Annotated in this window: 53 protein-coding genes and 1 pseudogene (2 of these 54 running past the window's edge); 34 read left to right on the forward strand and 20 right to left on the reverse strand. The window is 43.3% G+C overall.

The features are described from left to right. The 17 genes from KP803_RS13855 to KP803_RS13935 form a co-directional block, all read left to right on the forward strand. Nucleotides 1–239 carry the end of a beta-ketoacyl synthase chain length factor gene (locus KP803_RS13855; RefSeq protein WP_248009439.1) on the forward strand. Its footprint begins 508 nt before the window's first position, so only the last 239 of its 747 coding nucleotides appear in the window; the start codon falls outside the window, past its left edge; the stop codon is at nt 237–239. Next, nucleotides 221–997 (forward strand): lysophospholipid acyltransferase family protein, encoded by a 777-nt coding sequence (locus KP803_RS13860; RefSeq protein WP_427916956.1) that lies wholly within the window; start codon nt 221–223, stop codon nt 995–997. The genes KP803_RS13855 and KP803_RS13860 overlap by 19 nt, the downstream gene beginning before the upstream one ends. A gap of 16 nt (nt 998–1,013) precedes the next feature. Continuing rightward, nucleotides 1,014–1,274 carry a phosphopantetheine-binding protein gene (locus KP803_RS13865; RefSeq protein ID WP_248009441.1) on the forward strand — a complete coding sequence of 87 codons (261 nt, stop codon included), beginning with the start codon at nt 1,014–1,016 and terminating at the stop codon, nt 1,272–1,274. A 15-nt stretch (nt 1,275–1,289) separates the two neighbouring features. After that, the gene (locus tag KP803_RS13870) at nt 1,290–1,547 is read left to right on the forward strand and encodes an acyl carrier protein (RefSeq protein ID WP_248009442.1); all 258 of its coding nucleotides are present in this window, start codon (nt 1,290–1,292) and stop codon (nt 1,545–1,547) included. After that, on the forward strand, nt 1,547–2,122 hold the full coding sequence (locus tag KP803_RS13875; RefSeq protein WP_248009443.1) for a COG4648 family protein: 576 nt from the start codon (nt 1,547–1,549) through the stop codon (nt 2,120–2,122). The genes KP803_RS13870 and KP803_RS13875 overlap by 1 nt, the downstream gene beginning before the upstream one ends. A gap of 34 nt (nt 2,123–2,156) precedes the next feature. After that, nucleotides 2,157–3,557 carry an AMP-binding protein gene (locus KP803_RS13880; RefSeq protein WP_248009444.1) on the forward strand — a complete coding sequence of 467 codons (1,401 nt, stop codon included), beginning with the start codon at nt 2,157–2,159 and terminating at the stop codon, nt 3,555–3,557. 72 nt (nt 3,558–3,629) lie between these two features. Further along, on the forward strand, nt 3,630–3,998 hold the full coding sequence (locus KP803_RS13885) for an ApeI family dehydratase (RefSeq protein ID WP_248009445.1): 369 nt from the start codon (nt 3,630–3,632) through the stop codon (nt 3,996–3,998). Continuing rightward, on the forward strand, nt 3,991–5,787 hold the full coding sequence (locus KP803_RS13890) for a glycosyltransferase family 2 protein (protein ID WP_427916957.1): 1,797 nt from the start codon (nt 3,991–3,993) through the stop codon (nt 5,785–5,787). Before KP803_RS13885 ends, KP803_RS13890 begins: the two co-directional genes overlap by 8 nt. After that, entirely contained in the window at nt 5,765–7,309 is a 1,545-nt protein-coding gene (locus KP803_RS13895; protein ID WP_248009447.1) for an HAL/PAL/TAL family ammonia-lyase, read from the forward strand. Before KP803_RS13890 ends, KP803_RS13895 begins: the two co-directional genes overlap by 23 nt. A gap of 8 nt (nt 7,310–7,317) precedes the next feature. After that, nucleotides 7,318–7,758: an acyl-CoA thioesterase gene (locus KP803_RS13900; protein ID WP_248009448.1), complete on the forward strand. Its 441-nt coding sequence runs from the start codon at nt 7,318–7,320 to the stop codon at nt 7,756–7,758. A 43-nt stretch (nt 7,759–7,801) separates the two neighbouring features. Continuing rightward, nucleotides 7,802–8,434 carry an outer membrane lipoprotein carrier protein LolA gene (locus KP803_RS13905; RefSeq protein ID WP_248009590.1) on the forward strand — a complete coding sequence of 211 codons (633 nt, stop codon included), beginning with the start codon at nt 7,802–7,804 and terminating at the stop codon, nt 8,432–8,434. 76 nt (nt 8,435–8,510) lie between these two features. After that, nucleotides 8,511–10,823, forward strand: a complete 2,313-nt coding sequence (locus tag KP803_RS13910) for an MMPL family transporter (RefSeq protein WP_248009591.1) — start codon at nt 8,511–8,513, stop codon at nt 10,821–10,823. Between the two features lie 111 nt (nt 10,824–10,934). Next, on the forward strand, nt 10,935–11,486 hold the full coding sequence (locus KP803_RS13915; protein WP_248009592.1) for a DUF3261 domain-containing protein: 552 nt from the start codon (nt 10,935–10,937) through the stop codon (nt 11,484–11,486). A gap of 26 nt (nt 11,487–11,512) precedes the next feature. Then, nucleotides 11,513–12,736 (forward strand): beta-ketoacyl-[acyl-carrier-protein] synthase family protein, encoded by a 1,224-nt coding sequence (locus tag KP803_RS13920; protein WP_248009449.1) that lies wholly within the window; start codon nt 11,513–11,515, stop codon nt 12,734–12,736. After that, nucleotides 12,729–13,193 (forward strand): hotdog family protein, encoded by a 465-nt coding sequence (locus KP803_RS13925; RefSeq protein ID WP_248009450.1) that lies wholly within the window; start codon nt 12,729–12,731, stop codon nt 13,191–13,193. The genes KP803_RS13920 and KP803_RS13925 overlap by 8 nt, the downstream gene beginning before the upstream one ends. Then, nucleotides 13,190–13,915, forward strand: a complete 726-nt coding sequence (locus tag KP803_RS13930) for a 3-ketoacyl-ACP reductase FabG2 (RefSeq protein ID WP_248009451.1) — start codon at nt 13,190–13,192, stop codon at nt 13,913–13,915. Before KP803_RS13925 ends, KP803_RS13930 begins: the two co-directional genes overlap by 4 nt. Beyond that, complete coding sequence (locus KP803_RS13935; protein ID WP_248009452.1) at nt 13,912–15,138, forward strand: beta-ketoacyl-ACP synthase; 1,227 nt, start codon at nt 13,912–13,914, stop codon at nt 15,136–15,138. Before KP803_RS13930 ends, KP803_RS13935 begins: the two co-directional genes overlap by 4 nt. Nucleotides 15,139–15,248: 110 nt before the next feature. Here KP803_RS13935 and KP803_RS13940 read toward each other — a convergent pair whose 3' ends face one another. After that, on the reverse strand, nt 15,249–16,772 hold the full coding sequence (locus KP803_RS13940) for a rhomboid family intramembrane serine protease (RefSeq protein ID WP_248009453.1): 1,524 nt from the start codon (nt 16,770–16,772) through the stop codon (nt 15,249–15,251). A gap of 256 nt (nt 16,773–17,028) precedes the next feature. On the opposite strand from KP803_RS13940, the gene KP803_RS13945 reads away from it, so the two are divergent. The 4 genes from KP803_RS13945 to KP803_RS13960 all read left to right on the forward strand — a co-directional run bounded on the left by KP803_RS13945 (nt 17,029) and on the right by KP803_RS13960 (nt 18,925). Further along, nucleotides 17,029–17,454 carry a lipocalin-like domain-containing protein gene (locus KP803_RS13945; protein ID WP_248009454.1) on the forward strand — a complete coding sequence of 142 codons (426 nt, stop codon included), beginning with the start codon at nt 17,029–17,031 and terminating at the stop codon, nt 17,452–17,454. Between the two features lie 67 nt (nt 17,455–17,521). Continuing rightward, entirely contained in the window at nt 17,522–17,980 is a 459-nt protein-coding gene (locus tag KP803_RS13950) for a GNAT family N-acetyltransferase (protein WP_248009455.1), read from the forward strand. 84 nt (nt 17,981–18,064) lie between these two features. Then, a complete protein-coding gene (locus tag KP803_RS13955) occupies nt 18,065–18,508 on the forward strand; it encodes a GNAT family N-acetyltransferase (RefSeq protein WP_248009456.1) in 444 nt (147 codons plus the stop codon). Nucleotides 18,509–18,538: 30 nt separating this feature from the next. Further along, nucleotides 18,539–18,925: a VOC family protein gene (locus tag KP803_RS13960; protein WP_248009457.1), complete on the forward strand. Its 387-nt coding sequence runs from the start codon at nt 18,539–18,541 to the stop codon at nt 18,923–18,925. Nucleotides 18,926–19,003: 78 nt separating this feature from the next. On the opposite strand, the gene KP803_RS13965 is transcribed toward KP803_RS13960, so the two are convergent. The 5 genes and pseudogenes from KP803_RS13965 to KP803_RS13985 form a co-directional block, all read right to left on the reverse strand. Continuing rightward, nucleotides 19,004–20,077, reverse strand: a complete 1,074-nt coding sequence (locus KP803_RS13965) for a beta/alpha barrel domain-containing protein (RefSeq protein WP_248009458.1) — start codon at nt 20,075–20,077, stop codon at nt 19,004–19,006. Between the two features lie 161 nt (nt 20,078–20,238). Then, nucleotides 20,239–20,760 (reverse strand): DNA mismatch repair protein, encoded by a 522-nt coding sequence (locus KP803_RS13970; RefSeq protein ID WP_248009459.1) that lies wholly within the window; start codon nt 20,758–20,760, stop codon nt 20,239–20,241. Between the two features lie 121 nt (nt 20,761–20,881). Next, nucleotides 20,882–21,127 (reverse strand): hypothetical protein, encoded by a 246-nt coding sequence (locus KP803_RS13975; protein ID WP_248009593.1) that lies wholly within the window; start codon nt 21,125–21,127, stop codon nt 20,882–20,884. Between the two features lie 34 nt (nt 21,128–21,161). After that, nucleotides 21,162–21,872, reverse strand: coding sequence for a phosphonate utilization transcriptional regulator PhnR (gene phnR, locus KP803_RS13980; protein WP_248009460.1), 711 nt, complete (start codon nt 21,870–21,872; stop codon nt 21,162–21,164). A 65-nt stretch (nt 21,873–21,937) separates the two neighbouring features. Next, nucleotides 21,938–22,191, reverse strand: a pseudogene (locus tag KP803_RS13985) (putative 2-aminoethylphosphonate ABC transporter permease subunit); the annotation flags it as partial. 190 nt (nt 22,192–22,381) lie between these two features. Between KP803_RS13985 and KP803_RS13990 the strand changes: the two are divergent. Beyond that, nucleotides 22,382–25,606, forward strand: coding sequence for an EAL domain-containing protein (locus tag KP803_RS13990; RefSeq protein ID WP_248009461.1), 3,225 nt, complete (start codon nt 22,382–22,384; stop codon nt 25,604–25,606). An 80-nt stretch (nt 25,607–25,686) separates the two neighbouring features. Then, complete coding sequence (locus KP803_RS13995) at nt 25,687–26,046, forward strand: glutaredoxin family protein (RefSeq protein ID WP_248009462.1); 360 nt, start codon at nt 25,687–25,689, stop codon at nt 26,044–26,046. 104 nt (nt 26,047–26,150) lie between these two features. Here the strand turns inward: KP803_RS13995 and KP803_RS14000 are convergent, their stop codons facing one another. Further along, nucleotides 26,151–27,356, reverse strand: a complete 1,206-nt coding sequence (locus KP803_RS14000) for a sugar efflux transporter (RefSeq protein ID WP_248009463.1) — start codon at nt 27,354–27,356, stop codon at nt 26,151–26,153. Between the two features lie 173 nt (nt 27,357–27,529). Here KP803_RS14000 and KP803_RS14005 point away from each other — a divergent pair, with 173 nt between their 5' ends. After that, nucleotides 27,530–28,414: an AraC family transcriptional regulator gene (locus KP803_RS14005; RefSeq protein ID WP_248009464.1), complete on the forward strand. Its 885-nt coding sequence runs from the start codon at nt 27,530–27,532 to the stop codon at nt 28,412–28,414. A gap of 15 nt (nt 28,415–28,429) precedes the next feature. On the opposite strand, the gene KP803_RS14010 is transcribed toward KP803_RS14005, so the two are convergent. Next, nucleotides 28,430–29,329, reverse strand: coding sequence for a LysR family transcriptional regulator ArgP (locus tag KP803_RS14010; protein ID WP_248009465.1), 900 nt, complete (start codon nt 29,327–29,329; stop codon nt 28,430–28,432). 105 nt (nt 29,330–29,434) lie between these two features. Here KP803_RS14010 and KP803_RS14015 point away from each other — a divergent pair, with 105 nt between their 5' ends. The 4 genes from KP803_RS14015 (at nt 29,435) to KP803_RS14030 (ending at nt 31,729) form a co-directional block, all read left to right on the forward strand. Then, a complete protein-coding gene (locus KP803_RS14015; protein ID WP_248009466.1) occupies nt 29,435–30,046 on the forward strand; it encodes a LysE/ArgO family amino acid transporter in 612 nt (203 codons plus the stop codon). Between the two features lie 89 nt (nt 30,047–30,135). Next, nucleotides 30,136–30,435 carry an antibiotic biosynthesis monooxygenase family protein gene (locus tag KP803_RS14020; protein ID WP_248009467.1) on the forward strand — a complete coding sequence of 100 codons (300 nt, stop codon included), beginning with the start codon at nt 30,136–30,138 and terminating at the stop codon, nt 30,433–30,435. Nucleotides 30,436–30,553: 118 nt separating this feature from the next. Next, nucleotides 30,554–31,042 (forward strand): P-loop nucleotide/nucleoside kinase family protein, encoded by a 489-nt coding sequence (locus tag KP803_RS14025; RefSeq protein ID WP_248009468.1) that lies wholly within the window; start codon nt 30,554–30,556, stop codon nt 31,040–31,042. 207 nt (nt 31,043–31,249) lie between these two features. Next, the gene (locus KP803_RS14030) at nt 31,250–31,729 is read left to right on the forward strand and encodes a phosphatase PAP2 family protein (RefSeq protein WP_248009469.1); all 480 of its coding nucleotides are present in this window, start codon (nt 31,250–31,252) and stop codon (nt 31,727–31,729) included. A gap of 192 nt (nt 31,730–31,921) precedes the next feature. Here the strand turns inward: KP803_RS14030 and KP803_RS14035 are convergent, their stop codons facing one another. The 6 genes from KP803_RS14035 to KP803_RS14060 all read right to left on the reverse strand — a co-directional run bounded on the left by KP803_RS14035 (nt 31,922) and on the right by KP803_RS14060 (nt 42,043). Continuing rightward, nucleotides 31,922–32,374 (reverse strand): septal ring lytic transglycosylase RlpA family protein, encoded by a 453-nt coding sequence (locus KP803_RS14035; RefSeq protein WP_248009470.1) that lies wholly within the window; start codon nt 32,372–32,374, stop codon nt 31,922–31,924. A 348-nt stretch (nt 32,375–32,722) separates the two neighbouring features. Then, nucleotides 32,723–33,364 carry a hypothetical protein gene (locus KP803_RS14040; RefSeq protein ID WP_248009471.1) on the reverse strand — a complete coding sequence of 214 codons (642 nt, stop codon included), beginning with the start codon at nt 33,362–33,364 and terminating at the stop codon, nt 32,723–32,725. Nucleotides 33,365–33,648: 284 nt separating this feature from the next. Beyond that, nucleotides 33,649–34,656, reverse strand: coding sequence for an acyltransferase (locus KP803_RS14045; protein WP_248009472.1), 1,008 nt, complete (start codon nt 34,654–34,656; stop codon nt 33,649–33,651). A gap of 188 nt (nt 34,657–34,844) precedes the next feature. Beyond that, a complete protein-coding gene (glgB, locus tag KP803_RS14050; RefSeq protein WP_248009473.1) occupies nt 34,845–37,025 on the reverse strand; it encodes a 1,4-alpha-glucan branching protein GlgB in 2,181 nt (726 codons plus the stop codon). Between the two features lie 259 nt (nt 37,026–37,284). Further along, nucleotides 37,285–39,462, reverse strand: coding sequence for a 4-alpha-glucanotransferase (gene malQ / locus KP803_RS14055; protein ID WP_248009474.1), 2,178 nt, complete (start codon nt 39,460–39,462; stop codon nt 37,285–37,287). Between the two features lie 127 nt (nt 39,463–39,589). After that, a complete protein-coding gene (locus tag KP803_RS14060) occupies nt 39,590–42,043 on the reverse strand; it encodes a glycogen/starch/alpha-glucan phosphorylase (RefSeq protein ID WP_248009475.1) in 2,454 nt (817 codons plus the stop codon). 508 nt (nt 42,044–42,551) lie between these two features. On the opposite strand from KP803_RS14060, the gene malT reads away from it, so the two are divergent. Next, complete coding sequence (malT, locus tag KP803_RS14065) at nt 42,552–45,260, forward strand: HTH-type transcriptional regulator MalT (protein ID WP_248009476.1); 2,709 nt, start codon at nt 42,552–42,554, stop codon at nt 45,258–45,260. Between the two features lie 75 nt (nt 45,261–45,335). On the opposite strand, the gene KP803_RS14070 is transcribed toward malT, so the two are convergent. Then, nucleotides 45,336–46,229, reverse strand: a complete 894-nt coding sequence (locus KP803_RS14070) for a LysR substrate-binding domain-containing protein (protein ID WP_248009477.1) — start codon at nt 46,227–46,229, stop codon at nt 45,336–45,338. Between the two features lie 106 nt (nt 46,230–46,335). Here KP803_RS14070 and KP803_RS14075 point away from each other — a divergent pair, with 106 nt between their 5' ends. Beyond that, nucleotides 46,336–47,667 carry a 6-phospho-beta-glucosidase gene (locus KP803_RS14075; RefSeq protein ID WP_248009478.1) on the forward strand — a complete coding sequence of 444 codons (1,332 nt, stop codon included), beginning with the start codon at nt 46,336–46,338 and terminating at the stop codon, nt 47,665–47,667. Between the two features lie 50 nt (nt 47,668–47,717). Further along, nucleotides 47,718–48,500, forward strand: a complete 783-nt coding sequence (locus tag KP803_RS14080; protein ID WP_248009479.1) for a carbohydrate deacetylase — start codon at nt 47,718–47,720, stop codon at nt 48,498–48,500. 143 nt (nt 48,501–48,643) lie between these two features. Here the strand turns inward: KP803_RS14080 and KP803_RS14085 are convergent, their stop codons facing one another. Then, a complete protein-coding gene (locus KP803_RS14085; protein WP_248009480.1) occupies nt 48,644–49,000 on the reverse strand; it encodes a YibL family ribosome-associated protein in 357 nt (118 codons plus the stop codon). Between the two features lie 187 nt (nt 49,001–49,187). Between KP803_RS14085 and KP803_RS14090 the strand changes: the two genes are divergently transcribed. Both KP803_RS14090 and KP803_RS14095 read left to right on the forward strand, forming a co-directional pair. Then, nucleotides 49,188–49,955, forward strand: a complete 768-nt coding sequence (locus KP803_RS14090; RefSeq protein ID WP_248009481.1) for a DUF4344 domain-containing metallopeptidase — start codon at nt 49,188–49,190, stop codon at nt 49,953–49,955. Nucleotides 49,956–50,214: 259 nt separating this feature from the next. Then, nucleotides 50,215–51,876 carry a methyl-accepting chemotaxis protein gene (locus KP803_RS14095; RefSeq protein WP_248009482.1) on the forward strand — a complete coding sequence of 554 codons (1,662 nt, stop codon included), beginning with the start codon at nt 50,215–50,217 and terminating at the stop codon, nt 51,874–51,876. Nucleotides 51,877–51,967: 91 nt separating this feature from the next. Here the strand turns inward: KP803_RS14095 and KP803_RS14100 are convergent, their stop codons facing one another. The 3 genes from KP803_RS14100 to KP803_RS14110 all read right to left on the reverse strand — a co-directional run bounded on the left by KP803_RS14100 (nt 51,968) and on the right by KP803_RS14110 (nt 56,332). After that, nucleotides 51,968–53,278, reverse strand: a complete 1,311-nt coding sequence (locus KP803_RS14100; RefSeq protein ID WP_248009483.1) for a DUF1501 domain-containing protein — start codon at nt 53,276–53,278, stop codon at nt 51,968–51,970. A 4-nt stretch (nt 53,279–53,282) separates the two neighbouring features. Then, on the reverse strand, nt 53,283–55,253 hold the full coding sequence (locus KP803_RS14105) for a DUF1800 domain-containing protein (protein ID WP_248009484.1): 1,971 nt from the start codon (nt 55,251–55,253) through the stop codon (nt 53,283–53,285). Between the two features lie 383 nt (nt 55,254–55,636). After that, complete coding sequence (locus KP803_RS14110; protein ID WP_282437293.1) at nt 55,637–56,332, reverse strand: phosphatase PAP2 family protein; 696 nt, start codon at nt 56,330–56,332, stop codon at nt 55,637–55,639. 283 nt (nt 56,333–56,615) lie between these two features. Here KP803_RS14110 and KP803_RS14115 point away from each other — a divergent pair, with 283 nt between their 5' ends. Then, a complete protein-coding gene (locus KP803_RS14115) occupies nt 56,616–57,446 on the forward strand; it encodes an HDOD domain-containing protein (RefSeq protein ID WP_248009486.1) in 831 nt (276 codons plus the stop codon). Between the two features lie 106 nt (nt 57,447–57,552). Here the strand turns inward: KP803_RS14115 and KP803_RS14120 are convergent, their stop codons facing one another. Then, nucleotides 57,553–57,671: the 3' end of a DMT family transporter gene (locus tag KP803_RS14120; protein ID WP_248009487.1), read on the reverse strand. Its footprint extends 781 nt past the window's final position; only the last 119 of its 900 coding nucleotides appear in the window; its start codon lies off the right edge, out of view; its stop codon occupies nt 57,553–57,555.

Below are 57,671 nucleotides of genomic sequence, written 5' to 3' on the forward strand. Positions count from 1 at the left end.
CAGAGATCTATGAACAGTATGAAAACCAGCAATATAATGGCTACAGCCTTGGATTGATCCTATCTAAAGGTCACGAGTTTTCCATTAAAACTTCACCCTCACACAATTTAAACCGTTCAACTGTGCTAAAAAGCCGATTGCCACAAGGGTTAGATTTTTTACAGCACTATCTTCTAAACCACAAGGAGTGGCAACTAAACGGTGATTTACAAGGATGGAAATGGACGCGTTGTATATAAAATTCAACCAATATTGGCGAGTATTCGCCACTGGGTTTTGCTTTTCAGTTTTTGGTATAGGCGGCTTAGTCCTTAGTTTTGTTTTAATTCCACTCATACATGTTTTGAATCGAGGTAAAACAACACGGCAGCAACACGTTCAACACCTTATTCAGCAAAGTTTTCATCTGTTTTGTCGACTCATGAAATTTACCGGGGCGATTGATTATCAAATCACGGGAGCTGAAAAGCTCATTGACGATCGAAACTGTCTCATCATCGCCAATCACCCCAGCCTCATTGATTACGTATTAATTGGGTCACAATTAAAACAGTGTGATTGCTTAGTTAAGTCGGCAATATGGTCGAATATGTTTATGAAACATATTGTTAAAGCCGCTGGTTATATTCCCAACGAAGCACCTGATGATTTACTTGAGCAGTGTGAGCGACGATTTGACCAAGGAAATGTGTTACTTGTCTTTCCTGAAGGGACTCGAACCCGATCAAATCAAAGAACTAAGTTACAGCGCGGAGCAGCACAAATAGCCGTGCGCACCAAGCGAGATATGCGTATCATACATATAACGGTCACGCCGAGCTTTCTAACCAAAGAGAAGAAATGGTACCAAGTACCCAAGACAAAGCCATTTTTTCATGTGGAAGTAAAAGACAAAGTTGAGGTTGCCCCTTTTATAGAGCAAACTAATAATGCAACCTTGGCTGCAAGAAAATTAAATCAATATTTAGCCAGCGCTATTTTTCCCGAGAACACATAAATTTAAGTAGGTGCAAATGGAAGTACTACAAAACGAAATCAAACAGCTCATTATCGATGCGCTAAATCTTGAAGATATTTCAATCGATGATATTGAAACTGACGCACCTCTGTTTGGTGACGGTCTGGGGCTAGATTCCATTGACGCATTGGAGCTTGGTCTAGCCATTAAGAAAAAGTATAATTTTGTTATTGATGCTGATGATTCAAATACTCGACAGTACTTTTCTTCGGTCGCTAATTTGGCTGACTTCATCTCTTCTCAAACAAACCAATAGTAAACAGATACAGTTATGACAGATGTAAACCAAGAACAAGTTTTTGAACAAGTAAAAAGTGCACTGGTTGAACTTTTTGAAATTGATGAAGCAGATATCCAACCAGAGGCTCATCTTTATCAAGACCTCGACCTTGATAGTATTGATGCCGTTGATCTTGTTGTCCACCTACAAAATTTAACTGGCAAAAAAATTAAACCTGACGAGTTTAAAGCCGTACGAACGGTTAATGATATTGTTGAATCCGTTACTGAGTTATTAAAAGATAACTAATGGGAAAATTGCTGACAGCTTTGTCTGCAATTACGCTGCTTGCCTACCCTTTCGCCGTCTATTTCGGTATTGAACAATTTGGTATTCAGATAATTGGCCTAATTCTTATTGCACTTTTTGCAATAAGAATTGTGTCTGCCAGTAAAGCAAAGCTTAAAGAACTCAAACAACTTGCCTGGATCACCGGAATTACAGGCGTTTGTTTGACAATGTTTGGGTTGCTTTTTAAACAATATGGCTGGCTAACTTTTTATCCTGTTATTGTGAATGCTTGTATGTTCACCCTATTCTTTCAAAGCCTAAGACAGCCACAGACTATTATTGAACGCCTTGCAAGACTGCAAGAACCCGATCTTCCTTTGCGTGGTATTATTTATACTCGAAAAGTGACCAAAGTATGGTGTGGTTTCTTTATTCTCAATGGCTCGATTGCACTGTACACTTGCTTTCAAAGTCTTGAGGTTTGGACCCTTTACAACGGGTTTATCAGCTACCTATGCATCGGTGTATTATTTGCTGCCGAATGGGTAATAAGAGTTTGGGTTAGAAAAAGAGCAGAACATCAAACAAAATGATGACGCCCATTGCTAAAGGGATTTACGATATACCATGATTGAAAGTAAGTTTTTTTGTTCTCTAAGCCAACTCATGAATACCAACAGAAATGATGATCAAACGGTCGCGTTTTCTGGTGAACGCCTCTGGGCTTGGTCTCAGTTCAAACAAGATGTCACTCACCTTACTAAGGCTCTTCAAACGGTTGGTGCTCAAAACATTGCACTTTGTACACTCGATACCTATCGATTTACCGTTGGCTTTATTGCTCTGTGTTATGCAAAGAAAACCATCATTTTACCGGGTAACTATCAGCCTTGCGCTTTAGCTGAACTCTCTTCTCAATATGACGTACTTCTTTGTGACTCTACGATTACAGCCTCAAACACAATCCAACAGCTTGCTCTAACTGTCCCTAGCTGTGAAATCGAAAAGAGTGCCGGGCAAGAAAGCAATCACAATCCGTCCCATTTTGACACATTACAGTTAAACCAAGTTAACGTAGTACTCTTCACATCTGGCTCAAGTGGACAGCCTAAACCTATCCACAAAACACTGTTGCAATTAGATACCGAAGTTAACGTACTTGAGAACCAGTGGGGAGCGCAATTAGCGAACGCCACAATAGAAAGTACCGTCTCTCACCAACATATTTATGGTTTGTTATTTAGAGTGTTATGGCCGCTTTGTGCAGGGCGCGCCTTCAATAACATCAACCTGGAGTATCCAGAACAAGTAATAAGCCACTGCAAAGCTGATTCAGTATTGGTCTCTAGCCCCGCATTAATAAAACGACTCGATGAACAAGGCTCAACCGTCTGTCGAGCTGTATTCTCATCTGGAGGGCCGCTGCCCTCTAACGCAGCGCATATCTCTAAACAGCGACTAGGTAGCTTTCCATGGGAAGTCTTCGGAAGCACCGAAACAGGTGGTATTGCTTTTCGCCAGCAAGCTCCTTCCTCGCAAGAACAAGCGTGGCAGCTCTTTCCTGAAATTCTTGCAGAACTTAACCCTGAAGGTTGTTTGAAGCTAAAGTCTCCTTACATCGACCCTTCTTGTTGGTATCAAACCGCTGACCAATGTGAGATGCTCGATCACACTAGATTTCACCTTAAGGGACGCGCAGACCGCATAGTGAAGATTGAAGAAAAACGAGTCTCGCTGGTGGAAGTTGAAAAACGCCTTGAACAATTGCCTTGGATCGAAGAGAGTGCTGTTATACCAATACAAGCAAGTTCGCGCTTAACGCTAGCCTCTGTCATTGTTCTTTCAGAGAGTGGTGTTGAAAAGATTACAGAGATCGGAAAAGGTAAGTTTTGGATCTTACTGCGCTCTGAATTACGCCAATGGCTAGAGCCAGTATCACTACCAAAAAAGTTTAGGGTTCTGGATGAAATCCCTTTAAATAGCCAAGGAAAAAGGCTCGTTGCTCAAATCGAAACGCTTTTTGATTAAGCACCTTAGCCACTTTTTACATTTAATTTATATTTACATTCAATCATATAGACAGTAGTTTCAAATAAGATTATGGCAAAAAGAAAACCGACGATATTAAGCACAGAAACAATCTACCCAACTGCATCTATAGTATTCCAAGCGGATGCTGATATATTGGATTTCTCAGGCCATTTCAATAATTTTCCTATACTACCCGGTGTCACTCAAATTGATTGGGCACTGCATTTTGCTGTCGAACTTCTCAAAACACCGAGCGCATTTAAGGGTATGGAAGTGATCAAATTCCAAGAGCCTATACTCCCTGATTCCACCCTCTGTTTGTCACTCTCGTGGGATGAGGAAAAACAGAAGCTAACCTTTAAATATTCTTCTACGCGAGAGCAGGATGATATCATTCACTCTTCTGGAAAAATGAAGCTTGGAGCACCAAGTGAGTAGCTATTCCGCTTGTTTTCTCATTCCATGTTACAACCATGGCTCGACCATCGCTCAAGTCGCTGACTCTTTGGCGACCTTTTCACTGCCCATAGTCTTAGTCGACGATGGCAGTAATCAAGCCACTAAAGCTGCACTTTGTTCACTAGCAACCCAAGAAAATATTCACCTTGTCACCCTTGAAGCCAATCAAGGGAAAGGTGGCGCTGTCATGGCCGGAATAAAGGCAATTGAACAGATGGGTTGTAGCCACGCCATTCAAATTGATGCGGATGGCCAGCATGACATTAGTGCATTGCCAAAGCTCATCGAGCAATCTAAAGCCTTGCCACATAAGCTCATATCTGGTCGCCCAATTTACGACGATAGCGTACCTAAATCTCGCTTATATGGCCGTTACATTACCCATATTTGGGTCTGGATTGAGACGCTCTCTTTTACCATTAAAGACAGTATGTGCGGCTTTCGTGTTTACCCAGTTAAAGCCACATCTGCGACACTCACCAAGTACCGAATTGGTAAACGGATGGACTTTGACACTGAAATCCTAGTACGAATGTTCTGGGAAGGCATCGATATAGATTTTATTGAGACAAGGGTAGTTTATCCTGAAGGTGGCATTTCTCACTTTGATGCACTGCATGACAATATCAAAATAAGTCAAATGCACACCAAGCTTTTTTTTAATATGTTGCCTCGTATTCCAAAGCTGATAGCCCGCCACTTTCGCTCTCAAGATTCAGCAAAGGCCGCTCATGATCGGCTCGTTCAATCCAACGCTAACGCGAATAACTCTAATAGAAACGATTTTAACGAAGCGAGTGATAACCAAAACCACTGGTCAAAACGCAAAGAACGTGGAACCGTACTTGGTATTAAGCTACTGCTTGGTATTTATAGCCTGTTAGGTAGAAAAGTCTTCAATGTTATTCTTAGCCTGGTTATGCGCTACTACCACCTCACCGGCAAACACGCCAAACAGGCTTCTCAACACTATTTAGAGACATTGACGCACTATGCTGAGACGCAAAATATAACACTGCCAAGTAACCTAGGTAGCTATCAACACCTGCTCTCTTTCGGCCACACTCTGCTCGATAAGTTGGCTGCTTGGAAGGGCGATTTTTCGCTTAAGAATTTGACGATTCATGGCCAAGATGTCTTTGATGGTATCATCAGGAACAAACAAGGTGTCGTCTTACTGGGCTCTCATTTGGGTAATATTGAGCTGTGCCGAGCGCTCAGCCGCCGACATAAACACATTAAAATTAACGCACTCGTGTTTACCGAACACGCCGAGCAGTTTAATCGTGTGATGAAAGCAGTAAACCCATGCTCAGAGTTAAATCTCATTCAGGTATCGAGTATTGGCCCTGATGTGGCGATTCTCTTAGAGCAAAAAATTGAGCAAGGGGAATGGATTGTCATTGTTGGGGACAGAACCTCCACCAGCAAAGAGAGCCGCTCTGTTTGGGCTGATTTTCTTGGTCAACCAGCGCCATTCCCACAAGGGCCATTTGTACTGGCTTCCATACTAAAAGCGCCCGTTTATCTCTTATTTGGCTTACGTGATGATAACCGCAAAGATCCCCATTTTAATGTCTATTTTGAACATTTTAGTGACAAGATAGAACTGCCACGTAAAGAGCGCCAAACCGCATTGCAACGAACGGTGCAGCAGTACGCTCAACGACTAGAACACTACACACTCAAAGCCCCTTTGCAGTGGTATAACTTCTTTAATTTTTGGACTTTAAGTAATCAGCAAGATGACAGAAAAAATGAAAAATAGTATCACTTTCGGCGCGGGTCGCCTGACGATTGAAGATGTTGTCGCTATCTCTCAAGGTGCCAATGCGACAATGAATCAATCCGCAGAATTTAACCAAAAAATTGATCGTGGTGTCGCGTTTTTGGAGCGCTTGCTTAAAGATGAAGGCGTCATATACGGCGTAACAACTGGCTATGGTGACTCTTGTACGGTTGCCATTCCGCCAAACCTCGTTGATGAACTGCCTCTTCACCTAACTCGTTTCCACGGTTGTGGTCTTGGTGAGGTGCTTTCCCACGAGCAATCACGCGCTGTACTTGCTACTCGTCTGTGCTCTTTATCACAAGGCGTTTCAGGTGTGACTCATGATCTACTCAACCAGATCACCACACTCATCAACAAAGACATTTCACCCCGTATTCCTCAAGAAGGCTCAGTAGGTGCGAGTGGTGATTTGACGCCTTTGTCCTATCTTGCGGCTACTTTGATAGGCGAACGTGACGTCTTCTACAAAGGTGAGTTACGCCCGACAAGTGACGTATTCAAAGAGCTAGGTATTAAACCCATCAAGCTAAAACCGAAAGAAGGTTTAGCACTCATGAACGGTACCTCTGTTATGACTGCGCTAGCTTGTCTAGCTTACAGCCGAGCAGAGTATCTGACACAGCTTTGTACCAAAATTACAGCCATGGTGTCTGTGGGTATCCACGGTAACGACTTCCACTTTGATGAAGCGTTATTTGCAGTAAAACCTCACCCAGGTCAGCAGCAAGTCGCCGCTTGGCTAAGAGACGATTTAAAAGCTGAACGTCCACCACGTAACAGCGACCGTTTACAAGATCGTTACTCTTTACGCTGTGCGCCGCATGTCATTGGTGTTGTACAAGACTCACTGCCATGGCTTCGTCAGATGATCGAGAATGAGCTAAATAGTGCCAATGACAATCCAATCATTGATGGTGATAACGAGCGCGTTCTGCATGGGGGACACTTCTATGGCGGCCATATTGCAATGGCAATGGATACCTTAAAAACCGGTATTGCTAACCTAGCGGATCTCCTTGATCGTCAAATGGCTCAGCTAATGGATTATAAATTCAATAATGGCCTGCCATTTAACTTAACAGGCGCTGAGGGCGACAGAAAACCTATTAATCACGGCTTTAAAGCGGTGCAAATTGGTATTTCAGCGTGGACAGCAGAAGCGCTAAAACACACCATGCCAGCCAGTGTTTTTTCTCGTTCAACCGAGTGTCATAACCAAGATAAAGTCAGCATGGGCACGATTGCTGCGCGTGACTGCCTACGTGTATTAGAACTCACTGAACAGGTTGCCGCGGCATCACTACTGGCAGGCACTCAAGCGATAGAGATACGAAAACGTCACAATGAGCTTGATGAACATCATATGAGTGACAACTTAAAAATGATCAGAGATGCCGTTCTTAGTGAGTTCCAGTTTGTCGATGAAGATCGACCGCTTGAAAAGGATTTACGCCATTTCATTGAACGCATTCAGCAGCGCCACTGGCCTTTATATTAGGAACTCTAATGAGCGAAATTCTTTACCCGCTGACCTCTGAGGTGACACTTGTCACCTCATTTCAAGATGCCGACCCTATGGGCGTTATCTATCACGGCAACTATTTTCGCTTCTTTGAAGAGGCACGCCGAATATTGATGGAGAAGATCCAATACGGGTATCTTGCGATGAATGACTCAGGTTACATGTGGCCAATCATCGATACTCGAGTCAAATATGTAAAGGCAATTCCTTTTAATCACGAAATCCGTGTCACCGCTCATCTAACTGAGTGGGAAAATCGCCTGCGAGTGGATTACGTGATTTACGATGGAAAAACGGATCAGAGAATGTGTAAGGCACACACCACACAAGTGGCAGTCGAGAAGGTAACGGAAGAGATGTGCTTTGTTTCACCAACGGTATTTACTGATAAAGTCCAACAGTGGCATCTACATGGGAAGCTTTAGCATGACAAGAATTAAGACTATGGCTAAGATGATGATCTTATCAATGTCTCTATTTGTTACGTCTGTATTCGTTACATCTGTATTCGCCACGTCAGCCGTTGCGGCACCATCATCGTTGGTTAGGGTGAATGACCTTGATGATTTGCAACAGCAGTTATCGCAGCATCCTATTGTGCGAGGAGACTTCACTCAATTACGCCACCTTGAAATGTTTAAACAGCCTCTTTCTTCAACAGGCGAGTTTACGCTATCGAAACGTGATGGATTATTGTGGCAACAGCACCAACCTTTTCCCGTTAATTTAGTTCTCACGGAAAATCAGTTAAGACAGACATTTTCAGATCAACCTCCACAAGTGATCACCGCAAAAGAGAATCCAATGGCTTTCTATTTCAGTCATATTTTTCTCTCAGTCTTTCATGGTGATACTGAAGCGTTAAAAGCGCAGTTTGAACTTGATTTTTCTAGCTCTGATTCACAATGGACATTGCATCTCACCCCCACTCAAGCACCACTTAATGCCGTATTTGAACAGATTGTCTTGCAAGGCACGCAAGATATCGATGCCCTTACGCTAATTGAGGTACGAGGGGATAAAACTGAGATTCTATTTACTAATCAAAATCACCAGCCTGAATATTTGACCGATGTAGAGCAAGCGCAATTTGAATTCTAATGCTAGCCATGATGAGAAAAACAAGCGGCCTCATCAACAAACCAAGCTACCTCGTCAACAGAAAAGTGTCGCTCTCATTTGGAGTGCTATCGTTGTACTTTGTCTCGGGCTTCTATTTAAGCAATGGGTGATTAACTCCGACTCTCCTATAGAAACCGACATTCTTAAACTGCTCCCAACCAATAAACAAGATCCTGTCGCTGCCCAAGCATTTGATAAGATCACCAATAACATGAGTGATCAGGTTGTATTTGTGCTCTCAACTTGCACAAGTGACACAAAAGAGAAATCTAATCTGTTCATGGCCGCAGAACAATTTTCAACGACCTTAAACCAAAGTGGCTACTTTAAAGCGGTTCGATCGAAGGTCGATCCTGCCACCCAGCAAGCGTGGGCGAGTTACTACTATGAGCAGCGTTTTAATCTGCTCACCAAACATCAGCAGGGTTTACTCTCTGACTCACCAAACACGCAAGTAAAAACCGTCGTTCAAGCTGTCTATAATCCCTTTTCAGGCGTCACTGGCCAAGAGCTCACCAATGATCCTTTTTTACTCTTTAGAGAGTATCTTCAAAAGCTGTCAGCCTCGTCTTCCAACTTCTCGCTAGATAATGACTATCTGGTTACACAACACGATAATAAGCACTATTTACTCATCACCGCGGAACTCGCCAGTTCGCCTTACAGTATTCAAGCACAGCAAAGTGTTCCTGAAATCCAACAGTGGCAGCAGAGCCTTAGCCAGACCTACAATATCGATGTAAACCAGACTGGTGTACTGTTTTATGCTGACTTTGGTACGCGCAGCGCTAAGTCTGAAATTAGTACGATTGGGCTATTTTCCCTACTAGGCATCATTGCCCTTATCTTTACTGTTTTTCGTAGCTCAGCCCCACTAATGCTTGCGCTGCTCTCTATCTCGATTGGTCTGTTAGTCGCACTAGCAGCGACAACGCTGATCTTTGGGCGAGTTCATCTCTTTAGTTTGGTCTTTGGAGCAAGCCTTATTGGTGTTTCCATTGATTACGCTTTTCACTATTTAACCGATAGGCTTGCCGCAGGAAAACGCTGGGATAGCATCAAAGGGTTAAAGCATATTTTCGCTGCGATTACTCTGGGGCTAATCACCAGCTTAATCGGTTACCTTGGGCTTTTAGTTGCCCCTTTCCCAGGGCTACAGCAGCTTGCGCTATTCTCCGCAATTGGATTGGCTTCAGCCTATGCTACCGTTGTCGCTTGGTATCCTATACTGGCGAAATCACCGAGCGCTGATCGCAAACTGCCAGGTCAACTATTTTGGCGATGGTGGCTCACACTTTGGCAAAACTTGTGGGTCAAGTTTGGGGTTCCAGCCATTATCATTGTCATCAGCTTATTGGCGATGACCAAGATTCAATACAATGATGATATTCACCAGCTTCAAGCCATGCCTGAACAGCTAAAAAGCCAAGAGAAGATCATTGCTAATGTCACTGGAATGCAATCATCCCAGCAAATGTTAGTTGTGAGTGCAGATAGTGATGAGCAACTCCTTCGCTCATTAGAAAAGCTAGATGACAAACTGATTCAGTGGCAAGAGAGCTCTGTTATTAACGGCTATCAAAGCTTGCATCAATACACTCAATCTGAATATCGCCAACGCAATAACTTCACTCTTATTCAATCGCTGTATCAGACTCAAGCGCAAGATCTAGCCGATGCATTACAGCTATCAAATGTGCCTACGCTTGATGTAACGTTCACCTCTAACACGCTAGCAAACTACCTTGAAAGTTCGGTCTCCGAGCCAACTCGATTCCTATATCTCGGTCAGTTTGAAAATAAGGTTTCTGCGGTAGTACTGTTAAAAGAAGTGAGTGACACGCTAGCGATTGAGCAATTTGTAAATAACCAATCAAACATCCGCTACCTAAATAAAGCACAAGAGATATCGACGCTTTTTGCTCAATATCGAGTCAAGATCATGGAGTTGCTCGGCATCGCTGTTTTGATCATCGCTTCAGTTTTAAGTGTTCGTTATGGCCCAAAGAAAACTGTCATGATCTTGCTGCCATCACTGATCGCTTGTCTAGCCGGTTTGGCTGTCACGGTATTGATTGGCTCAACATTAAATCTGTTTAATCTACTGGCGCTGATATTGATTATCGGTATTGGTATCGACTACACACTCTTTTTTGCTGAGCAAGCTCGCAGCCAAAGTACCCTATTAGCGATCACTCTGTCTGCAATGACCACGCTGCTCTCTTTTGGCTTACTTTCATTAAGTGATACCCATGCTATTCATAGTTTCGGTATTACCGTGTTAAGTGGTATTTTCATTGCTTGGCTTTTGGCTCCACTCGCCATCTCAAATCATTCACGCTACGCCAATGAAAAGGATTCTTTATAAGTGAATAAACTTATTAATCGTGTTACGACATCAACACTTAAATTAACGGCACAAAAAACCCAACGTTTGGCTTGCCTTATCTTTGCATTGCTTTCGCTGGGCTGTACCACAATGGTCTCAACACCGTCATCAACACAAGTGGAAATCAGCCCTTCCGTTTTTGTTTCATTGCCAACACCTAGCGAACTAGGTTACAGCGTCACTGCTAGTCAGCTAATTTCAGCGACCTGGCCATCAGACTCCAACTCGAATCAAAGTCAGCAGCTCCCTGTTCATTTAGAGGTGAGTGAGGAACATATAGCTTTGGCTGGGTTTTCATCTTGGGGAACACGTATTCTCTCTCTGGATTATCAACACGATCATATCGAAACCAACGTACTCAATGGGCTAGAAAACACCCTTCCCGCACCAGAGCAGATACTATTTAACCTAATGATCACCCTGTGGCCTATCAGCGCTTGGGAAGGACCATTAAATCAGGTAGAGTGGAAAATAGCTGATACGGAATATCAACGTACTGTTTACGATACATCTGGTAACAGCGTTATCATCATCGATTATGAGAATTCCGACCCGTTAACAGGATTGATAGAGTTCGAACATCTGCAGCTCGGTTATTCTATTTCTATCCAAACACTCAATGCCGAACTTCATAAGCAATAAAACTAACGACAAATTAAGATAGCAAGATGTTAACTTCTAATTCTAAAGTTCAGGCTTCACAGCCAATCTATATTGAAGACTGCGGCTTTATTAGTGCCATGGGACAAACAGCGGATGAGATCCACCGCAGTTTAGCCGATCCAAATAGCTCAAACATGCAACTAGACACCACAACGCTCAATACAAACACCCATACCGTTGTTGGCCGCATTGAATCCCCACTGGCCGTTGTTCCCGACTCCTTGAACGAATTCCAATCTCGTAATAATCAATTGGCGCTAAGCGCTCTTTTACAGATCGAGCCCACTATAAAATCCGCTATTACGCAATATGGTTCAGAGCGTATTGCCGTTATCGTTGGTACCAGTACCTCTGGCATTGCTGAAGGTGAAGACGCTTTTGAGTCTAATTTGAAGAATGGCGAATTCCCTAGCGACTACCAATACTCAAAACAAGAGTTGGGTAACACCAGTGAGTTCATTGCCAACTACTTTGGTGTCAGCGGCCCCTGCTACGCAATTTCTACGGCTTGCTCATCAAGCGGCCGCGTATTTATTACCGCTAAACGGTTGCTAAATGCTGGCTTAGTGGATGCGGTTATTGTGGGTGGTGCAGATACGATTTGCCGCCTAACATTAAATGGCTTTAATGGTTTAGAAGCGCTTTCTAATACGTTATGTCGACCATTTAGTGCTAATCGCAGTGGGATTAATATTGGTGAATCAGGCGCCTTTATGTTGCTAACGAACAAACCTCTGCTTGATAACTCAGCTTTGAAAAAGGTCGCCTTATTAGGCGTCGGGGACAGCTCGGATGCGCACCACATATCTGCGCCACACCCTGAAGGTAAAGGCGCTATCGAAGCGATGAGAAAAGCGTTGCAAGATGCGGCATTAGAGCCCAATGATATCGGCTATATCAATGCTCATGGAACGGCGACTCCGCTCAATGACAGCATGGAAAGTAAGGCGATATTCAGCTTATTTGGTCACGATGTACCCGTCAGTTCGACCAAACCGATGACGGGCCATACACTTGGTTCAGCCAGTGCCACAGAAGCGGCGATTGCTTGGCATATCCTGTCTCACGACTTGCCTCTTCCCAAGCAAAACTGCATAGATAAAGGTGATGACATAGACATTCAACTTGTCGAAGAGAATACTACCCTTAACAAGAAGGCCATATTGAGCAATTCTTTTGCTTTTGGTGGCAACAACATTAGTCTAATTTTTGGTTATGCCGATGAGTAACATCCCCCCAATTGAACAACTGCTCCCTCACGATAAACCGATGATTTTGATCGATCGAGCACTTACTGTTGAAACTGAATCTATTCACTGCCAAGTGGATATTGGTGAGCACAACATCTTCTTTGATAAAGAGACGCAAACTCTGCCTGCGTATTTGGGCATTGAGTTTATGGCTCAGTCTGTTGCTGCATGGTCAGGCTACCATGCAGGGTTACGCAACGAAGCGCCACCTATTGGGTTTCTACTCGGCAGCAGACGTTATGTGGCAAACTGCGATACCTTTTCGCGAGGACAAACATTAGATATTTATGCGGAGCAGCTCATGGAAGACAACGGCATGGCAGTATTTTCCGCCCATATTGAGCATAATGGTCAACAAGTCGCCAAGTGCCAACTCAATGTTTACGTACCAAGCGAACAAAAATTACAAGAAATGAAAAGTAGGAATCAAGCATGATCCGACAGGTATTAGTCACCGGTGCAAGTAAAGGTATCGGCAAAGCCATTGCAATTCAGCTGGCGAAAGATGGATTTACCATAGCTGTTCACTACATGGGTGATAAGCAAGGTGCACAAGCAACGCTCACTGCTATTGAAGAAAATGGCGGACAAGGTCGACTCATTCAATTTGATATTAGTAACCGAGAAGAGTGTAGAAATAGACTTGAAGCCGACATCACAGAGCATGGTGCCTATTACGGTATTGTGAATAATGCCGGTATTACTCGTGACACGGCATTTCCAGCGATGACAGAAGAAGAGTGGGATGGCGTTATCCACACCAACCTCGATAGCTTCTACAATGTACTTCACCCTTGTGTTATGCCAATGGTTCAAAAACGTAAAGGTGGCCGAATCATCACTCTTGCGTCGGTTTCTGGCTTAATGGGTAACCGTGGTCAAACCAATTACAGCGCCGCAAAAGCTGGGGTGATTGGTGCAACGAAATCACTAGCACTTGAGCTGGCAAAACGAAAAATCACCGTTAACTGTGTGGCACCTGGGCTGATTGATACTGGCATGGTAGACGAGCACGTTAAAGAGCATGCATTGCCACAAGTTCCTCTACGTCGTATGGGAGAACCAGAAGAAGTGGCAGGGCTTGTTAGTTACTTGATGTCTGATATCGCCGCTTATGTAACGCGCCAAGTTATTTCGGTAAATGGAGGCTTAATATGAGTCAAAGGGTTGTTGTCACTGGCATGTCTGGTATTACCGCATTTGGTAATGATTGGCAAACCATTGAACCTAAATTACGTGCTTGTGAAAACGCGACACAATACATGGCCTCTTATGAGCAGTACGATGGTTTAAACACCAAACTGGCTGCGCCAATCGACCATTTCGAACTACCAAAGCACTACAAGCGTAAACAAGTGCGCGGCATGGGGCGTGTATCAAAACTTGCTACTGTTGCTACCGAACAGGCCTTAGAGCAAGCGGGCCTGATCGGCCACTCAGTGCTCACCGATGGTCAAACGGGTATTGCTTACGGATCATCTACCGGCAGTACTGATGCTATTGGTGCTTTTGGTGTCATGCTTAACGAGAAAACAACCAAAGCCATCACAGCCACCACCTATGTTCAAATGATGCCTCACACCAGTGCCGTTAATGTGGGTCTTTTCTTTGGCTTAAGAGGTCGAGTCATTCCAACCAGTAGTGCCTGTACATCAGGTAGCCAAGCGATTGGTTACGCCTATGAAGCGATAAAACATGGCTACCAAACGGTCATGGTTGCAGGCGGAGGTGAAGAACTCTGCCCTACTGAATCAGCGGTATTTGATACGCTTTTCGCAACCAGCTTAAAAAATGATGCTCCAAAAACAACGCCGCGCCCATACGATACAGACAGAGATGGTCTAGTGATTGGTGAAGGTGCGGGCACACTTGTTTTAGAAGAGTACGAACACGCCAAAGCTCGCGGCGCTACCATCTATGCTGAGATCATTGGCTTTGCAAGCAACTGCGATGCTGCGCACGTCACTCAGCCTCAAATGGAAACCATGCAACAATGTATGGAGATGGCGCTTAAAGATGCCAACCTAGCACCTGAGAAAATAGGCTATGTTTCGGCCCACGGTACCGCTACTGATCGCGGCGATATTGCTGAGAGTAATGCAACGGCAAACGCATTAGGTAACGTACCAATCAGTTCACTAAAAAGCTATTTTGGACACACGCTTGGAGCGTGTGGGGCAATTGAAGCATGGCTAAGTCTTGAGATGATGCACACTGGTTGGTTTAGCCCAACACTCAACTTAGACAATCTTGATAGCGAGTGTGGCAACCTCGATTACATTACCGGTAAAGGGAGAGAGCTAAAAACGGATTACATCATGAGTAATAACTTTGCCTTTGGTGGAATCAATACCTCCTTGATCTTCAAAAGACACCGTTAATCGCTTCCCTAACTTATGTAAAAAGCACCTTATTCAGGTGCTTTTTAAGTTTTAGAGTAAAAAGCACTTGTAAGATGCCCTATTCTTTTCTTAAATTATTTTTTACAAACCTACGATGTAGACAACGCCTTCATCGGTTTTCTTAGCCAAGTGGTCATAAGCAAAGTAAATAACATCCCACTCACTAGCCCACCTAAGTGAGCCGCATGGTCAATATTTGGCAAGAATAGAACGGCCGCACCTGATACTAACACCATCATAACCAAGCCTATCAAATCAGATCGGCTTCCCTTATCAACGTATCCTGTTAATAGCAGTGCAACCAAGGCTCCTATCAATCCAAAGTTGACACCTGATATACCAACGCTCAACGTATTTTCATACCAACTAATACTCGCAAAAGAAGACCCTAAAGCACAAATGATAAAGAGCATAATAAAGTTACTCGAACCTATATGTGATTCAACACTTCTACCAGCAAAACCTAAAACAATAATATTCATTGCAATATGAGAAAGGCCTGCATGTACAAAAACAGCACTAAACACACGCCAATATTCACCCTGAAGAATAAGATCACGACGAACCCCGCCTATTGACATGAGCTCTTGAGTATTACCATTCATCATGTCGACGCCAGTCGCAACACCTATGCTGAAGACGATAAGACAAACAAGAATTGATATAGTTGTAACTGGGCAGCCAGCTCTAAAGGTTACCACTCTGAATACTTGAGAAGTCGCATCACTGTCATCTAGCTGCTTTGAACGGTATAAAGATAGGTTTGTTGAGTTAATCGAAACGGAACATGAAATAATGACAACTACAACCATGGCAATAATTGAAGAAAGTGAAGTATAGTAGATCATGTCATCATTAGACTGAGCTAGACTCTCTTTTCTTGGGTAAAGAACAAACAGATCTTCACCTTTTCTCATCGGCTGGCTTTGCTCAATCGCCATACGAAATCCATCTAGTAGATCAGACTTCTTTAACAGTTCCAAATGCTGATGATCGTAGTAGTTTACTTGATTAAACTTCTCTTCAGAGTCTTGCAGAAAATGACGATATTCTTGTTCTTTCTCATCTGGTTCTAATCGGTTACTGATCTGCTTGTAATAACGGATCCCGTACCAAATGTTTTCATCTAAATCGATAGGCACCGCAATGGATAGGTACATATTGAAATCTTCATTATGCTTCCCTCTTACTCTAAAACTCACATCGTAGGCCGCCAAATCAGGGTCGATAGGGTATTCCTTGATATCAAAAAACTTTTCATGCTTTAAGCTTGGAATCGCTTCGTGAGTATTTAGCTTAATCAAGTCGTAGGAGATAGACGAAATTAGAGACTGCGAAATCACCAATGGAATGGCAACCGCTACTGCCATTATCATTTTAAGAAAACTTGAAGAACGATCATTTTTGAACTCAAGCGCCCGAAACCGCTTTCGAGTCACCAAAAACACGGAGATAACAGACAATATAATGGGTAGAAAGAAATCCAATATACTTTCATCAACCACCACTAACTCTAGCTTTATATCCACCAACCAACGTAGAGCGGTATAACCAAAGTTCAAGCTAATAAAAACACACAAGAAAGGGAGAAAAACGAGTCGGAACTTATCCATAAGTAAACAGCTCAATATTCAATGAATCAAAGTAACGTGCAGCTTAAACAAGCGAGGCTAAACCTTCTATTGAAGTCGTTCACCTTGCGACAGGATTAACACTTGGGAGTTCAATAGCCACCCTAAAAGCACCTAAATTATCGGCTTTACCCCTAAGCTCAGCTATACCCATTTAAGCCATTATTTTGTGAAGAATGACAAAAACGAGACAAACAAATTTGGCATGATGTGTATTCAATAAAGACAAAGGAATCGCATGATAAATAAAAAATCACTCATTGGAGAATGGCGTCTCATTGATGCACAAATGACAGTTTCAGGTAAGACAGAAAATACCTTTGATGCAAACCGAGAAATGGTGAAGTTATTTACCGGAACCCACTTCTCTTTCTACTCGAAAACAGCCAATAGAACAGCGTACAGCGCAGCGGTTACCGACCAAGAACGCTTACAAGGCAGTAAAACATTAGATGCGGGAGGTGGTCGTTACGATTTACTCGGCGACATTTATACTGAACATGTGACTTATTGCACGTATCCCAACTATGAAGGCAAATCAATATCTTTCAAACTGTCTTTATCAGGAAATACCTTAACTCAGGAAGGCGACTACCCACTCAAAGAGCTAGGTTTTTCAGAGCATGATGGGTATGTAAAAGAGGTGTATCAGCGTATCGAATGATTTCAAACTCGCCCATGCGACTCGCTATTGCATAAGCACAGATGCCTATACTTTTATGGAAATAACGATGAATAATACAGTGATCTGTATCGACGTAGATAACCAAGAACATAGAAAAGTGTTTGGTTCTCTATTTCGGGAATACGCCCCAGAGCTCTCTGAACAACACATAGCAACTACGTTAGAACACGTATTTACCCTGCCGTACTTTCATGGTTTCATTAGCTTTTCCGATGACAAACCTGCTGGTATCGTCGTGTGCTTTGAGTCCTTCTCAACGCATCGGGCAAAGAAAGTAATGAATATCCACGACTTTATGATATCAAGCAGCCACAGAGGTAAGGGGCTAGGAAAGCTTCAACTAAAGGGCATTGAGCAGTATTGTCGAGAGAAAGACTATGTAAAAATCACGTTGGAAGTCGAAAGCAGCAACCTTGCAGCCAAAAGCCTGTATAGCTCTTGTGAATTCAAGGATTATAAAGCTGCACATAAAAATCAGCTACATTGGCAAAAGTCCCTCAGTTAGGATGAACAATGATCGTAAGGAAAGCAGCAAAGCAAGATGCCAGTAAATTAAGGCTCTCTGGGCCCACATAAGGAACCATCAGATATGGACGTTCAAGAAGTAACCGCCGCCGATTTAGACTCAGTGGTTCAACTGGTATCCGAGGTTTCAAAAACAGATGTACTCCCACTGTTTAATGCGCAAGGAAAGCTTGAGTATGAACAGCGCGTTTTACTGGATTTATCCAGTACACTTTCTGATAATTTCTTATCAATTAAGGCGGTATCTGGAGGGGAATTGGTAGGGTTTGCGGCTTTACGTGATGGCCACTATTTAACTCACCTATTTGTTTCAAACAAATCGCAAGGCTCTGGTTTAGGAAGAGAACTGCTGAATCATTTACTAAGCCAAACTAACGCGAATGAAATTAGCTTACGTTCATCGGTCAATGCGGTTGGGTTTTACAATCACAACGGTTTTATTGCTACAGGGGAAGAGGCTGAGTTTAATGGTATTCGCTTCGTTCCCATGTCTTTAATACGTAAGTAACGAGACTTTGGAATCACACAAGGAAAGTAAATGAACTTAAATCAAGTTACGCTCGCGGTTCACGATATCGATTTAGCGATAGAGTTTTATACAAAGTTAGGTCTCATCCAAATTGTTGCTGATGACCATTATGCTCGTTTTTCTCTCCCCGATGGTAACGCCTCATTCTCAGTATATCTAGATCCGGCAAAAGAAAACCTGGATTGTCGGGGCGTTATTTATTTTGAACATCAAGAGCTTGATAAGCTCGTCGCTGATTTAAAAGAACTGGGTGTCCAATTTGACCAAGAGCCAACGATGCAGCCCTACCTGTGGAAAGAGGCAAGCTTAAGTGACCCCTCTGGCAACAAGATAAAGTTGTATTGGGCTGGTGAAAATCGCCTTAACCCACCTTGGAAGATGGAAGAAAGTACCTAACATATGTGCAAATGCTATTAGTGCCTCAATGCACTAATAGCATTTTTAGTTTGATTGAGTTGAAGCTACAAACGTGACTTATTTGTACTCATGGTATTTTTGCGCGAGGTATGGGTCCCACATCGCAGCCGTTGCGCTCATGACTAAATCAGCCCCCATATCAAGCCTGCGGTGCAGGTCTTCCGCGTTCATCATTCCTCCCACAGAGCAAATAACAAAATCGTCTTTCCACTTCGTGCGAAGGTCAATCAAGTTTTGTGTCACTTCTTCAGCGAGATCACCAATCGCAAAGCCGCAAGTACCGCTTGAAAGGCGTCCTTCACCAGGCAAAGCCGCTTCACCATTTGGTGTTACTACTTGACGTGGAATGGTGTTGATAGCCGCAAAGCCATCCACATACGGTCGGTTTGCTTCAATGACTTTTTCCAGTTGTTCAGCAGGCATCCAACCAAGCTTGATCAGCAAAGGCGTATCGCCGATAGATTCACGGATCTTTTTCGAAACCAACGCTGAATTTTCAGGATCTGAGAAAAGTGCACCCTCTTTACTTCCACCTAGATTAGGGCAAGAGTAATTCACCTCAATCACTTTAGAGCCCGCTTCTTTGGCCATTGCTGACACATAGCCGTAATCTTCAATCAAATCACGCTCTGCCAAACCTGGGGTACCATTTACCGAAACAATCATAAGTTGGTTCTTAGCCATCTTACGGTTGCCTTCTTCAATATCCTTCATCCACACGGAAGGGGCTAGCGAAGGAACACCAAACGAGTTAGTGATCGTAATACGCTCATCTTGAGAAGGACGTAAGCCTGGCTGAATCACGGTGTTGATATCAGTATTATTAAACTGCTTATCACTGTCTAAAAAGACACAGTTTGGCGCAGGATGACAGTTACGCTCAACACTTCTTACCGTTTTGTAGACAGGAATATCAAAGCCTAGTTGTGCATAAACATCACACCAATGACTGTTCAATAGTGGCCCTGCTGGTACGCCTAGACGAGAGTTAACTTCAAAATCAAACACCTTGTGAGTCTGAGTTACGGCTGGGCGAACCGGCATCTTGGCATCAAAGAAGGGACCATTTTGATAGTTATCTTCATAGGTCTTGAGAATGTCGTAGAGTTCGAACTGAGTTGCTGTAGTCATAACGAGCCTTTTACTAAGAGTGCCAAATATAATTGGCTCGGATTCTAACGGTTGTGGATATGGTTGAATATAGGTTCCACGACACTGATCACAGTATCGCTGAGTGAGATCAATTAGTTGGCTAAAAATGTTGAGAAATGGCTCCGTTGTAACAGCTACATTTATCGTTTGGCTAAGTCTCGGGCCAAAATCAACGCTAAGCCGAATACTTGTAGAAAGAGTCCAATATTTTTATACCAAGCTATATTTTCATTCAACCCTCGCATCTCTTCTAATATCTCAAGATTTTCTAGGTAGTGATCATCAATTTGATCTCGTGCTTGTTGCTGGGCTTGGTTAATCAACACCATCAATGAAGATAGATTCTCCAAAGTAAAATCGGGAACGTCACCGGAAACCCAATTACTTAACTGGCCTCTTAGTGCATCTTGCAATGCTCTAGAGGCGTCTTCACTGCCGACAAGCTGAATATGAGTCAGTAGTAACTCTCTCTTTCTCTCAAGCGTTTCTACTGTTTTCCAGGCGAGTTGAATTGAGTATAAGTTTTGTTCTTTATTTCTCTCTAACTCATCTATGTCACGGCCTAGCCTGTCAAGCACGACACTCGACATGAGAATCGCCAGGATATTAAGAATCAAACCTATAAGCACAAGTACCCAAGGGGGTGGGAAATGTAATCTCATCCAATGCCACTGTGTATCAAACCATCAATAAAATAAGTTTAATACGCAGATGGCATCATGCGACAAAATGTTCGTAATGGGGCAGGAAAATTCAAGCAATAGATATCGTAAACAGACCGAGTTAAGCCAGTGATAAACGCATAAGTTCGTCTGGCGAATACTGTTCCGCGTCCTTCCCTTGCGCAATAAGGTCAATCACATGAAGGTTGCTCATATCATCAAACTCTGTTTTCAAATAATCCCGAAAGGCTTGTTCATTGGGCCATTTACCTCGCACAATGTAGCCCTCTTCTCTATCAAAATCTTCAGTTTCAAAAAATGAAAAGTCCGTCATTCCAATGTTGTGACAATACAAAACGAGGTACACTTTTTGTCCGTTCATATCCTATTCTTATCCATCTCTAGTCTTTCTCGATAAGCTCAGCAACAGAGGAGATATTAATCGCGTCATGGCGCCAATGTTCAATATCGCAATCAATTAACTCACCCTCTGAGCTGTAATTAATTCGTTCAACAATCATTGCTGGTGTGCCTGATGTGGCTCTAAGCGCTTGAGCGACATCACCAATCAGTGAACTACTGCAAATGCGATAGCGAATTTTTTGATAAGTCACCCCATAGTGCTCTCGATAGATGCCCGTTAGTGACTGCGATAAGTCGTGCTCTAAAAGATTTGGAAACTGCTCTGGGCGAACATAATTGGTCACATACACCACTGGGCGCTCTTCCAAGTATCGAACTCGGTCCACTTGAAAGACATTTGCAAACGGTTCTAATCCAAGTAGGCTAGATGCTTGCTTATTGGCGAGCATCCCTTTCGCCGCAATAAGCTCGGTTCTAGGTACTCTATTTTGCGCCAATGCCATATTGGTAAAATTCAGCGTTTGAGTCGGATCATACTGCAATGGCATTGGGGATATAAACCAGCCACGACGATCTTCTCGGTAAATTTTGCCTTCCGCTTCGAGCAGAGACAATGCTTCACGCAGTGTTACCCGTGTGGTGTCAAATGACTCGGCTAACTTTCGTTCTGCAGGCAGCTTTTGGCGAGGCGCCAGCATGCCAGAGGCAATCTGCTCTACAATGGAATCTTTAATTTTAACATACTGCACTTTCTACCCTTGCCTCTTTAGTCCTTCAACAACCATGTCCTGAACGCACGAAACTCAAACAGGGATCAGCGTTTGCGCCACGCTTGCGTTCAATTTTTAGTAACTTACTGATTACGAAATGCAATCGCTTTGCTATTGCCTCAGAAATCATAATCATAACAGCCATTGCCGCTGCCGCACCAGTTTGTCCTGCATCATCCATAGTCAAAACGGTGGCTGACGCTAGAATGGTGTCGGTAGATTAGAGAGACATCACCGCTGATGTCGTCGTTAACGCGTTCACAAATAGATAGGTTGTAAGATCAAGTACCGCAAGTAATCAGACTGGAAGACTCATCTCAAGAATAAGAATTATTTGCAATTAATGAACACTATAAACCAAACACATTGATTCCTAACAAGGTATTAGATTTGTTTATCGATATTATTGTAAGTATAGTAATTTTGATATGGATAATCGGACCTGATGGCTCTTACAAAGCAAGGGCTGTTAATGGAGGTAGGCTTCAATGTTAGGAGGTAACTCAACACTAGTCTGTAGAGTATTGGAGTGTCTATCAAACGCCGTCGAACGCTCTATGAGGCCGTTTCTGGTTGCTCTAGTACCTGATCTACCTCGTTGGATTGTGTCTCTCATTTTCACCACTTTTCCCATTTTTTCTCCCGTGTCGTTTGCCGAACATCCCCCCAAACTCGATACCGTTGAGCTACAACTTAGATGGCATCACCAATTTCAATTTGCAGGATATTACGCGGCTGTTGAACAAGGCTTTTATGCCGAAGAAGGCCTCAATGTAATACTTCACAGTGGCGACCCTGACCACCAGCCCGTTTCACAAGTTCTTTCCGGAGAAGCCCAATATGCAGAGGGAAATAGTGAAGTGCTCTATCACCGATTACAGGGCGAACCACTTGTTGCACTAGCCGCTATATTTCAGCACTCGCCCTCTATTCTCCTTACACTAGCAGACTCTAATATAAGTTCGGTACACGATCTCATCGGCAAGAAAGTTATGCTGGCAAACCAGAATCAGGACGCGGACTTTTTGACCATGCTACTCAATGAGAAAGTCTCACTGTCTCAGGTTGATATTATTCCAAGTAGCTACCAACTCGATGATCTTATTTCCGGCAAGACCGACGCTTTCAATTCATACTCTACCAACGAGCCATTTTACTTAGACAAACAAGGTATCACCTACAACATCATCGACCCGATTAATTATCGAGTCGATTTTTACAGTGACATACTCTTCACGACTGAGGACGAACTTCGCAAAAATCCACGGCGCGTTCAAGCCATGCTAAGAGCAACTCTAAAAGGGTGGCGTTACGCCATGAACCATACGGAAGAGGTGATTGATCTTCTTATCAATGAATACCAAGTTCCAAAGTCCCGAGAGCACCTACGCTTTGAAGCTAGCGCAATGCGAAAACTCATTATCCCCGACCTCATCCCCGTCGGCAATATGAACCCAGAGCGTTGGCAGCACATGGCAGACACATTTGTAAGGTCTGGACTGGTTGAAAATGATCGGCATCTCGACGGATTTGTTTACGATCCTAGCCCATATCATATCCCTAAATGGATGTTTCTCGCCTTAGCTTCCGCATTCTTAGTTGTCACTATCAGTAGTGCGGTCATTGTCCATCTACATCGCTTAAACCTTCGATTAGCTGAAACGAAAAATACATTACTTCACAGTGAAGAGCGCTTTAAAGCCTTAAGCGCAGCCACTTATGGCGGACTCATTATTCATCAACGAGGTCGTATATTAGAGTGTAATAATGGTTTATCAGAAATAACGGGGTTTGATTATTCAGAGCTCATTGGTATGAATGGTTTGGATCTCATCGCTACCGAAGATTTAGACACTGTACTCGCTAAAATAGATGCAGACGAGAGTGAAACCTATGAGGTACATGGAATACGCAAAGATGGCTCAAAATACCCAATATCCATGACGGGTAAAGAGATTATCTATAAAGGTGCGAAGGCAAGAGTCGTCGAGCTTATCGATATCTCTGAACGTAAAAGAACAGAAGAGCAACTTAAGCTCGCCGCCAGTGTGTTTACCCATGCTAAGGAAGGCATAATCATCGTTGATTCAAAGGGAATCGTTGTTGACGTAAATGAGACCTTTAGCGCGATCACTGGTTACTCCCATTCAGAGATCATTGGCCGCGACGCTCGATCCCTTAAATCAGATTACCACGATGACGCGTTTTATTACTCTATGCGACTATCACTAACCAAGAGTCGGCACTGGTCAGGAGAGATATGGAACAGACGCAAAAATGGCGAAGTTTATGCGGAGCTAATGACCATTAGTGTTGTCGCAGACGCGAACGGCATAACACAAAATTATGTGGCGCTTTTTTCAGATATCACTTCGATTAAGCAACAACAGAAACAGCTTGAACACATAGCCCATTACGATGTTCTTACCAATCTGCCAAATCGAATATTACTCGCACAACGACTAAAAAGTGCCATGAAGCAATCTGACAACGACGGAACGTCCCTAGCCGTTGCCTACCTTGATCTCGATGGGTTTAAAGCAGTTAACGACACTCATGGCCATGATATTGGTGATGAATTACTTGTTGTGGTTTCAAAACGTATGAATGAAACACTGAGAGATGGCGATACGCTAGCCAGAATTGGCGGTGATGAATTTGTCATTGTATTGATTGGTATCGAAAACATTGAAGAATTTGAACAGATTGTAAATAGGCTTCTACTGGCAGCTAAAAGCCCTATCGCTATCAATAAGAAGACACTGCAAGTATCGGCAAGTATCGGGGTAACCTTTTACCCTCAAGATCAATCCAACGCTGATCAATTAATGCGTCACGCAGATCAGGCGATGTATAGTGCAAAACAACTCGGAAAGAACCGTTATCACCTTTTCGATATCTACGAAAACCAGTCTATAAAATACCAATATCAGACCATTGAGCGTATTACACAGGCGTTAGAAAAAGGCGAATTTACCCTTCACTACCAACCAAAAGTCAACATGGAAACTGGTGCGGTGATCGGAGCTGAAGCCTTAATTCGTTGGCAACACCCACAACGCGGGTTGCTTTTCCCAGACGCATTTTTACCGATCATAGATAACCACCCCATCAGTCTAAAAATGGCTGATTGGGTGATCGATAACGTGCTCACCCAAATGGAAAAATGGCGATTCGAAGATATCATTCTTCCTGTTAGTGTCAATATTGATGCTTTTCAGCTGCAGCAAAAAGACTTTGTTTCAAAAATATCTGACGCACTGAAAAGGCACCCAAAAGTTTGCCCTAAATCCTTACAACTTGAAATTCTTGAAACCAGTGCACTTAGCGACATTACCGAAGTACTCTCTATAATGAAAGCGTGCATGGACTTGGGGATCAGCTTCGCTCTTGATGATTTCGGAACGGGTTTCTCCTCCTTAACCTATCTAAAACAATTACCCGCCAAAGTACTAAAAATCGATCAAACGTTTGTGCGAGATATGCTTGATGACGCCGATGATCGAGCTATTGTGATGGGAGTCATCAGCTTAGCAACAGCGTTTAATCGCCAAGTCACTGCAGAGGGAGTAGAGACCATCGAACATGGGACTCAACTACTTAAGATGGGTTGTGTTCTAGCTCAAGGTCATGGCATTTCACCACCATTGCCTGCTGACGAAATCTCTGGATGGATAGAGCACTGGGCACCTGATGAGGCCTGGGTGAACTAACGTTAACGCTACAACTCTACTCACAAGTCGATAACACTGTTACACTATCGCAAATTATCACCCTATCAAGAAGAGAAGTTATGAAGTTTATTCGTTGGTTTTTAGGGAAAGTTATCTTAACTTTGAATTTCATTTTTACCCCTAGGGGCATTAAACGTGACCCTGCAACTCAGCAAGAGATCGATCAAAAGGCAAGTTCATTGGCACTATACCAATTTGAAGCTTGTCCATTTTGTGTCAAAGTTCGCCGTGCAATGAAACGCCAGTCTGTGAAATTTGACCTTCGTGACGCGAAGAATGACCCAACGCACAGAGAAGAACTTCGTACAAACGGTGGAGCAGTTAAAGTGCCTTGCCTACGCATCGAAAAAGATGGCGAAACGACGTGGATGTATGAATCTTCAGATATCGTAAACTATCTAGAGCAAGAGTTTGCTTAGTTATTAAAATACCAATAATAAGCCGCTATTCATAAAATGTGAACAGCGGCTGTTTAACAAAAGCCCTCTGAAGCAATACATCTTCAGTGTGATTCTTATTTTACTCACTTATCCACGACACTCTGTAACCTAAGAGCTTCTTCGATTCTCTGCTTCTTTTCTAACCTTTCAAACACAATCAATAGCCCTACCGCAATCACTACGCCAGTAAAACTAAAATATAACGCACTGTAGTAATCAAAAATCTCTCCAACGACGCCAATAGCCAAGCTCGATACGAGAACACTGATGCTCATCATGTTCGAAAATAAGGTCGAGGCGGTGCCCAATTGATCTTTCATCATATCCTGAAGTGCAACCATGCCGAGGGTGGCACATATTCCGATAAAGAACCCATTTAATAGCTGAGCCGCCAACATTGCGCCAAAAGTCGTGCTCGACAGCATAACCAAATAGAACACTGCACCGGAAACAACTGATAGGATCATGATCCGCACTGTCCCCACTTTCTCCGCCATTTTGCCTGCTGTGAGCATAACGGGGATCTCACACGCCGCTGCCATACCAAACAACAATCCAAGCCAGCTCACATCGACTTTTAATTCTTGAGAAAGATAAAGCGGTATACTGGTTATGTACAACGTATTGGCAGAGAAAACACAGACCATTGCAACACAATAGAGAACAACAAGCCCCCCTACCGATTTCTTATTGCTCACCGCCTCAATTTTTTCTTCTTTGCTCACCACTTCATCTGGAATGTACTTAGCGATAACCAGAAGCCCGATGAAAACGGTTAACGCTGATAACGCAAACGAAGCGCTGTAACCAAACTGGGCTTTAAGCATAAACGCCATGGGCGGGCCAAATACCCATGCGATTGCTAGCCCTGCCCTCATCGTAGATAAAAAACTGGTGCTATTAGCCACGTACTTATCGCCATATTCACGACCGAGTGCAAATAGTTGGCCAAATGCAGCCCCACTAATACTGCCAAAAACGACAGCAATAGTGACTGCCGTCCAGTAATCTCTTATCACTGTAAAGCTGAGCACCATGATGAAATTACCCGAAAGTGCGGCGACAAGAATGGTTTTTCTGCTCCAGTGAGTATCTGAACGCTTAGCGATAAATTGAGAAACAATCACGGAACTGCCCACTGACAATATCATATACAAGCTCAGCATCATCGGACTAGCATTCAGCTCTTCAACAAGAAACAGGCTTGAAAGTGGATAAAAAAACGAACCGCATAATCCAATGGTAAATGCCGCGAAAATGAACAAGTATTTTTTGTTGTCTCGAACCATTGATGGCTCCCTTGAGCTAGTGCTTTTAATACGTTTAGTCTACGCAATTACATCATCATATAATGATGCAATTCGAGCCACCTCTAATACTATTCATTCACTATTAGTCCAAACTTTGACAGAAATAACTCATCGCATTAGCCTAAGTACACCGCCCACTATTGGAAACTATCATGAAGCCATTAATTGAACACATTCAAAATGCACCGAGCTTTGACTGGTTCGTCAAAAATTATCACTGTGAGCATGCCAATAATGAATTCACCTGTCCGTGGCACTATCACGCGGAATACGAATTAGTGTTGTATCTTGACCCAAACCACGCATTCCAAGGGAATTATTTTGCTGGTGATGCGATTGGGGAGATTCACCACAATACGTTATTGCTTTATGGGCCGGGGCTGCCACATATGGTGGCAGGGCGCAGCGTAAAACCAACTAACGATACACACCATACTCAAATCATCTGGTTCACCCATCACTGGATCGAGCGATTGCAAGCTCTATTGCCCGATTCACGTCACCTAAATAATTTATTAGTGAATTCTGCTTTTGGGCTCTCATTCAGTGTACAAACCGCTCAAAAAGTCTCACGATTGCTGTCTGATATGGATGGATTAGATCGCCACTATCAAGCGATAAAGATGATCGAGATCCTCGTGCTCATCGCCGATGATAATGAGATTAAAAAACTCTCCGCGACCGCTTACCGTTCGACAACCACTGAAGACAATGAGCTTAACCAACGTATTGAACGAGCCACACGCTATATCGAGACCTACTATGGAGACGCGATAAAGATCGCAGATATCTGTAAAAAGCTGCATATGAGCGAAAGCTCCGCATATCGAATGTTTGAAAAACACTATGGCATGAGCTTTTCAGAACATTTGAAGCAATACCGAATCGGTAAAGCCTGCGAGCTTCTCGCCAGCAGCCAGTTACCGATCTCTTTGGTTGCAGAAAAGACAGGGTTTAAGAATATCTCTAATTTCAACCGCCAGTTTAAACAGTTGAAATTAATGACACCCACAGACTTTAGACGGCGATTCAATTAAGACGAATCTTGTTGTTCAGTACACACCATTTGGTTTTTCATACTGAGGCAGTGAACACGTCTTCCGTTTCACCTCTTTAGTCACTTCCGCCAAAATACCTTGCTCTAATGCCCAGCGATGCCAATAGAGATCGCGTGCAAAACCATGCTCGGGTAACAAATCAACCAGTTCACCACTTATTAAGCGCTCTTCAATCATCAGGTCGGGCACCATGCCATAACCAATATCCAATTCGGCCATCGTCACAAATGCTTCTGGAGAGCGAAGGGTATGGTATCGCCATTGACCTTCTTTCAGTCCAAAATGCGCTTCTAGAAACCGATGATGCATTTCATCATATTGATCAAAAATCACCGCAGGCGCACTCATTAACGCTTCACTATTCACGCCATTAGGAAAATAGCGTTTAACGAAATTGGGGCTTGCCACACAGCGGTAAGTCAGTTGACCTAAATAGTCACAGCTGCACCCCGTTATCGGTTTCGAATCAGCACTGATGGCCGCAAGCACTTCACCACTGCGTAGTTTATCCAACGTGTTTTTTTCATCCCCTAGAACAATATTGAGCGAAACCTCGTGCTGACTTAAAACCGATTTCAATGCGGGAAGCAACCACAATGCCAAGCTATCGTGATTGCTCGCTAGCGCCAGTTCGGTAATATCCCGCTGGTTATCTGGCCACCATTCCTGCTCTAACAGCTTAACTTGTTTATACAGGCCAAGTAATTTTTGCCCCGTTTCTGTCGCTTTCGGGGGCACAGACCGTATCAGCAACGGCTGAGCCATAGACTGTTCTAACTGCTTGATTCTTTGCGAAATGGCTGACTGGGTAATGAATAACTTCTGCGCCGCCAAATCAAAACTGCCTAACGACACCACTGCGTCTAAAGCAGCTACTGCCTTGTAATCCACCATGATATTAGCTTTCCTTATCAAGGATTAATTTAATTAGAGTTACTTATTTTAGGTTATCCCATACTCTGTAATAAATGAAGTTAAGAAAATGAAACGGAGATAGGAATGAGTGCTTGGGTATGGCTACAAGGGTTTGGGATTGGTGCAGCAATGATCATCCCTATCGGTGCACAAAATGCATTTGTATTAAATCAAGGTATTAGAAAACAGCACCACTTAACCGCTGCATTGATCTGTGCGACCTGCGATGCTTTCTTGGTGTTTGGGGGAATATTCGGTGGTAGTAAATTGCTGTCAGCATCGCCATTAGCTCTTTCCATTATTACTTACGCCGGTGTTCTGTTTCTCACCTTTTATGGTTTAACTTCGTTATATCGGGCATGGAAAGCGAAGACTGAAACCTTAACGGTCACGGATAACAGCATGTCTCGAAAGGTTGTGATCAGTGCTACGCTCGCGGTCACCCTTCTAAACCCACATGTGTACCTTGATACCTTCGTTGTACTGGGGTCAATTGGCGCGAGTTATGCTCAACCCGACCGTCTTCCGTTCGCACTTGGAATCGTCGCAGCTTCCTTTTTTTGGTTCTTTAGTCTATCGACTATTGCTGCCAAGATGGCACCCATATTGAACCAACCTAAGGTGCAACAAGTCATCGATATACTGATTGGGTTCGTCATGATATTCATTGCGTGGCAGCTGTTTCAGTCCATTTAATCGACGCTGCTCACGCTATAAACCTGATAACTATCACTACTTTTTATCTGTGCTAGTGTAGTTTGCTCCTGCACTAAAGAGATGGATAAATGTACGCGGTAATCTTTAAAGCTGTAGCAGACAAACAAGATGAGCACTATTCAGACACCGTCGCCATCATGCGTGATCTTGCTTTTAAACAGTACAATTGTGTCGACTTCTACTCCGTCACCGAAGGTGATCAAGAAGTCGCAATTTCTTATTGGCATTCAGAAGAAGATATTAAAAACTGGCATAAAAATACGAAGCACAGGGTTGCACAAAACTTAGGTCGAGAGAAATGGTATAAATCTTACAGCGTAGAGGTCGTAGAAATCATTCGTAAGTACCATTTTGCAAACAATGAATAAGCGCGATAAAACGGACATCGAAGCCTATTGGCGTAAGAAAAATCAAAAGAGTATCGATGGGTTCGATACGGACATATTAGAACGTTCAGGCGTCACTGCCGAAGATTAAAGGAAATACATGACCAAGCTTTATTGTCTCTGTGGTTTTATCGGCTCAGGTAAAACCACCTACGCAAAACACCTTTCTAAGCAGCATTCTGCTTTTCGTTTCTCCATCGATGAATGGATGATCCCGCTCTACGGTGAGCACATGGAACGCGATGTATTTGATGCTCGGCTCAACACACTCCAGTCCCTATTTAAGCAGTCTGCGCTCGAAATGATCGAGCTTGGGCTGCCGGTAATCTTTGATTTAGGTTTGTGGAAAAAAACAGATCGTGAAGCGATGGCGCAGTGGGCAAAAAGCCACAACCTTGATTTTGAGCTTATCTATCTCGATGTGGATTTTGAAGTCTGCCAACAGCGGGCGCTCATACGGAATGCTACCCGAGGCGAACAGGCCTATGAGATGACACCAGACATGCTGTCACTGTTTTGGAGTTGGTTTGAAGTTCCATCATTTGACGAGACTATCACCCTAGTCAAACCTGCCACAAAGCCTAATTAGTCGCTCACTAAAAAACAATAGAATCAACTAACTGTTGGGCTTTGGATTCTCTATCAAAGTCCAGCATTCTACCTATAGGTTATGGCTAAATGGCTATAACGGCCGTTACTTTTATCAGCACTTAACATGTTTAGTTACAATCTTAATTCGATTCGAACTTAAGCTTTATAGATAATGGCGTTCCTATCATTATCTAGATATCGATGAATGCTTTCAGCTGCCTTATTCCACCCACTTTTTTTGCTTGCTCTGCTTTGGATTTACTTTTGTATCCAATTCGCTGGTTCGTTAAATTGGCAAGCATTGAGTGATGTGGGTGTCTATGGCTTAGTCTCGACTGCGATTCTCTTTCCTGCCGTTAGCGGGGATTGGGAGCAATTTAAAAACGCCAGTATCATCGTTTCAATTGCGACGGTCATTGGGTTAGTTGGCAAGTTTTTGATTGATGCAAAACGTCCTGATTTAAGCGGTAATGACAGCTTTCCATCAAACCACACAGCGAATGCGTTTGCAGCCTCTACTGCTCTATTAATGTGGCATGGCTGGCTAATTGGCCTGCTCTCTTATGGATTAGCATCACTCGTTGGTTTGGGGAGAGTCCGAGCACTTAAGCACCACTGGCGTGACGTTATCACTGGTTTGGCGGTTGGTTTAATAGCCGCAATGGTCGCGCTGAAAATCTTTTAATTGAGGTATCGAAAGCATCAAGATCTGACGCCTCTGCTAACTATCCATAACCTGTTTTCAAAGCAAATACTCATCACTTAGCTATGCCAAACGTAAAGATTGCTAACGACATTAAACGAGCTAGAGAAAGTGTTAGCTCGTTCTTCCTTCAACGTAAGGACATAGGCTAGTTACTCGCCAAAATATCCTTGATTAGTGTTTGTATCTAAAAGTATTTGTATCATCAATGATCTCTATCTTTATCGGTGCTAACCCGCCCTTAGTACTCGCAATTTTTCCAAATGACTTGTAAGAAAGGTCAATCACTCGGCCTTTCACAAAGGGACCGCGATCATTGATTTTGACATCGACACTCTTATTGTTAGCAGTATTGGTTACCCTAACAATGGTCCCAAAAGGTAAGGTTTTATGCGCGGCTGTATAGGCCCTCATATTATATCGTTCACCACTCGCAGTGAGTCTTCCGTGGTACTTTCTACCATACCAAGAAGCTTGCCCAACAAGCTCATGTGAGTTGGAATACACTCTTGTTTTTTGCGTATCGATGGCCGAGGCTGTAGAACAACCGGCTAATATAGCAACGATAATAAAGGTAAAGATAAAACGTAATTTTTTCATGCTACTTTGGGTCTCTTTTTTATTCATGTTTCTCCGTTTTGTTGCGATTGCTGGTTCACAATGCTGCTTGAAGCATTATCTCTTCGAGCCAAAACAGTCATCCGATAGGATTCACTTATTTTTTCATGGTCAATGTTTCATTAGGTCATGATTAAGAAAGGTTTTAGGGTTGAAAAGTCAATCTACATACATCGATTCAAAGACCTCACTTTATTCGGACAATGTGTCCTTCCAGTACGAAAGAGTGAAGAGTAATACAGTGTAAATATCACTGATATGGCAGGGCGACTAAAAACAAAAAGGCTGCATATGCAGCCTAAGTAGTGATTCAATGTAGAATTACGAACAGCGAATATTCTCGTTAATTAATACTGGTTAGTCAACGTACGCAACAGCAGAATTTGCTTCTTCGTAAATACAATCAACACCCGTCACATTCCCATTGGCATCTTGATATTGCGCGTAGACTTTCCAAAAATTGTTTCTACGCTGCCCTAACACCGTCACTCGAGTATTATTGCCATAAGTTGAAGCATTAGAGCCATCCCCTTTACCAAAGGACACTTGAAACTCTGTTTTAATCGCTTTCTGTATTTTTGAGCCATCAAAGTCGCCATTTGGTTGTACATGTAAAAACTCAAGGCCACCTCCTTTTGCTTTACGAATAGCAAAGGTACAGCCCGTCAACTGAGTGGTAACAAGGAAGTCAGCGGCATCATAATGCGTTACTTTTGAAATAGATTCTGGCTTAAGTTGCTCAAACTGAGAGACCGGAATATGGATACATTGCACTGCTTTTGCATTACTCGACAGCGCTGTCGTTGATAATCGCAAGCGCATCTCATTCATTCTAACGCCTTGATTTATACCGTAAGCGGTGTCCCCGAGGCTATATAGATAAAATTTAACCGTCCCTTTCTTTTGACCTGCACTACTAATCGACAGTGGGCAGCGATTCAAAAATTGTTCTAAATCTCGGTTCATTAGCTGAGCAGCTTGGTCTAACGTTAGTGGCATAAATCAGTCCTTTGTTATTATTTATGACAATGAGAAGTGTTTACCATTTCATTCGTACAACCATAAGCATATATGAACATATAAAATACTGCGATATTTGGACGCTAATCAGTGACGTTAGGTTTAATTAGGTGAAATTGTTAGAAACAAAATGTTTAATTCTGTCCCGATTCATTGATGTTCTACGCAATAGTGGTTGTTACCTCTCAACTCTCAACTCTCAACTCTCAAGCTAATCGTAGATTTTTAAGCTAGCTCTTCCAATTTCCTTTAACGAACTCAGCTTATATACATCGGTTCAAGTACTTAACCTTACTCATAAGAAAAGCGGTTAAATACGAAAGAGTAAACACGACAAGCGCGACGAAAGGGATATAAAGGTACACATCCACCCAAGCGAGCAACCACTCTTCGAACAACTCAATCGACTTAATAAATAAAGGATGGATAAGATAGATGCCGAAACTAAAGGCCGTAAACCTTTCTAACTTAACGTCTTTATCTGCGTACTCTTTGATAATGAAAAATAACGCGACAGAAGCAACGACAATATTGATGCTGAGGTAGGAATAAAAGTAGAGATGCGTGATGAAGTAGCTGCCAGTCACTGTGATTAATAAAGAGCTTATAAGCGCGATAAAGCACCAACTCGTGTTCGCCTTAATGTTGTATTTCGCGATATAGCCACCCAAACAGAAATAGCCTAAATAGCTTAGAAAATCATTGGTAAATAAGCTGACCTTAGCACTGAGTTCAAAATAAGTAAGCACAACGTTAGTCATCGCTGAAAGCATGGCCAGCCCAAAACATACGACGATAAAAGCCAGCATCTCTTTCTGAGTTATAGAATGAATGATGATTCTGATCAGTGGCGTCACCAAGTATAAAAACGGAATCATAAAGAGATACCAAAGGTGGTAATAAGGCTCACCCAAAGCCCACCCTCTCGCAACGGTGAAAAAGGCTGAAGAAACATCACCCTTTAGGTAATACTTCAATAGTACCCATAACGAATAAAACAGAGACCAGAATATTAGAGGGATCAGAATCTTTTTGACGCGCTTTTTAAAGAAGACAGTATTGGGCTCTTCTTTATTCAATAGAAAGTAACCACTGATCATAATGAAAAGAGGGATACACCACATAGTAAGCGAAGCGTAAACATTGCCGGCCCACCAACTTCGACTGCCAAAGATTGGATTAGTAACGTCAATATCACTAACAAAGTCTGAAGCAACATGTAGCAGAACAACGGCAAAAACGGAAAAGACTCGTAAGTTATTTGCCCACAAAATCGCACCTCTTTTCTATCGTCACTAATTCAACCCTCACTAACTCAATCTTCATCAACCCACCTAAAAATAAAAAGCCGAAGATTGAGAACATTCAATCTTCGGCTTTAGTTTTCACTATTAATTCGCTCGCTAATTCACAGTGTAAATCGTTTTTATTTCAATACGATAAAACCCTAAGAACAACACTATTTCAGCTTATAGAATACCGTTGCTAATGGCGGTATACGCAATGACAATGATTGAGCCAAACCTTGGCTTTCAACCGATTGTGTGACTGCGTTTTGATAAACATGATAATCGCTACCGTTGTAGTGGGCGTTGTCAGTGTTCAACATCAACTCGTACTCACCTTCGATAGGCATACCTAGCGTAAACTCATCTTGTGGTACCGGTGTGAAGTTACTCACGACCAATACTCGCTCACCATTTTCACTGATTCGCTCATGCGCTAGAACGCTGACATCTGAAGCATCTTGTAAACGCCATTCAAAGCCGCGTGGATCACTATCGAGTTCATGTAGAGCCAGCTCATTACGGTACAAGTGGTTCAAATCACGGGTTAGGTTTTGTACGCCTTGATGACGTTCAAACTCTAGCAAGAACCACTGAAGTTGATCATCATGATTCCACTCCGCGGTTTGCCCAATCTCTGCGCCCATAAAGTTCAGCTTCTTACCTGGCTGACCGTACATGTAGCCCATATAAGCGCGAAGGTTAGCGGTTTTTTGCCACTCATCGCCCGGCATCTTATCGTGAATAGAGCCTTTACCATACACCACTTCATCATGCGACAAAGACAATACGTAGTTCTCTGTGTGTGCGTAAATTAACGGGAATGTGATGGTATCGTGGTGGTATTGGCGATGAATCGGATCTTCTTGAATGTATGACAAGCTGTCGTGCATCCAACCCATATTCCACTTAAAGCCAAAACCTAAGCCGCCCATAAAGGTCGGTGCTGATACACCAGGGAAAGCCGTCGATTCTTCTGCAATCGTCATGGCGTTCGGGAAGTGTTTGTACACTTCTTCATTCATCCATTTCAGTGTTGCAATTGCATCGTAGTTTTCATTGCCACCATCGACATTTGGTATCCATTGATCGTGGCTACGCGAGTAATCGAGATACAGCATTGAAGCAACGGCATCAACACGAATACCATCAATATGGAACTGTTCAAACCAATAGAGTGCGTTCGATACTAGGAAACGACGAACATGCTCACGACCTAAATCGTAGATGTAAGAGCTCCAATCTTGGTGCCAACCACGACGTGGATCAGGATCATGGAATAACGGTGTCCCATCAAAGTTAGCCAAACCATGGTCATCAGACGGGAAATGAGCAGGAACCCAATCCAATACCACACCTAAACCAGCTTGGTGACACTGATCAACAAAATATTTGAAGTCGTCAGGGCTGCCAAAACGGCTGGTTGGTGCAAATAGACCAATTGGTTGATAACCCCATGAACCATAGAACGGGTGCTCTGAAACAGGCATCAACTCTACATGGGTATAACCTAAATCAACAAGATAAGGGACAAGCTCGGCTGCGAGGTCGCGATAATTTAAAAATTCGCCATTCTCATCGCGCTTCCAAGAGCCCGCATGAAGCTCATAAAAAGAAAGAGCATCACGGCGCTTCTCTGTTACTGGGCGAGTTTGCCATTGACTGTCTTGCCACTCATATCGGTCATGATTGTAAGTAACGGATGAGAATGAAGGGTGTTGCTCACTGTAGAAGCCCCAAGGGTCCGCTTTATGCGGTAAGCCTTCACCATTAGGCCCTTTCATTTCAAATTTGTATTGTGCGCCTTCTTCTAGATCTGGGATAAAGATGCCCCAAATACCGTAGTCTAAACGCTGCATCGGATGACGACGGCCATCCCAAGAGTTGAAATTACCCACTAAGCTACAGGCCGATGCATGTGGCGCGTAAACAAGAAAACGTGTGCCAGAAATAGATTTACCATCGCGCTCAAGCGTTACAAACTGCGAGCCCATCTGATGATACATCTCTTTCGGATTATGCAGCTCATCATAACCTGCGTATAGCGTGTGGTATTGATAAGGGTCATCAATCAGCTGCTCGGTACCCGCCCAGTTGACTGCAAGTTTGTAGTGAGTGAAACGAAGATCGCGAGACTGTTTTAAAACAAAACCTGAAGAGTCTTCACGCTCTAACTCTATTCTTTCCTCGCCTTCAATCACCAATTCTACGCTGTCTGCATCTGGCATCCATACTCGCAGTGCGCCTTGCTCTGCTGACAAATACGGCCCAATAAATGAGAATGGGTCAGCAAATGCCGCATGCGAAAGTTGGGTGTATGCCTGTGTAATTTTATTAAGCCCTGTTTGTTTCAACTTAAGTTCTCCTAACCTAACTTTCTACAATGTATTCCATACAACTCGTTGTGATCTAACTGTTCTTTATATAAGTAATTTTTATCGAATTACTTTTTGTATAATTTATTGTTTGTTAAATAAAAAAGCCCACTATTAAGCAGGCTTTAAAATTAGCAGATGTAGTTTACCGAACTCCAGTCTTTTTTAGAGTGACCGAGTTTATACTTTTCTACGCAACTGGTACTAAGAGTCACTAAAAACGTACAATTAATAATCTCTACCTTACTTTAGCACGAACTTCCGTTAATCGTTTTGTTATGCGATTAACACTTTCCCGAGCGAAAATCTCATCCAGATTCATAGAGAGCTTACGACGCCAGTTTGGATATTCATTCACCGTTCCCGGAATATTAACAGGCTGCTCCATCTCTAACCAATCTTCTAACTGTACACTGAGTAGCGATGATGAACCCGCAGCGACGTGAAGCTGAAGCGCTTCACTCAAATACGAATCCATTGGAACTTGAGACGCATCTCGGCCGATTCCTTCTGGTAAATAGCCATGCCAAGCCACAGAGTCAAGAATACCTTGCTTACATAACAATCGGTCTGAGTACAGCCCTTCTAGCTGATCTTTGTCTGGGTATAAGCCAATTTCATGACCCATTTTCAGGTCATCACAATGCCAGAAGCCGCGCAGTGTTGGCATATCGTGAGTACATAACGCAGACATAGACTGCTCGGCATAATGCGCCGGAGAAATAAAGCCGCCATCCTTTTTTGATGTTTCGAAGAAGAAGACTTTGTATGAGTTCACTCCAGCATCACGCAAGATGTCAACAATCTCATCTGGAACCGTCCCTAAATCTTCACCAATCACACTGCATTGGTGGCGATGAGATTCCAGCGCCAAAATAGCAAGCATATCTTGCACTGGGTAATAGATGTACGCGCCTTTCGTTGCGTCTTCGCCTTTTGGAATCCACCATAAACGAAGTAACCCTAAAACGTGGTCAATACGCAGTGAACCACAATGCTTCATATTCGCGCGCAGTAGTTTGATATACGCATCGTAGCCGGTCGCATGAAGTACTTGTGGGTTGAGCGGCGGCAGCCCCCAGTTTTGCCCTAACGGACCGAGAATATCAGGCGGCGCACCAATACTTGCATCTAAAACCAAACTGCCATCATCGGCCCACGTTTCTGAACCAGAATCGGCGACACCAACAGCAAGGTCACGATACAGTCCGACTGCCATGCCTTTCTCTTCAGCTAAGTTTTGTGCTTCGTTTATCTGCGTATCAGCAACCCATTGAAGGTACATATAAAGATGCACGCTATCTTGATTCTGCTTGATGTATTGTTGTACTTCCGCATTATCAAACTGACGATACGCTTCAGGGAAAACAGGCCATCCCCAAACATTCGTATCTTTTTCATGCAGTTCAATATGAAGCGCATCAAACGCCGCTTGATGAACCAAACTATCACCGCCCTGCTCGACGAACGATAAGAACGCTTGAGCGCGTTCGCTGTTTTTGTCTAAGTGGCGTGTCTTAAACTCAGCATATAGCATTGGTAGAACGGTATTTTTGAGCTCAGCAACTTCAGTGTAATTGACCCAGTGCGACTCACGCGCTTTTTGCAGTCGTTGTTGGAACTTAGCACTGCCAACCGTTTGCTGCGCTTCACTGCTTAATGCAAACTCAGGGACTGAACTTACATCAATATATAATATGTTTAACCATCGACGAGACGACGGGCTATACGGGCTTGCCCCTTCTGGATTAGCAGGAAAGAGCGAATGGATTGGGTTGAGCCCAACGAAATCACCGCCACGAGATGCGATATCAGCGACCAGTTGTTTAAGATCGCCAAAGTCACCAATGCCCCAGTTATGCGAGGTTCTCAATGTGTAAAGCTGAACACTCGGCCCCCACATTTTTTTACCAGCACTCATTGCCTCTTGCTTAAAGCAAGCTTGAGGAGTCACAATCAGCGACATTTCATAAGGCGATTTACGGCGCTTACGTGAAACGACCAACTTGTGATAACCCCACTCAAGATCGTTAGGTAGAGTAAATACTAAAGGGCCACCCTCTTTTCGTTCATCTCTTACGATTTGAGATTGAAGATAGCCTTCAAGTACGTCACCTTGTTCCGTCTCTAAACGCCAGCTAAACTCGCTTTCTCTCGCGCTCACGCCTAGGTTAAGTTCAACTTCTACTGGCTCTCCGTCACGAAGCACTAAAACAGGCTCTAGAACCGGTTTCTTATGTTTCTTTTCTGCTGATTTCAACAATGCAGCATCATTGCGTGTGTCATAGCCAAGTGAGTTTAATAAGCTTAATAGTGTCTCATCTTCTACTTTTGCTTCTTCACCCCAAGCACTGATGTAACTGTCAGCGAGTCGAGCCATTTCGGCGACTTGTTGTAATGCATTTTTATTTGTCATCGCTCTCTCCGAAGGTGTGAGTAACCTTCTCAACGTAGGGTTTATTCATTATTTAACCAGGGGTTAAACGAAACGAGCCAAGGCGCTCGAGACCTAAATAAGGTACGCCTTGGCTATTTATTTAAAATTAGCGTTTAACCGATTCTAATTTCCAAATGTTGTTCACGTAATCGCGAATTGAGCGGTCTGATGTGAACTTACCAACCAGTGCAGTATTAAGAATCGCTTTCTGCGCCCAACCTGCTTGATCTTTGTATTGTGTGCCCATGTCTTCGTGCGCTTTCACGTAAGATGCGAAGTCAGCAAGACATAGGTATGGGTCACCACCGTCTAGCAGGCTATCAAACGTGGCACGTAGAAGGCCCGGTTGACCTGGAGTGAACTCATCGCCAGTTAGTAGGTCTAGAGATGCTTTCAGTAGTGGGTCAGCATTGTAGTAGTCGTATGGGTTGTAGCCCTGTGCTTTCAGTGCTTGAACGCCATCAACGTCTAGGCCGAAGATGTAGATGTTCTCATCGCCAACTTCTTCACGAATCTCAACGTTCGCACCATCCATCGTACCGATAGTTAGAGCGCCGTTTAGAGCCATCTTCATGTTGCCCGTACCTGATGCTTCTTTACCAGCCAGTGAGATTTGCTGAGAAACGTCTGCTGCAGGGATGATGATTTCCGCCATGCTTACACGATAGTCAGGGATGAATACCACTTTAAGCTTGTTGCCGATACGAGGATCGTTATTGATCTTCTCTGCAATCTTATTAACTGCGAAGATGATTTCTTTCGCTAGGTGGTAACCCGGTGCTGCTTTCGCTGCGAAGAAACATACGCGAGGCTCACACTCGAAACCAGGTTCGTTAAGAATACGGTGGTACAGAGACAGAATGTGTAGCAAGTCTAGATGCTGACGCTTGTATTCGTGCAGACGCTTGATTTGAACGTCGAAGATAGCGTTAGTATCTAGCTCGATACCCATGTTCTCTTGAACCCAATCAGCAAGACGCTGTTTGTTTTCTTTCTTAACCGCCATGAACTCTTTTTGGAATGTCGCGTCTGTTGCAAACTTCGCGATCTCTTCGAGCTGTTCAAGTTTCGCTGGCCACTCTGTACCAATCTTGTCAGTAATCAGTGTCGATAGACCTGGGTTACAGAATTTCAACCAACGACGTGGCGTGATGCCGTTCGTTACGTTAGTCAGCTTACCAGGGAAGATTTCGTTGAACTCAGGGAACAAGTCTTTCTTTACCAGTTGTGAGTGAAGCGCAGCTACACCGTTTACTTTGTAAGAGCCAATCACACATAGGTTTGCCATGCGAACCATGCGGTGGAAACCTTCTTGGATGATCGACAACTTCGCTTGCTTCTCACCGTCACCAGGCCACATCTTGCGAACTTCTTGCATAAAGCGGTGGTTGATTTCAAAGATGATTTCCATGTGACGAGGTAGAAGACGGCTGATCAATGATTCAGACCAGGTCTCTAGTGCTTCAGGAAGTAGCGTATGGTTAGTGTAGGCGAACGTATGCGCACTGATTTCCCATGCTTGATCCCAAGTTAAGCCTTTCTCATCAATTAGAATACGCATTAGCTCAGGAATCGCGACCGTTGGGTGCGTATCGTTAAGCTGAATAGTTTCTTGCTTAGGAAGATCTTCCAACGAATAACCTGCCGCTTCGTGGCGACGTAAAATATCACGTACCGATGCTGCTGAGTGGAAGTACTGCTGCATTAGACGCAGAGTTTTACCCTTCTCGTGGTTATCGTTCGGGTAAAGTACCTTAGTGATGTTACCTGCATCGATAAGCGAGTGTTGCGCTTCGAAGTAGTCACCGTTGTTAAAGCTTGCTAGTGAGAATGGGGCGATTGCCTGACATTCCCAAAGACGCAGTGGATACACCGTGTTTGACTCGTAACCTACGATAGGTAGATCCCAAGGCATTGCTTTTACTTCCATTCCTGGAACCCAAGTACGAACTTCTTTACCGTCAACGAATTCAACTTCTACATGACCGTAAAAACCAATGTGTTGTGCTAGCTCTGGACGAGCAACTTCCCACGGGTAGCCTTCAACGCCACGCCATGCGTCTGGTGCTTCTTGCTGGCGACCCTCTTGGAAAGACTGTTTGAATAGACCGTATTCGTAGTGAAGACCGTAGCCTACTGTTGGGAATTCTTGAGCGGCACAAGAATCCATGAAACACGCGGCTAGACGACCAAGACCACCATTACCCAGTGATGGGTCGCGTTCTTCTTCTAAAAGATCCGTTAGGTTCTGACCTAGCTCTTCCATTGCATGAGTAATCTCTTCATACAAACCCATGCTGATCAGGTTGTTACCCGTTAAACGGCCAATGAGAAATTCTAAAGAGAGGTAGTTAACACTTTTTGCTGCTTTGATTTTTTCATCTTGTTCGGTTTGTAACAGATCAAACGTGGTTAATTCTGCAAGTGCACGCCCCATTGCTAGGTACCACGCACGGCTATCAGCATTTTCGAGCGTGTTCGCATAAGTTGCAGACAAATGCTTCTTCACGCTTTCTTGAAATGCGATCTTATTAAAATTTTTCTTTTGAGCAGGTTTCATTATAGAAATCTCACTTTATTGGTTTAATCCATCTGAGACATATCGTGCATCTACACGCTATTCAAAACATCCTCCTACTAGGGGTGAGTCTGAGGAGGAGTAGCTAGGGCGTAGAGGGGGTAGCCCTCAACTATCGGTGATCTAAATCTCACTAATTGATGTCAGCAAAAAATCTGTCGTGATTCGCCTCACATCACCCACACATTTACCCTACTCTGTATTCATTAAAAAAGTATCTACCCCCCATTAATTGAACGCTCAAAATGAGAAACAGATCGCATAGAAACAGTTATTCAACTGAAACTTTCATAAAAATCGGTACGCATTACACTTTAGTGACACGATAAAACCCGCACCAATGTGATTTAAGTCACAAAAACAAGGCGTAGATGCCATTTCTAACCTGTGGTACTGAAAAGTTGGCTTTGGATCACCAAAAGTGCTTAATGACTTCCAGTAGTATCCCCAAATAACGAAAGACAATTCATAATTATTACGGATGAAAACCATGTGGATTCCATCGAAATTAACTCGACCTGGTCGACTTCACAATGCGATTGTACGTCCTAGAGTCCTAGACTTATTACAACAAGCGCCTTGCTATAAGCTTGTGCTTTTTCGCTCCCCTGCCGGTTACGGTAAGACCACCATGGCATCGCAATGGTTGTCAGATAAACCTCATGTTGGTTGGTATAGTATTGATGAAAGTGATAACGACCCGTTTCGTTTCATCAACTATTTGCTGCAGGCATTAAATAAGGGCACCAATAACGCTTGCCCTAACGCACAAACTTTAGCGGAAAAACGTCAGTTCTCATCACTGCATTCGTTGTTTAGCGAAGTGTTTGCCGAGCTGTCTCACTTTCATCAAGAGTGCTATTTGGTGCTCGATGATTATCACTTAATCTCAGATGATGACATTCACGAAGCGATGCGGTTTTTCCTTAAACACATGCCGGAAAACCTAACACTCGTGGTGACTAGCCGAGCAGCGCCGCCACTAGGCACAGCCAACTTGCGTGTCCGTGATTTGATGATTGAAATTGGCAACGATCTACTGGCTTTTGATACGGAAGAGACAACTCGATTCTTCAATCAACGTGTTACTGAAGGCATTGATAACGACACCGCCAAGAATCTGCAAACGTACGTTGAAGGCTGGCCTTCTGCCTTACAATTGATCGCCCTACAAGCTCAGCATCAAAAGCGCACTTTAGCTCAATCGGCTGAATCTGTATCTCAATTCAATCACGCTCACCTTTGGGACTACCTCGTGGAAGAGGTGTTTGATCTCCTTGATCAAGAGACTCGTCAGTTCCTATTGCAATGCTCTGTGCTTGACCACTTTAACGACGAGCTCGTCAGTGCTTTAACGGAACGCGATGATGCACTGAGCATGATTGAATCGCTCAATCGATATGGCCTGTTCATTTACCCACTGGAAGATGAACAAAACTGGTATCGCTTCCATAACCTATTTGCGGAATTTCTTGCTCATGAACGCATGGCACGCATTCCGCAAAAAGAACAACAATTGCATAAAACCGCCGCTCAAGCATGGTTGAAGCTTGAATCACCACATCAAGCACTGCAGCATGCTCAAAAGGCGAAAGACAGCCAGTTAGTTGCCACCATATTATCGAGCTACGGCTGGAAAATGTTTAACCGTGGCGAGTTGCACGCACTTGAAGATGCCATTAAGACCCTTGAAGCCACACAGTTATACAGTGAACCAAAACTCTGTATGCTCGAAGCTTGGTTAGCCCAAAGCCAGCATAGATATAATGATGTGGGTGATTTATTGGCGAAAGCTGATGAGCAAATGAAGCGACACAGCGTGAAGTTATCCAACAAAGAGCAAGGCGAGTTTAACGCCCTTCGAGCTCAAGTTGCGATTAATCAGAATGAACCTGAAAAAGCGCTAGAACTGGCTGAACTGGCCTTGAGCCAACTTGATCATACCGTCTATCGCAGTCGAATTGTGGCTACGTCGGTGGTCGGTGAAGTCAACCACGTACTCGGTCATCTTAGCCGAGCACTGCCAATGATGCAGCAAACAGAAAAGCTGGCTCGTCAATACCAGGTCTATCATCAAGCCCTTTGGGCAATGCTTCAACAGAGCGAAATTCTTATTGCACAAGGCTATGTTCAAGCAGCCTTCGAGGTTCAAGATAACGCCTTTAAATTGATTGAAGAGCATCAGTTACAGCACGTACCAATGCATGAATTCTTACTGCGTTTACGTGCACAAGTGTTCTGGTGTTGGAATCGATTAGATGAAGCGGAAGAGTGTGCATACAAAGGGTTGGATGTACTCGGGAATCATGAGTCTAGTAAGCACTTACATAGCTACTCAATGCTGGCACGTATCGCGATTGGCCGTGGAGAACTAGATAAAGCTTCAAAATTTATCGACCATATTGTGCATTTGTTAAAGCAGTCCACTTACCACGTTGACTGGACAGCCAACGCGTCACTGTCACTGATCTTGTTTTGGCAGGCTCGCGGAGATAAGGACGCCATTCGTCAGTGGCTCGATACTGCCGTTAGGCCAGAAGAAGCGTGTAACCATTTTACGCAACTTCAATGGCGAAATATCTCACGTGCTTACGTCAATCTTGGAGAATATAACAAGGCACAAGAGACGTTAGCATTCATACAAACCGAAGCAAACAAAGCGCAATTATTGACGGATATTAATCGAAACTTAATTGTTGAAGCGGTTCTCTCGGTGAGCCTAAATGATGAAGACGAAGCGAAAAGCAAGCTCAAGCAGGCCTTAGAGTTAACCAACCAAACGGGGATATTAGGAAACTTCCTTGTGGATGGTGGAAAGATAGGTCACCTGCTAGAGAAGCTTAGCAATAAATCTGAGCTAGGCGATCTTGAGCGCCATCGAGCTCAGCAGTTAACCAAAGATATCTCAACTACGCAGCGTAGCCGCTCAGTTCATTTTGATGAGGACTTTGTTGAAAATTTAGTTAACCATCCGAACATTCCTGAACTTGTCAGAACGAGCCCACTAACTCAACGCGAATGGCAAGTGCTCGGGCTTATCTATTCGGGCTTTAGTAACGAACAGATTGCTCAAGAGCTCGATGTTGCCGGCACGACGATTAAAACGCATATTCGTAACCTGTACCAAAAGCTTAATATTGCCAATCGCAAAGAAGCGATTACCACAGCAGAGAACCTACTTAAATTAATGGGGTACTAAAACGAGCAACACCTTTAGAGCCTTTCACTCGAAAGGCTCTGGTGATGAAGTTCACGTAAAGCCAGTCAACACACGTTAATTTCCCAGCAGTTGCTGCTTAGCCCAGTCACTAAGAACCTTAAACTTAGTACGAGTCTCCATCCCCTTTGGACAGACTAAATCATAGCCCTTCCCTGAAGGTACCATCTCAAACGGGGCGATCAGCTCGCCACTATCAATCATAGGCTGAACAAACTCCAATCGACCTAATGCTACGCCTAAGGAGTACCTTGCTGCATCCACCGCAATTTTATTATCACTATAGTGATCACAGCGTTTTGAAGCATCAATACCAAGGTCCATTTCATCCAGCCAGTATTGCCATGCACTGGCGTCACCACTATGAATAATCTGTGCGTTGACCAAATTTTCTGGGTCTGCTTGTAAATCAAACTTATTCGCGTAATCACGGGTACACACGGGGGTTCTTCCCCCTTCAAACAATCGCTCACTGTAGTGGTTGGCATAATGGCCTTCACTGTAAAAAATAGCGACGTCATATGGCTCAAACTGAAAATCACTTTGAGTCTGCTTGGTTTGTAACTTAATACTCAAATTAGGATATAAGGTTCGAAATGAACCTAGCCTTGGTATTAACCAGTCCGAGGCAAAATAGTGAGAAGTCGCGATGTAAAGCTCCCCACTAAGCTCTCCGGTTTGAATATCCATTAACTCAGAAAAAATAGATTCAAATGAGGTATTGAGCATAGCTAAAACTCTTTCCCCTTCCGGTGTTAGCTCTAGCTTACGCGTTTTACGTATAAACAAACTAAAGCCTAACTGCAGTTCAAGCTTCTTAATTCGGTGGCTGACTCCCCCTTGAGTTAAAAAGAGTTCGGTTGCGGCATGGGTAAAGCTTAAGTGCTTCGCCGCAATACTAAAGGTATGTAACAACGAAAGCAGTTGTTGTTTGTTAGAAAGAAGCTCCATGCATTAGCCCTGCTATTTTATAATGGCGTATAACTGGTTTGTAACACATATAGTGATCACTTTAAATTAGAACACGTAATCCAACAGAGACGAAAAGGTAACGAATATGACTACACAAAAGAATCTAAAAGTTGTCGTGATTGGTGGTGGTTCTAGCTATACCCCTGAATTAATTGAAGGTTTGATCAATCGTCAGCACGAACTGCCTATTACAGACTTATGGCTTGTAGATATTGAAGAGGGCATGGAAAAAGCGCAAATAATTGCGGATTTGACCAAACGTATGATCAGTAAAGCAGGTTATAACATCACAGTCCGCCTAACCACCGACCGAAAAGCGGCCTTAGAAAATGCTGATTTCGTTTGCTCGCAATTCCGCGCTGGCCGCATTGAAGCACGACTGCGTGACGAGCGTATTGCTCTTAAATACCAGATGATTGGTCAAGAGACGAACGGTCTTGGTGGCTTTTCAAACGCCTGCCGAACCATTCCAATCGCTCTAGAAATCGCGGAGGAAATGGAAAAACTGTGCCCAGATGCGTGGTTACTCAACTTCACCAACCCATCAGGAATGGTAACTGAAGCACTGACCAAATACTCTAAAATCAAAACGGTTGGCTTATGTAACGTGCCAGTGAATATGGAGCGTGGTGCAGCCGAAATGCTTGGCGTTGAACGTAAAGATATTACGATGCAAATCGCAGGGCTTAACCATTTAGTTTGGGCTCGTAAAGTACTCCATGATGGAAAAGATAAACTAGGTGAGCTAACAGAAGCACTACTTACAGGCGAAGATAAAATGACGCCCAAGAACATTCCACCTTTCCAATGGGACGCAGGACTTATTCGTGATTTAGGAATGGTGCCATGTGCTTACCTTCGCTATTACTACCAATCTCGCGATATTCTGAGTAAAGAATTCGCCGCTTCTGAAAGCAAAAGCAATCGTGCTGATTTGGTTGCCAAAGTGGAAGCTGAGCTATTAGAAATCTACCGAGACCCTACATTAGACACTAAACCACAGCTTCTTGAAGAGCGTGGCGGTGCTTATTACTCAGAGGCAGCGTGTGAGCTAATGAGCAGTATTTACAACAACAAACGCACCATCATGCATGTCAACACTCGTAACAACGGCGCTATTCAAGGCCTGCCAAATGACTGTGCGGTTGAAGTCAGCTCTGTTATCACAAGCAGCGAAATCATTCCGCTACGTGTTGAACCTTTTGATACCGATACACTACGTCTTATCCAACTAATGAAAGAGTTCGAGACGCTGACGGTTAAGGCCGCTATGACTGGCGACATTAATGCGGCCAAACGAGCACTCATTCTAAACCCTATTGTGGATTCTGGGTCACATATTCAAGAAGCCTTAGAAGAGACCGTTCGCGAAAACATCGAATTTATGCCAGCGTTTGCACATATTCTGGAAAAATAGAACAGCCGAATGTAAATTGTTTTAATTAAAGAATATTAAGAGTGACCACTATGAAATTAATCATGAATGCAGACGATTTTGGCCTAACACAAGGGGTAAACAACGCCATCGCTTCGTGCTTTAAGGCTGGCATTGTTAAGTCGACCACCATTATGATGAATCAAGAAGCAATAGACCATGCAGCAAGACTGTATCATCAAGGGTTGATACCTGAGGTTGGGCTTCACTTTACAGTGACAACAGGCAAACCGATATTAAGCCCAAAACTTGTGCCTTCACTGGTTGATGAGAATGGTAACTTTCATGATAAATCAGTCTTAATCCATAAAACGGACATTTGCGAACACGAGGTGTATCAAGAGTTAGCGGCGCAATATCAATCGGCCATCGATGCGGGTTTCAACATCAACCATATCGATAGCCATCACTTTGGTGGTGTTTACCCTGCACTAAAAAGCGCCTTTGTTCGTTTTGCTAATGAGATAAAGCTGCCAGTAAGACGCATAGATAATATCGTTGCAGGTCAACAAGGCTTAAACGTCGTCACACCCGATATTTTTGATATGCGCTTTTTCGATTCAGGTGCCACAGCAGAAAGTCTCAAGCAGTATCTGTTAGAGCATAAACAGAACTATCCGAGCGGTGTGGTCGAATTTATGTGTCATCCATCGGTTGAACACGATCAAGCACTTCCTTCACTGTCAGGTTACACCGACTTGAGAGCGAGAGAGCTTGAGATACTCTGCTCAACGGATCTGAAAGATTGGCTTAATGAACAAGATATTGAATGTGTTGGTTTTGATTACTTAGCCAAAATGAACAAGACACAATAGAACGGGTCACATTAGCACTGCTGATAATATTCGACCCATAATAAAAAACGCCTTAACACGAATGTTAAGGCGTTTTTTAAAATCTTGAAAGCTTGGCACCTGGAGACTAGGAGCGAGATGAAGCATCTCAAATCATAATGAGATTAGAATTTTTTCGGAGCAAAACCAGTCATCACATCAATACGGAGTGCTTTACCCAGTTTCGTCATTGGGTGAACAACTACTAGACCTTTTACTGACTTCTTCAACTTACCCATATCAGCCTGCTCAGCTTTTGTAATTTCACGGTAAAAAGGCATATCTGAAAGCTCTTTACGCTCTTTATTTAGATCATAATCTTGCTTATGTTTAAGTTGAGCAACCTTTTTAGTTAGCTTCTCAATTTCATCCGTAAACTTTGAGATCATAGCGCTATCGCCACGAGATTTTGCCGCATCTAACTTAAACTTACATTTATCTAGGCGGTGATTTAATTGTTGTACTTCTTTTTTTGAACTCATGACTCATGACTCTTGGATGAACTTTGGGCGCGGAGTATATCACACTCTTGTTGTGAGCCATAATTAGATCTTTCTCTCAAATTTTTCTTAGTAATCCATCAGTTAAACTACACTATTCATGAATACGTCTATTTATTCGACGCGAGATAGGGACTTCTCAGTACTCATTAACAAGGAAACTAATGTCATGCGAAATACAAAAGTAATCGGTTTGTTTCTAATCGTTATGTGTCACTTTTCAACAGCTTGGGCTTCAGGTCCTCTAATTATCAAATATCTACCAGCCGACGAAAAAGAAGAAAAAGAAGCCCTAAGCGTTATAAAGCAGAGTGAATTAAATGAGTTAGTCGTCGAACTGTCTAATAGCTATTTCCCTTTTAATGAAACGGCTACAATCCAATATGGCGGCGATGAAGGCCCAATGTACGATCCTGAAATACGAACGATACACATCCCTTATACATTTTATCTTCAAACCCTCGATTACTTTACTAAAAATGATTATCAAAAGAAATTTGATAAAGATCCCCAATATGGAGCGTTAGATACCCTTTTACATACCATTTTGCATGAAGTTGGCCACGCATTTGTCCATGATCAAGCGATCCCAATTTTAGGTAAAGAGGAGGATGCCGTAGATAACTTTGCCACACTAATAATGATTAATTACCTCGAAAATGGCGCAGACTCAGCAATCAGCGCTGCTGATATGTTTGCCTTTGAATCTGAAGATCGACCAGACTATTACGATTTTGGAGAGTATATCGACGAGCATAGCTTTGACTTACAACGCTACTTTTCAACACTTTGTTTAGTCTATGGTAACGATCCCGAGACTCATAAAAACCTTTTAGACGAGGTAGAAAACGATTACTTATCAGACCGGAAAGAGTTTTGTGAGTATGAGTATCAAAACCTCTCAAATAACTGGTCGCGCTATTTAAAAGAGGAGTAAACTGCGACTTATATACATTCAGTCACTCACCAACTACCAGCTTTGAATAAACCATATATGTGTGCCTTTTCACAGTATTAATTATTGAAAAAGCACACTTTTCTATGAGTGAAGTGCAACACTTTACATCAATTGTGACCCCACCAAGAGTCTAGAACTAATTACGTCTTAGTTATTAAAAATTGTCTAATATTAGTTTTATAACTCTATAAAAAATCGACAGAGGAATACACCTCTGCTGGTGTTACAGGAAGTACTTATGAACTTATCAATTCGCAACCGCCTCTACATACTATCCATTGTCCCGCTGCTCGTTATCGCTGCTGGCATGATGTGGTTCACTTATTTAAAAACCACAGACTTTAACCAACAGCAACTTGAGCGAACCCATGCAAGCATGATGGAGATGAAACAAAAAGAGCTTAAAAGTTACCTGCAAATAGCTCGCTCCTCACTTGATCCTTTGTTAGCAAAAGGTATGTCACTTGATCAAGCCCTTCCTACTTTGAAAGCGATGGAGTATGGCGAGTCAGGCTATATCTTCGCTTACGATTCAAAAGGCGTTCGAATAGCGGTAGGTAAGGGAACAAAAGGCATTGGTGATAACTTTTTCAACTTACAAGACAAGCAAGGTAACTACCTCATTCAGGACCTGATCAAGAATGCCAAAACCGGTCAATTCACAACCTATTACTTCCCCAAACCCGGCCAATCAGAAGCTCTGCCGAAACTGAGCTATTCAATGTTTATTCCAGAATGGGACTTGATGATTGGTACTGGTTTTTACACCGATGATATTGACGCCATTATCGAAGAGATGGACCACTCAGCAATTAGTGCTCTAAACGATAGCTTGATGGCGATTGTGTTGTTCTGTGTGATGATTGCGGTTCTTGTTGCCATCTTTGCTATTTTTGTTACGCGCAGTATTTTGCACCCGATTGATGTACTCGATAAGTCCATTGGCTCATTTGCTAGCGGTGACGCAGATCTGACTGCCCGAATGGAAGCATTTAAAATTCCAGAATTTGCCAATTTAAGTAAGAACTTCAATATTTTTGTAGAAAGCCTACAAAACATCATTCGTAATGTCAGTGATGTAGGGCTACAAGTGGTGAATGAAACCAATGATATGTCGAACCGAGCTGCTCAAGTAGACGAACTCGCTTCAGGACAGCGTGAAGAAACGGAACAAGTAGCCACAGCCATGACCGAGATGACAACCACGGCAGGCGAAATATCAAACAATGCCAGTAACGCTGCAGGCTCAGCTAACGAAGCTGAAGATAACGCAAAAGAGGCTCAGCAGATTGTAAACTCAGCCGCCAACTCTGTTCGAGAGCTCGCACAAGAGGTATCTGAAGCAAGTGGCGTCATCTCTGAACTCGAAAACGATGTGAAAAACATTTCAACCTCTCTAGAAGTCATTCAAGACATTGCCGAACAAACTAACCTATTAGCCTTGAATGCTGCTATTGAAGCTGCTCGTGCGGGTGAACAAGGCCGAGGCTTTGCCGTGGTGGCCGATGAAGTACGTAAACTGGCAAGCCGAACTCAAGAGAGTACAGGTGAGATTCATGCAATGATCGAGCAGCTAAAATCGGCCTCTGATGCTGCCGTTAAAGCGATGGACTCTAGCCAAGCTCGTGGCGACAGTACCGTAAAAGAAGCCAATGCGGCGGCGGAAGCTTTGGTGAAGATTCAAGAGTCGATAGCAACGATAATGGACATGAATTCACTTATTGCGACAGCAACAGAAGAGCAAAGCATTGTTGGACAAGAGATATCGCAACGTATTGTCGTCATCTCAGATCAAAGTAGCCAATCGGCTGATTTAGCCAATCAAAATCGTTCAGGTAGTCAGCAATTGAATGGGCGAGCCAATGAACTTTCTGATCTCGTAGGTCGATTTACCGTGTAGCGACCACTTAGAAAAAGGGGCACGGTCTCTCTTCTTTTGGAATAGATACCGTGCCCTTTTCAATGTATTTGTATCAATTAAAAGCACTGGCTTAAATCATGAACCCGAGGTTTCGTTCCTCAAAGTTAACCAGATTTGGGAAAACCGCATCTAAGGCATAATCTTCAATGCCAAACCACGTCGCTAATGTTGCCCCAACTTGATCAGATGAAATTGATGGGATCATTCGGCCACGCTCATCAATCGAAAATTCGCCCAAATGATTCAGATCTTCAATGTTTCCAAAGTAGCGACCACCATCAACTGCCCCTCCAATAATCAATTCATGGCCTGCCCAACCGTGTCCCGTTCCCTCTCCATTACTTAATAAAGTACGACCAAAATCTGACATGGTGAAGGTTGTCACGTTGGGGCTGTTATTCATCTCAGCTTGAAACGCTACGATGGCTTCAGCTAACTGCTCATACAACTTAGTCTGACTCGCGAGCTGATTTTTATGTGTATCAAACCCACCAAGCGTGACATAAAATATTTGTCGAGATTGCTGCTCATTCACCGCTAGCGACGCATTATTCTTAATTACTTTCGCCACCAATTCTAAGTCCTCGCCAATTGAGCTCGTGCCAAAGTCGTTCGTAATAGGAGTCTCCAGAATGGTTTTCATCCCTTCATCAACACTTAGCATCTCGCCTTTTATTACGTTGATCTGCTGACGAAAGAGATCAAACCTCGTCGCTGCAATGTCCTGCTTTACTGCGTCCTCGACAGTAGGTCGACTCTCAAATTCTTTCAGCCCTGATTTATTGGTGATGATGGCGGGCTGAAACTGAGTCCCGACTAAGAAATTAGAGGTCCCTTGAATGTTATAACTGGGTGGTAAGCCATTGACCTGTTCGTTAAGAGCGACCATCAACCGGCCTCCCCACCCTGTTGTTAGTTCACCATCCACTTGCCCTCTTCGCTTAGCGTGTTGCATGTCTGAATGTGATCCACGGCGCGGGATACTAGGTACAACCCCTAATTCAAAATCACTTTTTGACCCCGGTTGAATCAAGTTGCCTGAATTTAAAATGACCGTTCCATTTTTGCCTAGAAACAGGTCTTTCAAAGGTGTTAACGCTGGGTGCATCATTAAATCCAAGTCACCACTTAGCCCAGTGTGCACCATCTCCTCCAGGTTTAAGGCAATTTTGCCTTTCGCGGCTTTGTACTGGGTATAGAGTGATTCTTTAGCCGGTACGAACATGTTATGGGAGTCATTTCCCCCCGCTAAAAAAATGCACACCAATGCTTTATTGTCCCCCAAAGAAGCCATTGCATGATTATTTAGCATGACACCTGGTGATAGCGCGACCATCGACATACTTGTCAGAGTATTCTTTAAAAAGGCTCTACGTTTCATACTATTACTCCTGTACTAAGTATTCTGCTGAAGTAACCGTCATCCATACGGCACCTTTACATCGATTACGAGATTGATGGGGACCTATACTCTCGCTAAAGCTAAAAATCGCTTTCTCTAAGTCTGGATTGATGGGGGCATTGAGGAAGGTCCTTTCTAAATAGACGATGAGATCTTCATACTTACCTCGGCTACCAACGGAATAACATGGCTCAATATCCACCTTATTGCTTTCTCCTGCGGTAGGTTGGTCATAGCTTCCGTTCGTTTTAATGATATCGTACAGAACATTTCCAATGTCCTTAAAGCTCGCTGAGTTTAAGATGGTGAATTCAGGAGCAACAAGGTCGGCATCCGAAATATCTCCAGCAGGCGCATCTGATGATTGATAGAAATTAAAGACCGAGGGAGCACCTAAGGGAATCTGTCCAATGATCTTGGTGTCTAAGTCCTTAAAGTATCCTCTAGACTCTCCGCGCATTCCCATGGCCCTTGCTACGTTGGCAACAGCAAGAATCGGCTCTTTCGCTTTATAAGCCTCCCCATTTCTTGCTTCTTCATCAGCAAGGATAGCCTTCACTACTTGCGCAAGATCGCCTCGTTCTCCCCTTCCGTTATTTCGGAACACATTGGCAACTCTGTGAGTATATTCTTGCGAGGGGTTAGATTTAACAAGCCTTTGAATGAGATGATAGCTCACAAAGGTTGGGGTATTAGGATGATAGAACAAAACATTAACTGCCTGTTCTAAATCCTGTTCAGCCGTGGCTCCCTCAGTGAAGACAAAATCCATAACAACCTTAGACTGGGTATCATGTTTATCGCCATAGGCCACCATTAATGTCGATTGCTCACCATCAGAGACATCATCCCAATTGCCATTATTCACTAGGTGCCACCCAGTTAAGACTCGCGATAACTCATCAACATCTTGCTCGGTGTACGTTGGGTAAGGCTGACCATGAGCATCTAAGAAAGGACTCCCGTCAGCCCGAAGTTGATCTAAACCAATCGTAAACAGCTGCATGATCTCTCGTGGAAAGTTATCATTTGGGCTCACTTCGTTGATGTCATCTGAACGCTGACTGCCTAAATGCGTCAAGTAATACCCCATAGCAGGGTGACGAGAAACATCGAGCAACAGATCACGATAATTTCCCAAAGCATGCTCAACGAGCAGATCATAGTAGCTTGCTAACAGATCTGGATGCTGCGATAAAATGGCGTCTTTTTCAGAGACAACCAACAATTGACTCAATGCAAAAGCAACCCTTTGTCGCAACTGATCATCAGCCGTTAAACTAATTTCCCACCAGGCTCGATACCGAGACTCTTCGGTATTGTCATCAAATTCTGCGGCGTAATCACTGTAACGTGGTAAATGATAGCTGGCAGGGTAAGCAAGTTGCTCTTCAAACCAAGAATGAAAGCCCAAACTCAGCAAACCTTTGGGGCTATAAATCGGATCGCTATTATCACGGTTATGTTTTGGCCCAAAAGTGGATTGCACTAAAAATCGTGCCGCGTCACTTTCATCCGTAAATACAACGTCAGGAATACTCGGCGCTGGTATTTGCCTGTCTATTCTGGGCCTAACAATGTTCTCAGTTTCAGTTTCTGACGGTTCTATAATCCAGGTAAATGGCCCATATGTGCTGGTTTCTACGCCATCGGTAACTGTAAAAGTAACATCAGGGTAAAACCCTTCTGAACCTGAAGGCGGCTGTCTGTCTACCCATGGCTTGGCCCAAAAAATACCATTGCCGTTAACGTGAATGAAATCCGGTAAGTTTTCCGTTGTCCACGTTAATTGGCCATCGCCACTGTATTCATGGGGAATTGTCCAACGATACTTTTCACCAACCACACCCCGTGGAGGGGAGCTGTCAGGGTCGATCAATAATTGGGCGAAGAGTGAAGAAAATGGGGTAAAAGCAAGGCTCAAACACAAGGATGGGGCAATCCATTTATTCATAGAATCTCCTATTACTATTAACTTATGCGCTCTGTTTTATAGTAGTAAGAAGACGCCCAGTTCCTGTGGGACATTAATTACGTTTTCTTCGAACTAAAAGACTCATGCAGGAAAAATGAAAATGAGTGTAAAAGAGTTCGTACCAACCCATGGATATCACATGTGAGATCTCACAATTAAATAAATAACACATTAGATATTGAAAGAGATGTATTCATCTACTAGCTCGCGTAAACCCTGACGTAAACATCAGCTAGCCAAAGCCTAAAAATCCATCACTTTTATCCATGCTAAAAAAACCAGCAACAAGGCTGGTTTCTTTTTTTTAAGGCACTGATGGGGGCCTCTAAATACTGATGGGTTTCTCTGAATTAAGAAGCCACTTATTCACGCAAGCAATTAGGGGCTTTAGAGTACAGTTTACCAGCCAAGCCATGAAAGCTCGGCATAATACCGTAAATAGCGGCAATGAATAGCGTTGAACCTACCAAATCAATAGGGCGGTGCATGCCGATCCAAAGTCGGCTGTACATGACAATCGCGGCCCAACCTAATATGGCAACAGCCCATGAATAGCGTTTATTCTGCCAGAATAAACCGCCAAAGAAGGCAACACATATTGCGGCAAAAATGGTATGGCCGGAAGGGAACGAATAGTCTTTCTCTCCCTGCCAATGACGTGTACGCCATTGGCTTACCTCAGAAGAGATAGTATCAATAATCTGTGCTTGCTGATCGGTATCTAAATTATAAAAGTGCTCTGGCTCTGGAATCAGTAAATCTTTAGCAAGAAGTTCGGTATAGGGACGAGGGCTCTCAGTCACTACTTTCAAACTTGTCTTACTAATAAATCCAACAACAAGAAGAACCGCTAGGACAATCATGTGGGCAAAAAGGGTCTTTCTAGGTAGCTTTAAAAACAAAGTCACCACACACAGAATTGCTAGTGTGATTAAAAAACCACGACTTCCTGCCGAGTCAGTCACCAAAGCTATAAAGCCGCCAAAAGCTGTCCCTACTTCCGACTTATAATCCATATTCATTGTTAATAGTGTTACAGGAATGATCATAAGTAACATCAGCGCAAGCTGGAGCAAACCACTAAACTTGTTATTAAATAGTCTATTCACAGTTATTTCTTATCGACAGCCTCAAAAGGAGGCCATTCTAGCCGATGATTTGCAAGAAAAGTATCAGCTCGATGTCAGGTTGAGGAAAAATCATTCGATTCCATTACTTAGTTAACATCAAGAAACAATAAAGTCATTTGGGCATCTAGTTAGGTCGCTCTACAGTGCAACTTTGTCACAACTTGACATCGTGAACTATAGTAATTGAGCCAACATAAAAAGGAGAAAGGCTATGAGTCAGGCGGCACTAATTTCAAGGCTGAATGAATTGCCTAGGATTTCGGCAGTATTACAAGAACTACTCGACTTGGTGAATCAAGACGATGTCGATTTTGGAGAATTATCGAAAAAAATATCCATTGACCAAGTTCTCAGTGCTCGACTACTTCGAATGGCAAACTCGGCTCACTTTGGGGGGAGCAAAACGGTTTCTTCAGTCAATGAAGCACTGCTTCGAGTCGGTACAGGTGCAGTAAGAACACTTGTTGTTGCGTCTGTTTTATCGAGTGCATTCCCAAGTATCCCAACGCTTGATATGGATATGTACTGGACGAATACCTTTGAGGTTTCCGTTATCTCGAGCAAACTCGCATCGGAATCTGGCTTGGATGGTAACGAGGTATTTACCGCTGGTGTGCTGCATAACATCGGAGAGCTTATGATTCACACTTTGGCCCCTGAAGAAGCACTTGAAATTCAGAAGTTAGTTGAAAATGGCGCAAACCCCATTGCCGCTCAAGAAAAAGTATTGGATGTATCAGCGCCCTCTCTCGGAGCTCACTTGGCGAAAACGTGGAAATTCCCAGATCACATGGTGGATGCAATTGAGCATTATCATGAGCCTCGAGAAGCTGAAATATCACCTAAATTGGCGGTGTTACTGCACTTTGCCCACTCTATAAACGATGACTGGGATGACCTTCAAGATGAGCAGCAGAAAGTCCTCTATTTAGCTGAGCATCCAGATGCAAGGCTGTTATCAATCTCTTCAAACTTTTCTTCCACCATTGATAAGTTCCGTGGCAATGGACGTGACTTAGCGACTCAACTAACCGCGGCTTAATCAACTTTCATAGCGAAAATACACTCTATGGTTAGACAAAGAAAAGCTCACATAACATCGTCTATGTGAGCTTTTTTCATCTCTAAGGTGTAATTATTAATTGTGCTTACTGAAGTGACACTTTCCCCTCACTGCGCCAACGGAAACTTGGTTGTTTCACGACTAAATAGACAGCAATGGCGGCAAACGCGAAACCTACTCCTCCTAACCAATCAAACGATTCTC

This window comes from Vibrio amylolyticus, assembly GCF_023145695.1.
GTDB lineage: Bacteria > Pseudomonadota > Gammaproteobacteria > Enterobacterales > Vibrionaceae > Vibrio > Vibrio amylolyticus.

Coding starts and splice junctions, on each gene's coding strand:
- KP803_RS14060 (WP_248009475.1), bottom strand. CDS start 42,043: ATGAAACCTGCTCAAAAGAAAAATTTTAATAAGATCGCATTTCAAGAA.
- KP803_RS13885 (WP_248009445.1), top strand. CDS start 3,630: ATGGCAAAAAGAAAACCGACGATATTAAGCACAGAAACAATCTACCCA.
- KP803_RS13900 (WP_248009448.1), top strand. CDS start 7,318: ATGAGCGAAATTCTTTACCCGCTGACCTCTGAGGTGACACTTGTCACC.
- KP803_RS13990 (WP_248009461.1), top strand. CDS start 22,382: ATGTTAGGAGGTAACTCAACACTAGTCTGTAGAGTATTGGAGTGTCTA.
- KP803_RS14000 (WP_248009463.1), bottom strand. CDS start 27,356: ATGGTTCGAGACAACAAAAAATACTTGTTCATTTTCGCGGCATTTACC.
- KP803_RS14080 (WP_248009479.1), top strand. CDS start 47,718: ATGAAATTAATCATGAATGCAGACGATTTTGGCCTAACACAAGGGGTA.
- KP803_RS14035 (WP_248009470.1), bottom strand. CDS start 32,374: ATGAATAAAAAAGAGACCCAAAGTAGCATGAAAAAATTACGTTTTATC.
- KP803_RS13920 (WP_248009449.1), top strand. CDS start 11,513: ATGTTAACTTCTAATTCTAAAGTTCAGGCTTCACAGCCAATCTATATT.
- KP803_RS13875 (WP_248009443.1), top strand. CDS start 1,547: ATGGGAAAATTGCTGACAGCTTTGTCTGCAATTACGCTGCTTGCCTAC.
- KP803_RS13995 (WP_248009462.1), top strand. CDS start 25,687: ATGAAGTTTATTCGTTGGTTTTTAGGGAAAGTTATCTTAACTTTGAAT.
- KP803_RS13965 (WP_248009458.1), bottom strand. CDS start 20,077: ATGACTACAGCAACTCAGTTCGAACTCTACGACATTCTCAAGACCTAT.
- KP803_RS13915 (WP_248009592.1), top strand. CDS start 10,935: ATGGTCTCAACACCGTCATCAACACAAGTGGAAATCAGCCCTTCCGTT.
- KP803_RS13925 (WP_248009450.1), top strand. CDS start 12,729: ATGAGTAACATCCCCCCAATTGAACAACTGCTCCCTCACGATAAACCG.
- KP803_RS14110 (WP_282437293.1), bottom strand. CDS start 56,332: ATGTTACTTATGATCATTCCTGTAACACTATTAACAATGAATATGGAT.
- KP803_RS14075 (WP_248009478.1), top strand. CDS start 46,336: ATGACTACACAAAAGAATCTAAAAGTTGTCGTGATTGGTGGTGGTTCT.
- KP803_RS13895 (WP_248009447.1), top strand. CDS start 5,765: ATGACAGAAAAAATGAAAAATAGTATCACTTTCGGCGCGGGTCGCCTG.
- KP803_RS13860 (WP_427916956.1), top strand. CDS start 221: ATGGACGCGTTGTATATAAAATTCAACCAATATTGGCGAGTATTCGCC.
- KP803_RS13970 (WP_248009459.1), bottom strand. CDS start 20,760: ATGAGATTACATTTCCCACCCCCTTGGGTACTTGTGCTTATAGGTTTG.
- KP803_RS14115 (WP_248009486.1), top strand. CDS start 56,616: ATGAGTCAGGCGGCACTAATTTCAAGGCTGAATGAATTGCCTAGGATT.
- KP803_RS13945 (WP_248009454.1), top strand. CDS start 17,029: ATGATAAATAAAAAATCACTCATTGGAGAATGGCGTCTCATTGATGCA.
- KP803_RS14010 (WP_248009465.1), bottom strand. CDS start 29,329: ATGGTGGATTACAAGGCAGTAGCTGCTTTAGACGCAGTGGTGTCGTTA.
- KP803_RS13935 (WP_248009452.1), top strand. CDS start 13,912: ATGAGTCAAAGGGTTGTTGTCACTGGCATGTCTGGTATTACCGCATTT.
- KP803_RS13870 (WP_248009442.1), top strand. CDS start 1,290: ATGACAGATGTAAACCAAGAACAAGTTTTTGAACAAGTAAAAAGTGCA.
- KP803_RS14085 (WP_248009480.1), bottom strand. CDS start 49,000: ATGAGTTCAAAAAAAGAAGTACAACAATTAAATCACCGCCTAGATAAA.
- KP803_RS14095 (WP_248009482.1), top strand. CDS start 50,215: ATGAACTTATCAATTCGCAACCGCCTCTACATACTATCCATTGTCCCG.
- KP803_RS13930 (WP_248009451.1), top strand. CDS start 13,190: ATGATCCGACAGGTATTAGTCACCGGTGCAAGTAAAGGTATCGGCAAA.
- KP803_RS14070 (WP_248009477.1), bottom strand. CDS start 46,229: ATGGAGCTTCTTTCTAACAAACAACAACTGCTTTCGTTGTTACATACC.
- KP803_RS14015 (WP_248009466.1), top strand. CDS start 29,435: ATGAGTGCTTGGGTATGGCTACAAGGGTTTGGGATTGGTGCAGCAATG.
- KP803_RS14090 (WP_248009481.1), top strand. CDS start 49,188: ATGCGAAATACAAAAGTAATCGGTTTGTTTCTAATCGTTATGTGTCAC.
- KP803_RS13880 (WP_248009444.1), top strand. CDS start 2,157: ATGATTGAAAGTAAGTTTTTTTGTTCTCTAAGCCAACTCATGAATACC.
- KP803_RS14025 (WP_248009468.1), top strand. CDS start 30,554: ATGACCAAGCTTTATTGTCTCTGTGGTTTTATCGGCTCAGGTAAAACC.
- KP803_RS14020 (WP_248009467.1), top strand. CDS start 30,136: ATGTACGCGGTAATCTTTAAAGCTGTAGCAGACAAACAAGATGAGCAC.
- KP803_RS13955 (WP_248009456.1), top strand. CDS start 18,065: ATGGACGTTCAAGAAGTAACCGCCGCCGATTTAGACTCAGTGGTTCAA.
- malT (WP_248009476.1), top strand. CDS start 42,552: ATGTGGATTCCATCGAAATTAACTCGACCTGGTCGACTTCACAATGCG.
- KP803_RS14030 (WP_248009469.1), top strand. CDS start 31,250: ATGCTTTCAGCTGCCTTATTCCACCCACTTTTTTTGCTTGCTCTGCTT.
- KP803_RS14100 (WP_248009483.1), bottom strand. CDS start 53,278: ATGAAACGTAGAGCCTTTTTAAAGAATACTCTGACAAGTATGTCGATG.
- KP803_RS13940 (WP_248009453.1), bottom strand. CDS start 16,772: ATGGATAAGTTCCGACTCGTTTTTCTCCCTTTCTTGTGTGTTTTTATT.
- KP803_RS13960 (WP_248009457.1), top strand. CDS start 18,539: ATGAACTTAAATCAAGTTACGCTCGCGGTTCACGATATCGATTTAGCG.
- KP803_RS13905 (WP_248009590.1), top strand. CDS start 7,802: ATGTCTCTATTTGTTACGTCTGTATTCGTTACATCTGTATTCGCCACG.
- KP803_RS14105 (WP_248009484.1), bottom strand. CDS start 55,253: ATGAATAAATGGATTGCCCCATCCTTGTGTTTGAGCCTTGCTTTTACC.
- malQ (WP_248009474.1), bottom strand. CDS start 39,462: ATGACAAATAAAAATGCATTACAACAAGTCGCCGAAATGGCTCGACTC.
- KP803_RS13865 (WP_248009441.1), top strand. CDS start 1,014: ATGGAAGTACTACAAAACGAAATCAAACAGCTCATTATCGATGCGCTA.
- KP803_RS13950 (WP_248009455.1), top strand. CDS start 17,522: ATGAATAATACAGTGATCTGTATCGACGTAGATAACCAAGAACATAGA.
- KP803_RS14005 (WP_248009464.1), top strand. CDS start 27,530: ATGAAGCCATTAATTGAACACATTCAAAATGCACCGAGCTTTGACTGG.
- KP803_RS14040 (WP_248009471.1), bottom strand. CDS start 33,364: ATGCCACTAACGTTAGACCAAGCTGCTCAGCTAATGAACCGAGATTTA.